This window comes from Janthinobacterium sp. BJB426, from assembly GCF_002735705.1.
In the GTDB taxonomy this organism is placed as follows: Bacteria; Pseudomonadota; Gammaproteobacteria; order Burkholderiales; family Burkholderiaceae_D; genus Janthinobacterium.
Genome location: NZ_PDZL01000025.1, coordinates 1 through 54,972 on the forward strand (window position 1 = coordinate 1; position 54,972 = coordinate 54,972).

The window sequence follows — 54,972 nt, forward strand, 5'->3', positions numbered from 1 at the left end:
TTGCGCGCGATGACCTGCCCAAAGGCTTTTTTACCGGCACCCCGTACTCGTCACGCAGGACGTCGAGAACCGCTTCGAACAGCGCCGATTTCTGTCTTTCTTCCTTGAGTTGACGCTCCAACTCCTTAATGCGTTGCTCTGGCGTCAGTGGCTTGGTCGGCTTGTCTGTCATCATCGCGCTCCCTTGGCTTCGGCCCCGTGGATGCGTCCAATCCTGCAGGCCGTGTTTGCGACACCATACCAAAACTGTCGACCGACCCTGTATTCCGTAGCGTAGTTGCGCCTGCCTGTACGTCATCTCGCCTTTTTCCACCTGCTCGACAACGCTCAATTTAAAAGCCAGACTGTAATCGCGCTGGCTGCGCCTAAACCCTTGTTCCATTTGACACTCCATCTCTGCATCGAAAAAGTGTCAACTTATTCCAGGACGGGTCACCGACAGCAAAAAGGGCAGACTTTTCAGTCTGCCCTTTTTGCATCCATTGCGGCCTTCGCCGCTGGATCCATACCTATATTACTTGCGCTTGTTGGCGTTAACTTCTTCCTCGCGGAATTTCACTGCCAGTTTATCCAGCACGCCGTTCACATACTTGTGGCCGTCGATACCGCCAAACGACTTGGCCAGCTCGACCGCTTCGTTGATGACGACGCGGTACGGGATTTCCATGTTGTTCTTCAGCTCGAACGCGCCGATCAGCAGGATGCCGTGTTCGATGGGCGACAGTTCCGCGATATTGCGGTCGATCAATGGTGCCATGCTTTCGCGCAGCGCCAGCGAATCCTTGATGGCGCCGTACAGCAGCACCGTGAAATGATCGCCATCGGCCTTGTCGAAACCATGCGCGGCGCGAATATTGTTCACGACGGTGGTCGCGTCTTCATTGTTCAGCAGCCACTGGTACAAGCCCTGCAGCGCAAACTCGCGCGCGCGGTGACGCGGCGTGCGGTTTTTGCTGGGATTGGCGAGCAAATTTTTCTCAGTCATGATTGTTACCTGTTTTTAAGTACTTGTTCATTACAAATTCCGACGAGACACTGCGGCACGCTTTTAGGCAGCGCAGCCGCAATTCAAGCGTGCGTGAGAAGGATGTCAGGGCAAGGCGCGAGGCCGAAGACAGTACGAAAGTACGGCGAGGCCTTGCAACGCAGCCATGGCATTCTTATCACACGCGCTTAATCTTCGTCGGTGTCCTGCAACTCTTCTAGCGCTTGCGCCAGATTGGCCATTTCCACTGCCACGCGTGCCGCTTCGGCTCCCTTGACCAGCATGCGCACTTCCGCCTGCTCGTCGTTTTCGGTCGTCAACACTGCGTTGGCGATCGGGATGCCGTAATCGAGACCGACGCGCGTGATGCCTGCGCCCGATTCGTTCGATACCAGCTCGAAGTGGTAGGTTTCACCGCGAATCACGGCGCCCAGTGCGATCAGGGCGTCGAATTGCTCGGTTTCCGCCATTTTTTGCAGAATCAGTGGGATTTCCAGGGCGCCCGGCACGGTCACGTGCAGGATATCTTCATCGGCCACGCCCAGCTTGCTCAACTCTTCCAGGCATGCCGACAGCAAGCCACCACCGACGATTTCATTGAATCGTGCCTGGACGATACCGACGCGCAAACCTTCGCCGGCAAAATTGGTTTCATATGCTCCTACTGTCATCATAAGCCTCTTTAATCTGGTGGTTCAGGGCGACACACACATGCCGCCATCGTTTACTCTCACATCGACGTCTGGCCAGGATGGCACTGAAAACCTGTTACTTCCAGGTCGAAACCGGCCATCGACGGCATCTTGCGGGGGCTGGCCAGCAATTGCATCTTGCTCACGCCCAGGTCGCGCAGGATTTGTGCGCCGATGCCGTAGCTGCGCAAGTCCATGCTGGCGGCGCGGCCTTTCGGCTTGGCTTGCGGCGTATCGAGCGCGGCGAACTGGGCAAACAGCTCGCTCGACGTCTCGCCGCAGTTCAGCAAGACCATCACACCCCGCTCAGCCTGCTTGATGGCGGCCATCGAGGCGGCCACCGTCCACGAGTGGGTGGTCGCTTCGCTTTCCAGCACGTCCAGCAGGGAAACGGGCTGATGCACGCGCACCAGCGCTTCCAGGCCGGGGGCCAGGTCGCCGTGCACGAGGGCCAGGTGGGCCGACGCGCTAGGCTTGTCGCGGAAGGCGATCAGGCGGAATTCGCCGTGCGCCGTATGCAGGGTACGCTCGGCAACGCGCTCGACCAGGGATTCCGTCTGGCTGCGGTAATGGATCAGGTCGGCAATCGTGCCGATTTTCAGGCCATGCTGCTCGGCAAATACCAGCAAGTCCGGCAGGCGCGCCATGGTGCCGTCATCCTTCATGATTTCGCAAATCACGGACGCGGGCGTCAGGCCGGCCATGGCCGTCAGGTCGCAACCGGCTTCCGTATGGCCTGCGCGCATCAGCACGCCGCCTTTTTGCGCTTTCAGCGGGAAGATATGGCCAGGCTGGACAATATCGCTGGGCTGCGTGCCCTTGGCAACCGCGACCTGGATGGTCTTGGCGCGGTCGGCGGCGGAAATGCCTGTCGTCACGCCTTCGGCCGCTTCGATGGAAACAGTAAAGTTGGTGCCGTAGGCGGTGCCGTTGCGCGACGTCATCATCGACAGGTTCAGCTCGTCGCAACGCTCTTCCGTCAGGGTCAGGCAGACCAGGCCACGCGCATGCGTGATCATGAAATTGATGGCTTCAGGTGTCACGAAATCGGCGGCAAGCACCAGATCGCCTTCATTTTCCCGGTCTTCTTCATCGACCAGTATCACCATGCGGCCGGCGCGTAATTCAGCGACGATCTCTTCGGTGCTTGATATTGACATTATTCATCCTCTGAAGACGCCTGGCAAAACCTGCTGCGCGTCGGTATAGGCGGCTTGCGATGCTCACCGTACCTTCGTACGGTTGCGCTTCTCAGCCACCTCTCCCTTCCGCTCGCGACGGTTTTGCCGGGCGTTGTTAATGAAACTAAAAACTGAAACTAAATATCGAGCGCGAATACTCCGCGGATTTCCGGGAATTTTCTTATAACCTGCTATTTTAAAGGATTTAGCGCTTGCAGACCTGAAATAAGACAGCTTTGCGGCACGGATGCCGCAGCTAGTCCCGCAAAACGCCCATTCCCTGATCCAGCGCACACGGCGGCGGCAAGGCGCGCGCCGCCGGCCTTGCAAAGAGCATAAGATCGGCCAGTCACCGTCACGGCGCTGACACCCCTCTCGCAGCGACACCCCACACAGGAGCGGCAACATGAAAACCAACGGATCGGCCATCTGGTCAGGCGGCATCAAGGACGGCAAGGGCGCCATCAGCACGCGCAGCGGCGCCCTGCAGGAATATCCCTACGGCTTTGCCAGCCGCTTCGAAGGCAAGCCCGGCACCAATCCCGAGGAATTGATCGGCGCCGCGCACGCGGGCTGCTTCACCATGGCCCTGTCGCTGATCCTCGGCGAAGCGGGCCTGACGGCGGAAAAGATGGACACGACGGCCGAAGTGACCCTCGACAAGGTCGACGACGGCTTTGCCATCACGGCCGTCCATCTGATCCTGAAAGCAAAGATACCGGGCGCCGACCAGGCCAGATTCGAGGAGTTGACAGGCAAGGCCAAGGCCGGCTGCCCCGTGTCGAAGCTGCTTAAAGCCAACATTACCCTGGACGCCACCCTGCTGCCCTAGATTTTAGGCACGGGCTTGACGGGCGCCACGGCAGCGACGGGTGCCACCAGCGGCAGGCGCGAGTCGCTGGCCGGCAATGGCCGGTTCATCAACCCCGGATTCAGGGCTGCATTGTTCAGGTTATAGGCGGCAATGGCTGCCGCCACGGACGGGTCTTGCGATGACGGCGGCGGCACGGCCATGCCCGCGTTTTGCGCAGCCAGCTCTTGCGCCTGCGTATTTTGCCGGGCCAACTGGGCTTGCGCCGTCGCCAGGCCCGCATCGGCTTGCCCCTGCGCCGCACGCGCCAGCGACTGCGCCCGGTCACTGGCCGCCTGAGCCGCCATTTGCGCATCGCTGGCGGCCAGTTGCGCCCGCGCCGCATCATCCGCCGCCGCTTGCGCCTGCTGCTGCAATCCCTGCTGCTGCACCTGCCCCTGGCGCAGTTCGTCCACGCGTGCCGCTTCCTGCTGCTTCGCCTGCTGATCGGTATTGATGCGTTCGCTGTCGATGCGTTGGGTATCGACGCGCTGCTTGTCCGCGCGCTGCGCCTGCAGTAGTTCCGCTGCATCGGCGGCGGCTTGCGCCGACGGCTGCGGCCGCAGCTCCTGCAAGTCCAGGTTCAGTTCTTCCGCTTCCAGCTGCTGCTGCAGTTCCAGTTGCCGCTGCGCAATGGCGATCGTCTGCGGCGGCGCCTCGTCGACGACCTGCGGCGGCGCGTCCTGTAAGGTTTGCGCGGCACTGGACGGCAGTGTTTCGCCTGTCAAATCCGCTTCGACATTGCTCGCCAGCGGCGCGCCCTGCTGCCGGGCCAGCACGGCACCCACCTGCGCCAGCACGTCCGTTCCCTGTTGCAAGGCGTCCAGAGTGGCATTGCTGTCGGCCGCATACGCGGCCTGCAACGTTGCAGCATCGACATCTTCATTGCGCAGATCGATGCCGATGCGGGCCAGCTGCGCTTGCGTAAGCAAGTTGCCGTCCTGCGCCAGCGCGGCCGCCGCATCCGTCGTGCCATCGCCCGACAGCAAATCGTAGCGCTGCGCCAGGCTGCCCGGCGTATCGCCGGCCGTCGCCAGTTGGCTGGCATCGATGCCGCTCGTTTGCAGCTGGGCGAACGATTCCGTCAACTGCCGCGCCACCGCCAGCAAGTCGTCATTGACATTCACGGGGGTATTCGCCGCCCTGCCCTCTTCCGTGGCGCCCTGCAAGGCCAGTAGTTGCCGGCGCGACAAGGCCACACCGGACAGAAACTGGCCCAGTGGGGAGATGTCGACCTGGGTCGAGGACAGGATGGTATTGAGAGCCGCCGCGCCGGAAGGCAGCACGGGCAGCGCAGGCGCCAGAGGTGCCGTTGCGCCCACGCGGGACGTGGCCGGGATGGTGTTGGGCACGGTTGCGCGCGAAATCAGGTCCATGGCTAGCCTCCACTGCGGAAAGCTTCATAGTATGCGCGTCTGCAAGAAAAGCAACACACGCCTGGCAAGGCGGCAGGTGTGTTGCCTTACGCTGTGGTGTTAAGCGGCAGCCTTGTCCAGCGACAACATGCGCTCGACATAGCGGGCGATCAGGTCGATTTCAAGGTTGACCTTGCCATCAACCGTCAAGTGTTTCAAGGTCGTCATGGCGATCGTGTGCGGGATCAGGTTGATCGAGAAGCGGCAGCCATTGACGGCGCCCGCGCCCAGGTCTTCCACGCGGTTGACGGTCAGGGACACGCCATTGACGACGATGGAACCTTTGAAGGCCAGGTATTTCGCCAGTTCATGCGGCGCTTCGATCACCAGTTCCCACGATTCGCCCACGGCTTCGAACTTGCGCACGATGCCCAAGCCATCGACGTGGCCGGAAACCAGGTGGCCGCCCAGGCGCTCGGCCAAGGTCAGGGCTTTTTCCAGGTTGACTTCCGTGGTGGTATCGAGACCCACGGTGCAATTGAGGCTTTCGCGCGAGACATCGACGGCAAAGCCCGTGTCCGACTTTTCCACCACCGTCATGCAGGCGCCATTGATGGCGATGGAGTCGCCCAGGGCCACATCGGCCAGCGGCAAGCCGCCCGCGTGGATGTTCAGACGCACGCCTGCATCGAGGCCGCCGTCGAGTGCTTGCACGGTTTCAATCTTGCCGATGGCGGCAACAATTCCTGTAAACATGGAGCTAACCTTATAAAAATGATGAAAGTTTTAATTGCGCTGGGCGAATCTTGCAAGGATACGCACATCTTCGCCCACTTGCTGAACCTGGTGAAATTGCAAAGTGCGCTGCTGCTTGATATCCGTCAAGGCGGGCAAGGCAAACATGCCTTGCGCATCGCCCAGCAAGGTGGGCGCCAGGTAGACCAGCAACTCGTCGACGCAGCCTTCGCGTATCAGCGAACCGTTCAGTTTGGAGCCGGCCTCGACGTGGACTTCATTGATTTGCCGGCGTCCCAGTTCCAGCATCAGCGCGGCCAGATCGACCTTGCCGTCCCCGTTCGGCAGCATGATGACTTCCGCGCCCAGGGCGCGCAGCTGCGCTTCTTTCTCGGGATTGGCCACGGCCGCCACGATCCACGTGCCACCGCCAGCAAGGATGCGCGCATCGAGGCTGATGTCGAGCCGGCTGTCGACGACGATGCGGCGCGGCTGGCGCGGCGTTTCGACGGCGCGCACGTTCAGTTGCGGGTCGTCCGCCTTGACGGTGCCGATGCCCGTCAGGATGGCGCAGGCGCGCGCGCGCCAGGCGTGGCCATCGGCGCGCGCTGCGGGACCTGTGATCCACTGGCTTTGGCCATTGTGCAAGGCCGTCATGCCATCCAGGCTGGCTGCCGTTTTCAGGCGCACCCACGGCTTGCCGTGCTGCATGCGCGAAAAGAAGCCGATATTCATTTCATACGCCTCATCGGCCAGCACATCCGTGGTGACGGCGATGCCGGCCGCTTCCAGCTTGGCCAGTCCCTGCCCCGCCACCAGCGGGTTCGGATCCGTCATGGCGGCCACGACGCGGCCCAGCCCCGCGCGCACGAGCGCATCGGAGCATGGCGGCGTGCGGCCGTGGTGGTTGCACGGTTCGAGGGTGACATAGGCCGTGGCGCCGCGCACGTCGTTGCCGCGCGCCGCCGCATTGGCCAGCGCTTGCACCTCGGCATGATCCTGCCCGGCCGCCTGCGTCACGCCGGCGCCGATCACCTGGCCATCCCTGACGATCACGCAGCCGATGCGGGGATTGGGCGAGGTCGTGTACAAACCGCGCGCAGCCCATTCCAGCGCCAGGCGCATGCCATCGATATCATTGAGTATTTCCACGGGCTTCTTTGCTTGAAGGTGATTAATTGGCAAATCTTGCTACGAACTGTCGGCCACGCCGCTGCAATTGGCCGCCTGCTGCTGCGGATCGCACACGCGCACCCTGCCCAGCATATTGATTTTAATATGGCGCACCTGCTTTCCCAAAGCCAGGGACAAGGTACCCCAGCGTGCCGCCAGGCTATTGGTCGCGCTGCAACTGCGTCCTGCGCCATTGTAGGCGATATAAAACGGCGCCGTGGCCGACGAGAATGCGAACTGGGCCGTGATGCCCTCCGGCAGCGGTCCCTGGCGGAACAGCAATTCGTCATCGCCATCGAACACGAGGTTGGCATTGCGGTCGACGAAGATCATCCAGCCCGTGCGCCAGTCCGTGCCCCCGGGTCCGGCCGGCATCAGCAGCACGCGCTGTCCCCGCGCCATCGCCTGCGCCCGCGTCAATTCGATGGCCGAGAACAAGTCCGTGGCGGCCGCGCGCACTTGCTGGCGCGCCAGCACCTGCTGCAAGCTGGGCATGGAAGCGGCCGCCAGCAGCGCGGCAATCGCCAGCACGGCCAGCAATTCGAGCATGGTGTGCCCGACGGTGTGCCCCAAGGTTTGCCAGCTCCGCGGTAGCCACTTGCGCATGGCCATGGCCTAGCGCCAGCAATGGCTGGCCGGGCCGCTGCTGCCGCGCTGGCCCGTGCTGTTCAGGGACAGGACACCGCAATCGGCATCCTGGAACTGCGCGTCAACCTTGGTCGTGCCTGGCATGGCGCGCAACAGCACGCATTGCCCGATCGCCAGGCCGGGACAGGCCAGCGCCTCGATTTCATACGCGCTGTCGGCCGCGCCCCCTTCGCCGGACCACCATGGAAACTGCTGCGCCTGAGACGCCGGCGACGCCGAGGAAAAGGCCAGATAGCGGTTGTTTTGCGAGTAATAGCGCTCCTGCTGCTGCATCAGCCGCAGCAGCGCCGCCTGCCCCTGCACCCGTTTGGCGCGCACGACATGGCTGTGATAAGCGGGCGCGGCCAGTGCCAGCAGCAGGCTCATGATCGCCAGCGCGGACAGCAATTCGATCAGGCTGAAGCCCGCCGGATTGGCAGCAGGAGCGCCACCGTTCGCATCGAACCCGTTCCGCCTTGCCAGCGTCCCCATGCGACTTCCCCTTTCCAAAAAGCGCCAGCCACTACGCTGCGCCGGCCTTGCCGGGGCCTATTTTTTCTTGGCCGCCTCGTGCAATTCGCGCCAGTTCGCCACTTCGCGCCAGCTGAGGCGCCGGGCCGGCAGCGGCGCGCTGACGACCTTGAGCACTGCCCCGCTGGCCGCGCCGGGCAAGCCAGGCTGCAGCACGGCCAGTTCCTTGCGCCCCTCGGCCCGCCCTGCCGCCGTCGCGGCACCCACCGTGCTGTTCAGTTCCAGCGCCAGCGGCGGCGCGCGCGCCAGGCCGTCGAACAAGCGTCCCGTCTGCTCGCCCGCCTGCACGACACCTGCACCGTCCGCAGCAAAGCCGCTCAGCACATCGAGCACGTACAGGCGCGTGGCCGGCCTGGCGCAAGGGTCGCGCCCCGGCAGGACAGTGTTGAACAGCACCTTGCCGGCGGCCAATACGGGACTGCTGATGCTGCGCTCGCCCGTCTGCGCGGTATCAAGAAAATCGAGGTACCAGCCGCGCATGGCGTCGCTGCCCGTATAGCGCAGCTCGGCGCCGTCGACGCGCACGCCACCGGCCGCCGCGCTCAGGCTGCGCGGTTCCAGGTCGGCCCGGCCGCGCGTGGGCGAACTTGCCCGCACATCGTCGTGCACGGCGTAAAACGACTGCGGCAGAAAGGCGGCGGGCCAGGTATCGGCCGCTTCGACCAACTTGCCCGTGCCGAACAGCAGCACATAGCCGCCACCGGGCGCGTACGCCACGCTCGGCTGCTGCGTCACCGGCTGGCGCCGGCCCTGGGCGTCGCGCGCAACAAAGACGAGCTTGCGTCCCTGCCCGTCCTTCCACTGCGGCCCGCCAGCCATGTCGAGGCGCCAGATATTTCCCTGCATATCGCCTGCATACAGATAAGCCAGCGCGCCGTCGCTGCCCGGCACCACGGCGGGCGGGCCCAGCGCGTGGGGCTCGGCATCGGTGCCCGCATCAGTGTCATGGCCGCCATCACCGCCGCCGCTGGCCACGGGCACCTTGAGGCGGAAGTAATTACTTCCCAACACCCAGGACATGCCGGGCGCCTTGTCCAGCGCCAGCAGGAAGAGGGCGGCGGCCGCTGCGGGCGCCGTCGTGTCCTTGCCGTCATTCACATGGTTGTTGTAGCCGCTGGCGACGATGGCAAAATCGCGGTAGGCAGGCGCGCCCTCCTTGCCTCCCATGTTGATGCGGGCGAAGGCGGGCGGCGCGCGCACGTTGCCCATCAGCTTGTCGTCACGGTCCGTGAATTCCCACAGCGCCCCCTCCTGCGCGAAGCGGGCCGGATCGGTGATGTCGAGCGCAAACACGCCCTGCGCCCCGCCGCCCATGCCCGACACCAGCACCGTCTTCCAATGTCCCAGCGCCAGCACTTCCGCCGTAGCTGCCGCGCCGTCGAGCAGCGGGCCGGGGCTGTAGTGAGTGCTCGCAGCGGCTGGCACATCGTGCAGCAGCGCTTGCGGCAGATAGGCAAACAATTCGCTGCCCGTGCGCGCATCGAAGGCGTGCAGCAAGCCGTCGTTGGCGCCCAGGTAGAGCATTTTGCGCCGCTGCAGCAGCGCCTGGCGGTGCAAGCCATAGCCGGCACCCGGCATGCCCAGCCCCGGTGCGCCCACATACAGCAGATTGCCGTAGGGCGCCGCACCCAGGCTGCCTGACCTGCGCCGCAGGAAGCCGCCCGGCTGGCCCACCTCGTGCGTGCGCTGGCCCAGCAAGTACGCCAGGCGCGCCTCCGCTCGTCCATCGCCGCCATCGAATGCACTGCGCTGCTCCGCATCGAGCCGCGTCCAGGCCAGCGGCATCAGGGCGCCCTTGGCGTCGAGTGTGTAGACGGGACGCAAGGCCGCTGGCGTGCCATCCGGCACGGGCTTCTCCTGTCCGCCGGCGGTCCACGATGGTTTGCCGGGAAGCAGTGCCCCATCGGCGCCCACGGCAAATGCGGTGCGCGACAAGGTCATGCTGCCATCGGCCAGGCGCATCTGCGTCTGGAACCAGTATGCCTCTTCCGTACCGCTGGCCAGCGCCATCAGGGCCGGCCCGGCGAGCGTCGCCGGCAAGGTAGCCTTGTCGGCGACAGCAAAGGCCGCGCGCAGTCCCGCGATCAAGGCGGCCGGATCGCTGCCGGGCAGGTAATGGGCGGGCCAGCGGCCGTCCACGCTCCACTCGCTCAGCGCGCTGCCAGTCGCGCTCTTGAAGGGGTTGGCGTCGCCGTTCCCATCGAGAAAGCCGCCATATTTGGCCGCCAATAACATGGGCGTAGCGGCGGGAGTGGTGGCAGACTCGCCGGCCGGGTCGCCCTGGCGCAAGTCACCCGCATAGTGCTCGACCTTGGCAACGCCGTCGTTCTTGGCGCCGGGACGCAGGGCCTGCACGTGCGACCAGTAGGCCAGGCCCGCCGCATGGTAGCTGGCGCCGCCCACCCCGTCGGCCAGCCATTCCAGCGCAGCCAGGTCTGGCCGTGGCGCGGGATTGCCAGGTGTGCCGCCGCTTTCCAGGCTGCCCACCGCATGCGTCCACGCCATCGCATCGAACGGCGGCGGCGGCGCAAAACTGTCCGGCGCGCGGGCGCGGTCGCCGCTTGATGCGGGAGTGTGCGGGACATTGCCAGGCACATAACGGTCGCCCGCCATGCCCGCATCGCCGAGGCTGACGGCGATGTGGCGCTGGCAACTGGCCGTTTGCGGGTCGCTCCATTGGGTCACGACCGGCAAACCGTCGTCGATGGCAGGCGGGGCCGTGGTGGACGGCACCGTGCCAGACGCGGCGCTCGCTTGCCTTCCCTGCAAATAGCGCAACGATTCGTACAGCAATTCCGCCAGCGGCGCCGCGCTGGCGTACGCGCCGGAATGCCCGGCGTTGCTGCGGCCCAGACCATTGATGTAAGCGGTCACCCCGCCGCCAGAGCCCGCGCCTTGTGCCGCAGCCTGAGCCGCATACACGCCAGTGGCGGGATTCCACTCGGCGTCGGCATTGTCTTGTGGCATAAAATCGGGCGCCGCCCAACGCTGCCTGCCCACGTAAGCCAATGGCGCGCGCAGCACGCCGCCATACACGGGGCCGGCGCCGGAGCTCACGCCGTTCAAGTGGCCAAACACGCCCACGCGCACCCTGCCGCCATGGCGTTGCACGGCGCCGACCGGCTTGTAGTTCTTGCCATACGCGAGGCACAAGTCGTCGCGCAGCGGTCCTTCTTCCGTGTCGCACACGCGCACGCGCGCGAGGAACACGCCGTGCGTGGCGGCAACGCCGGGCGCATCGCAACTGCCGCCCGGGGGCAAGCTGGCGTCGCCGAACAGCAGTCGATTACGGCAGGAAACGATGGCCAGTTGCACCAGCGCAAACGGTGTCGCCGCCGACACCCCAGCCTGCAAGACCTTGCGCGGGAAAAAGACGGAGTGGGCAAAGAAGTCGATGGGACCATCGGCATCGGGCAGGTAGGCGCGCTGCAGCACCGTCTTGCGCACCTCGTCTATGACGCGGTCGCCGCCCGTCAGCGCATAGCGGACGAGGTCGAGCATGCTGGTACTGGCCCAGTTGAGAAAGTTGCCGCTGAAACTATCGCCGCCGCAGCCGTGCAGTGCATCGGCCGGTTTCAACACGGAGAAGTAAGCGGTCGCTACGCGCAAGTCCGGCAGCATGATGCCATCCTTGTTGCGATACGGGTAGCTGTAGCACATGCGCGCATGGAAGTACCCTGCGTACTCGCGCTGCGGAGCATACTCGCCGCCATGCGCGGCCGCGGCGGCCGCATGCGTCAAAGACAGGTTGAGCAGCAGGTTCGGCGGCACGCGGGCGCCGTACAAACCTGCGTCGGCCCGTGCCAGCGCCACCGGGGGAGTGGCGGCGGCAAAGGCGCCGCCGCAAGCCAGGCCAGCCAGGCCAGCCAGCAGCAGCCGGGCGGACGACAAAGCGACTGACCAAGCCTTCATGGCCCCGCTCCCACCGTCTGTTTTCGGTAATAAATTTGCAACACGACTTGCGTGCTTTCCTGCGCGCCAAAACCGATGGCCGTGATGCGATACACATAGCTTTCCGTCGCCAGGCCGCCAGCCACCGCCGTGGCCTGCGCGCCGGGCGGGTGAAACGGCAGCAACTCGACCAGGTAGCGGGGCCGGCGCGACGGCAGGAAACCCTGCCCCGTCTGCATGACGGCGCCCGTAAACTGGCCGTATGGCACGGCGCGGCTGGCACTTCCCCCTTCGGCGCCATCGAGGTCCGTACTCAACCAGAGCGCCGGCGCGTCCGGGCCTGCTGGCAGGCACAGGCCCAGCGCCCCTCCCTCGCCGCAGCCGTCCGCGAACCCGGCCGCGCTGCCTGGCGCGAAGAGGCTGCTGCGTCCCGGCGCGTCGGGCAAGCCTTCGATATCATTTTGCGCATCCATCAATGCTTCCTCCGCCGCCTGAAAGGCGATCTGCCGGTCGCGCTCACCGCGTGCCGACTTTTCGCCCTGCAAGGCCATCTGCGCCGCCGATATGCCCAGCAGCAAGATGATCACCAGCAGGCACAGCACATACACGAGAGTGGCGCCACGCCCTTGTCCGCCAGAAACGCAGCAGCCTGAACAACGGCGGACGCCCGCGCCGGCCATCGCGCCGCCCACCTAGGCCGGTCCATTGCGCAGCATAATGCTCGTCTGCACCAGCTGCCGCAGCCTGGAGCGCGTCGCGGCGGGCAAGGACGCGCGCGCGATGCGCACGCCCGTGTCGCCGGCGCCGTGCGCCTCGGCATATGCCTGGCCAAACAGGTCGAACTGCGCCGGTCCCAGTTCCGCCATCTTGTCCGCCTGGCCCGCCTCGCCATGCAACAGCAAGGCCACGCGCACGCTGGCCACGCGCTTCCAGTGCGTGCGCCGTTGAAAATCGCGCTGGCGCGCGGCCGCATCCGCACCCGCCAGCACCAGCGCCGCATCGTCAGCGTCGAGCGCGCTGGCGTTGACATAGCGGTTCGCCACGCCATCGGGCGGCGTATCCGTGTCGAGGCCATACAGCACCTGGAAGCTGTCGACGCCTCGGATGATGGCGTCCGCGCCCCAGCCGTTCGCGCCACGGTATTTGCAGCGCAGCTCGCCCTCGCCATCGGCGCCCTGCGCTACATAGAAAATGCTCCAGCCCCGCTGCGCCTGCGTTTGCGCGGCGCCCACGCCAAAGCCGGCGCAATTGAGGACGGATCCGTCTCCGCCCTCAATTGCGCCGGCGCCGTAATAGCGCAAGGCCAGCACGTCGCTGCCATGCAGGACATCGGGCAGCGCGCCGCTGATGCCTTCGCTGTTCTTGCCCAGGCTGCGCGCGTCGAGCCCGGCGACATTGGCGCTGTCATCATCGGCATGGGCGACGGGCGCGGCGCTGCTGTCCCAGTTCACGTACGCCGTCTGGCGCACGGCGCGGGCGATGGCGTCGAGCGCATAGCGGCCGTTGTCGTCCAAGCGCGCGCTGGCGGACTGGTCGCCATAACTGCCGCTGGCCGCCAGCAACACGCTACTGGCAGCCAGCATCAGCAGCGCACCGAGCGACAGGGCCACCAGCAATTCGACCAGGCTCATGCCGCGACGCCGGCTCCACGCTGCAAACACGCCGTTCATACGCCGCCTCCGCCCAGCTGGAATGCCAGCCTGGGCAGCGACTCGCCCGACGCATTCTCGGCGGGCGAGCCATCGGGCAAGCGGGCGCGCCAGCCAAGCTTGATGACGATGGGCGCACCCTTGCCGCCGCTGCACACCCAGTGCAAGCCTTGGGCGGCGGCATCCCACGCGGAAGTGTCGCGGCAGATGCGCAGGCGCGCGCCGGGCAAGGCCGCATGCAGCCCTTGCTTCCATTCGGCGATGTCGAATTGCGCCAGCTCGGCCGCGCTGCAGGCGGTGGCGCCAAAGCAGTCCGGCGCACCGCCGGCCGCTTCGGCGTCGTCTGCCGCCGCGTAGGCCACGTTCAGATAGGGATTGGCCGTATCCGGACCATGCATGAGCACGCTGTTCGCACGCATGCGCTCGGCCATGCCGGCGGCCAGTTGCACGCCCGCCGACAACAGCGCCGACTCATGGCGCGCGCGCAGGGAGTTCAGTTGCAGGATGCTGGCACCGAGCAGGCCCAGCGCCAACAGCAGCAGCGACACCAGCACCTCGATGAGGCTGCTGCCACCGGCAGGAAACATAGTGCGACCGCCCTTGCCCATGCGCTACTCCCTTCCGCAGACAGAGTCGCAAGAACAGGCGGCCCAGATACAAGATAGGCGCGCGCAAAAAGCTGGATCTGCGCTAGCGCAAACAGTACGGTGATAAGGTGAGAAGAACAGCGTTGGTATTGATCAGGCCGCTTGCCAGGCGCGCGCTGGCGTGGTGAAAACGGGGCGCATGAGCGGCCCCGTTGTCGGCAAAGTGAACGTCAGAGTGCGTCAGGGCTTGCGCGCCTGCCCCACTTCGGCAATCGCATCCTGGAATTCGGCCAGGTCTTCGAAATTTTTATACACGGAGGCGAAGCGGATGTAGGCGATCTTGTCGAGGCGCTTCAGTTCCTGCATGACGAGTTCGCCGATATAGCCGGAATCGACTTCGCGCAAGCCGCTGGTCAGCAGTTTTTCCTGGATGGATGCGATGGCCGTATCCACAGAGGCGGCCGCGACGGGACGCTTGCGCAAGGCCAGCATTAAACTGCCGCGCAACTTATCCGCAGCGAACTCCGTCCGGCTGCCATTCTTTTTGACGACGGACGGCATGATAAGTTCAATGCGCTCGTACGTGGTAAACCGCTTGTCGCATTTGCCGCAGCGGCGGCGGCGCCGAATGGCATCCCCTTCCTCCGATACGCGCGTATCGAGAACCTGGGTGTCGCCGTGCTGGCAAAATGGACATTTCATGGGCTGGCTACAACTTTATAGTAATAATTACGGGAAATTGCCGCCCTTGTACAAAGGGCGCCCGAATCACTCCGGGCGCCCTTGGGCACGAAGGAATGTGTCATACAGAATCTTACTCCGTATGACACATTCTGGACAAATAATTAGCGACTATTCCGGTAAGGAGCGTCTGCAGCAGATTGCTCATCGGTCGCGCGGACAAGGCGCGAGGAGGACGCATGGCTAGCCATGCTACGACGAGCAACGCAGTACCCGCTTCCGAGGGGCTGTCTGCTGTAGATGTATTCCTTCACCGGAACAGGCTCTTAAGCTGCGTACACAGGGTGCGCGTCGGCCAGGACTTTCACGGCCGCTTTGACGCGCTCGATGGTGGCGGCGTCATGCGGATTGTCCAGCACGTCGGCGATCAGGTTGCCCACTTCTTCCGCTTGCGCTTCCTTGAAACCGCGCGTCGTCATCGCCGGGCTGCCCAGGCGGATGCCCGAGGTGACGAAAGGTTTTTGCGGGTCGTTCGGGATGCCGTTCTTGTTGCAGGTGATGTGCGCGGAACCGAGGATGGCTTCGGCTTCCTTGCCCGTCAGGTTCTTGGCGCGCAGGTCGACCAGCATGACGTGCGATTCGGTGCCGCCGGAAACAATGCGCAGGCCGCGCTTGATCAGGGTTTTCGCCAGCACGTCGGCGTTCTTGATCACTTGCTTCTGGTATTCGACGAACTCAGGACTCAGCGCTTCCTTGAAGGCGACAGCCTTGCCGGCGATCACGTGCATCAGCGGGCCGCCCTGGATGCCAGGGAAGATGGCCGAGTTGATGGCTTTTTCGTGTTCGGCCTTCATCAGGATGATGCCGCCGCGCGGGCCGCGCAACGATTTGTGCGTGGTCGAGGTGACGAAGTCGGCGAACGGCACCGGGTTCGGGTACAGGCCGGCGGCGATCAGGCCGGCGTAGTGGGCCATGTCGACCATGAAGTAGGCGCCAACTTCCTTGGCAATCTTGCCGAAGCGTTCAAAGTCGATCTTTTTCGAGAACGCCGATGCGCCGGCGATGATCAGTTTTGGCTTGCGTTCGCGGGCCAGGCGTTCCATCGCCTCGTAGTCGATGTCTTCTTCCGCCGTCAAACCGTAGGAGACGACGTCAAACCATTTGCCGGACATGTTCAGCGGCATGCCGTGGGTCAGGTGGCCGCCTTCGGCCAGCGACATACCCATGATCAGGTCGCCTGGTTTCAACATGGCGAAGAACACGCCCTGGTTCGCCTGCGAGCCGGAGTTCGGCTGCACGTTCGCGCATTCGGCGCCGAACAGCTGTTTCACGCGGTCGATGGCCAGTTGCTCGGCCACGTCGACGTATTCGCAGCCACCGTAGTAGCGCTTGCCTGGGTAGCCTTCGGCATATTTATTCGTCAGCTGCGAGCCTTGCGCTTCCATTACGGCTGGCGACGTGTAGTTCTCCGACGCGATCAGTTCGATATGGTCGTGCTGGCGCGTATTCTCTTTTTGAATGACGGCGAACAATTCAGGATCGACGTTGGCGAGGTTGTGATCTTTTGCAAACATGTAAAAACTCCAAGTATGAGGGTGCTTGTACTGGCAGGTTGGATCGAATGAGGGGAGCCGGCGTTAAGTGAATAACAACATTGGACAGGCAGCCTCTTCGTGCTTTTCCATAGTGGCTACCCAGGCGAACGGCTGATGAAAAATCTCACGTTTCCCGGTGGATGCCCACCTTTCGCCGGTTTGCCGATCGCCATTCATGGAGATCGCCCGACTTTTCGCCAGTCACGTGAGACGTAATGGAAGCCAAATTGTAAGTTAAGTGCCCAAATTGAGCAAGGAATGCAACCGTGCGGCTATAATCGCCGCGCGCCACCGCAGACCGGGCGCGGCCACAGGCCGCCCCAGGGGATGACTGCGGCTTTTAAGCTGGGCTTAAACCTGGCCATGGCATGTAAGCGTATGTTACGAAGCTTGCCATTGCACACGCCGGATTTACAATGCTGCGGTGCAACTTATATGCAGCTTTTGCATGGCTTTCCAGCAAGCGCCCACAGTCACAAGAAGAAAAATCGCGTAAAATGTTGCTCAATCTCACTACTGGCGCAATAAACATGCCTTCAGTCTTTACCTGGAACGTACGTGTCTACTATGAAGACACCGACGCCGGCGGCATCGTCTATTACGCTAACTACCTGAAATTCTTCGAACGCGCGCGTACCGAATGGCTGCGCGCCATCGACGTGGGCCAGCAGGAATTGCTGGAGCAGCACGACGCGATGTTCGTTGTCAAAAGCGTCAACGCCGACTATCATGCGCCAGCCAGGCTCGATGACACGGTAAGATTAACCTTAAGCATAGAAAAAATGGGGCGCGCCTCCATCGTTTTCCTGCAACAAGCCTGGTGCGGCGACCGCCTGCTCAACACGGCCCGCGTCAAGATCGGCTGCGTCGATTCGGCACTGCGCCCGCGCGCCGTGCCTGATGCAGTCGCGGTCCGCATGCGCGCCGCCTGAGCCCTACCCGCCACCCCCGGACAATTCACCCAACAGACTGCCAGCCAATGAACGTTACACAAGATCTTTCTTTCCTCGCGCTCATCTCCAATGCCCATTTGATCGTGCAACTGATCATGGCCCTGCTGCTGCTGATTTCCCTGACCAGCTGGACCTACATTTTCCGCAAGATGTTTGCCGTGCGCCAGGCGCGCAAGCAAACCATCGAGTTCGAACGCAGCTTCTGGGCCGGTGGCAACCTGCATGCGCTGCACCAGAACGCCAGCGGCAACCGCGACCAGAGCGGCGCGCTGGCCCGCATCTTCGACGCCGGCATGGGCGAATTCATCAAAGGCAAGGCTTCCTACGGTTCGCGTGAAGCGCTGGACGTCGGCGCCGTGCTCGACGGCGCACGCCGCGCCATGCGCGCCGCCTTCCAGCGCGAAATGGACGTGCTCGAATCGCACCTGGCCTTCCTCGCTTCCGTCGGCTCCGTCTCGCCGTACATCGGCCTGCTCGGCACCGTCTGGGGCATCATGAACGCCTTCCGCGGCCTGGCCAACGTGCAGCAAGCCACCCTGGCCGCCGTCGCGCCCGGCATTGCCGAAGCGCTGATCGCCACCGCCATCGGCCTGTTCGCGGCCATTCCCGCCGTCGTCGCCTACAACCGTTTTTCGCATGACATCGACCGCCTGGCGATCCGCTTCGAGAGCTTCGTCGAGGAATTCTCCAACATCTTGCAGCGCCAGTCGCGCTAAGAGGGAGCAGCGTCCATGGGTTCCTCCTTCAATAGTGGCGGCATGCGCGGCGGTCGTGGCCGCAAGTTCAAGTCCGAAATCAACGTCGTGCCGTATATCGACGTGATGCTGGTGCTGCTGATCATTTTCATGGTGATGCCGTCGTCGAACAATCCCAGCGTGGTGAATTTGCCCAACGCGGAAAAGTCGGCCAAACCGCCCGATGACTATATTCAGATCGTGCTGAAGCCGAATGGTTCGCTGTCGATCGGCGTCATCGGCAAGGAACAGTTGTCGCCGGAAACGGAACCGAACCGCGACGCCCTGCTGCGCAAGCTGCGCGGTTTGCATGAAAGCAATCCTGACTATCCTGTGATGATCGCGGGCGACAAGGAAAGCAAGTACGACGACGTGATCCAGCTCATTTCGGAAGCGAAAAAGATGGGGATTACCAGAGTCGGCCTGGCCACCAAGTAAGCGCCGCATCCTGTTTCCAGACTTGACCGTTTTTAGATAGACTAGACTTTGCAGAACAAACAAATCGACCATGTACTCGGCAAGCCCTACAGCGTGCCGCGCGAACGCAGCCGCTGGCCCTCGCTGGGCCTGGCGCTGGCGATGCACCTTGGGCTGCTGTTTTTCCTGTGGGTGGGCGTACACTGGCAAAATACGGAACCTGTCGCCGTCGAAGCGGAAGTGTGGGATATGAAGGTGCAGACGGCCGCGCCGCCGCCCGACGTGGCGACGGAACCGGAGCCGACACCAACGCCGCCGCAACCGCAAGTGGAACAGCCGGCCCCGCCGCCACCGCCACCCGTGGCCGCGCCCGAGCCGAAGGTCGACCTGCGCGAGGCGGAGATCGCACTCGAGCGCAAGAAGGCAAAGCTGAAGGAAGAGAAAGACAAAGCGGCAGCGGAAGAACGCCGCAAGCAGGAATTGAAGGAACGCGAGGAAGAAAAGCGCGAACTGGAAAAACAGAAGCAGAAAGAAAAAGACAAGGCTGACAAGCTGGAGAAAGAAAAGGCCGACAAGCTGGAGAAAGCCAAGGAAGCCAAAGAAAAAGCGGCGGAAGAAAAAGCCGAGAAAGAACTGTCCGATAAAAAAGCGGCGGCCGAAAAAGCGGCCAAGGCGAAAAAAGCGGCGGCGGAAAAAGCCGCAGCCGACAAAATGCGCGCCGATGACATGAAGCGGATGATGGCGCAGGCAGGCAATGGCACAACGGGCACGGCCGCGAAAGCGACCGCGCCACGCAAGGACAGCGGCTATGTCGCTGCCCTGACGAGCAAGATCAAGAGCAATATCGCGTACAGCGGTAGCACGGACGTGCCGGGCAACCCGCGCGCCGTGTTCAAGATCGAGCAACTGCCAACTGGGGAAATTATTTCGGTCCGAAAGATTAAAAGTAGCGGCCTGCCGGCGTATGACAGCTCGGTGGAAAACGCCATTAATAAATCGTCGCCACTGCCGAAGAAAAAAGACGGCACCGTGGAACGCGAGATTGAACTCATATTCGAGATGAAGGATTTGCCTAAATGATGACCATGAAAAAAATGAGCTATGTCGTGCTCTGCGCCGGCCTGGTGCTGGGAGCGTCAAGCGCCCAGGCGCAGCTGCGCGTGGAGATTACGGGGATCGGCAGCAACCAGATCCCGGTGGCTGTCGCCAGCTTCGTCAATGAATCGGCCGCGCCGCAATCGCTGTCCGGCATTATCAAGGCCGACCTGGCGCGCAGCGGCGTATTCAAGCTGATCGATGCCGATGCGCCCGTATCGGAAACGGCGCCCGTCAGCTACGAGCAATGGAAGTCGCGCGGCGCCGACGCGCTGGCGGCAGGCACCGTGCAAAGCATGGCCGATGGCCGCCTGGACGTGCGCTACAAGCTGTTCGACACCATCAAGGGCGCCCAGATCTCGAGCATGAACAATGCGGCCGCGCCGCAGTTCAACCGCTTGCTGGCACACAAGATCGCCGATGACATCTATGAGAAGCTGACGGGCGTCAAAGGCGCGTTCGCCACACGCATCGCCTACGTCACGCAATCGGGCCGCGAATACCGCCTGGAAATCGCCGACGCCGATGGCGAAGGCATCCAGGTCGCCCTGCGCTCGAACGAGCCGATCATTTCGCCATCGTGGTCGCCGGACGGCACCAAGGTCGCGTATGTGTCGTTTGAAAAGAAAAAGCCGATCGTCTACGTGCAAAACCTGGTGACGCGCCAGCGCACCATCGTATCGAATGAAAAAGGCAGCAATTCGGCGCCGAGCTGGAGCCCGGACGGTTCGCGCCTGGCCGTGGCCCTGTCGCGCGACGGTCATACCCAGGTCTACACCGTCAATGCCGACGGCAGCGGCTTGCGCCGCGTCAGCACCAGCAGCGGCATCGATACGGAACCCCAATTCTCGGCCGATGGCCAAAGTATTTACTTCACCAGCGATCGCAGCGGCGGACCACAAATCTACCGCATGTCGAGCAGCGGTGGCGAAGCCAAGCGCGTGACGTTTGGCGGCTCCTACAACATCAGCCCGCGGATTTCGTCCGACGGGAAGACACTCGCTTATATTTCCCGTCGCGACGGCAATTTCCAGCTCTACGCGCTCGACCTGGCTAGTGGCCAGGAACTGCGCCTGTCGGACACCGCCAACGACGAATCACCGAGCTTTTCGCCCAACGGGAAATATATCATGTACGCGACCGAATCCGGACGACGCAAGTCGCTGGCAGTGGTATCGGTGGATGGCCGCGTCAAACAGCGTTTGACTACGCAAGCTGGCAATATCAAGGAGCCCACCTGGGGTCCTTTTATGAAGTAAATGCTGTACAGTTTCACCTTTAACCATGACCCGGAGAATAAAAATGAGTAACTTTAAAAGTTTGGCTTTCATCGCCGCTACCGCAGCCCTGCTGTCCGCCTGCAGCACCCCAGTCAAAGTAGCAGAGACCCCAGTGGTTGAGCGCGCTCCTGAAAAAGTCGTTGCACCAGTTGACACCCGTCAAGTTCAGCCAGTGACGACCGCATCGGTCGATCCACTGGACGATCCAAAAGGCGTGCTGGCTAACCGCAGCATCTACTTCGACTTCGACAAGTACGTCGTGCGCGAAGCGGACACCCCAGTCGTGCAAAACCACGCTGGCTACCTGGTGAAAACGCCTAGCCGCAAGATCCTGATCCAAGGTAACACCGATGAACGCGGTGGCGCTGAGTACAACCTGGCCCTGGGCCAGAAACGTGCTGAAGCCGTGCGCAAGTCGATGGCAGCCCTGGGCGTGCCAGAAGGCCAAATGGAAGCCGTGTCGCTGGGCAAAGAAAAGCCTAAAGCTCAAGGCAGCAACGAAGCAGCATGGGCAGAAAACCGCCGCGCTGACATCGTTTATTGATGTTTACGGGTGAGCGCGGCAGCATTGACGCTTACCTAACTGGCCAGTCATAGGCATAATAATGGGGCGCAGCGCGGTGATTCACCGCCCGGCGCCCCGTTTGCATGTTTGCGTAACCTTAGAAAGCCCGACTCATGATGACATTCTCGAAAGCCGGCGTCGCCGCCGCCTTGATGGCCGCGTTTGCCTACCTGCCCCTGCACGCCAACGCCGCCCTGTTCGATGACGACGAAGCGCGCAAGGCCATCCTCGAGCTGCGCGCCAAGGTCGACGCCATGGCGCGCGACCTGAACAGCCGCATCGACGCCAAGGCGGACAAGACCAGCACCTTGAGCCTGATCAACCAGCACGACCAAACCATGCAGGAGATCGCCCGCCTGCGCGGCCAGATCGAAGTGCTGGGCAACGATCTGGCGAACACGCAAAAGCGCCAGAAGGATTTCTACACCGATATCGATGCGCGCCTGCGCAAGCTCGAACCGCGCCAGGTCACCATCGACGGCCAGGAAGCGGCCGTGGGCGTATCCGAGCAAAGCGCATACGAATCCGCGTTCGGCCTGTTCAAGTCGGGCGACTACAAGGGCGCCGTGACGGCCCTGGACGGCTTCGTCAAGCGCTATCCGGAATCAGCCTACGCGGCCAACGCGCAATACTGGCTGGGTAACGCCTATTACGCCCAGCGCGACTGCAAGAGCGCCATCACGGCCCAGCAGGCAGTGCTGAAACACTACCCGGACAGCCCTAAAGCGCCCGACGCCATGCTCAACATCGCCAGCTGCTACACGGAGCTGAAAGACAAGCCGAACGCGACCAAGACGCTAAACGCCCTGATCTCGCGCTACCCGGACTCCAGCGCGGCCCAGGCCGCCAAGGAACGGGGCGGCAAAAAGTAAAAGCGGGGAAAAAGTTGCCCGTTAGGTTTGACAGAATCCCGGGCACCCCCTATAATCTTTCTTCTTCGGGTCGTTAGCTCAGCTGGTAGAGCAGCGGACTTTTAATCCGTTGGTCGCAGGTTCGAATCCCGCACGGCCTACCACGAATACGCAGTACTGATCTGCTTGCGAGTTGTTATAGCAAGCATTTTTTTACGGCACAGTGTTACCGAAGTTGTTGTAAAAAGTTTTTGGGTCGTTAGCTCAGCTGGTAGAGCAGCGGACTTTTAATCCGTTGGTCGCAGGTTCGAATCCCGCACGGCCTACCAAATACGTCAGAGAAGCCAACCGTTCGCGGTTGGCTTTTTTGTTTTCAGCAGCATCACTTGCACGCGATGCCACCCCTGACACAAATCAAACGCCTTGTCACCCGCGCTACATCTCTGTCGGACTGTCGTATAATCAGACCATCATGAACGCCAGCCCATCCTCGACCACGTCCGAATTTGCGACAACGGAAGCCGCCGAAACCTATAAACAATGGTTTCGCACAAAGGTGCTGGCGTCGCTCAATGATGACCGCCCTACCGCCTCGCACGAGACAGTCATGGCGCAACTGAGGAAAATCGTCACGCCACAGACTGACGGCCATGCTGCCGATTCAATGGAAGGTTGAAGCGCAGGAAGACTTGACCGCGATCCTCACTTACATCGCGCAGCGCAACCCGCCAGCAGCACTGCAGCTTTACAACGACATCGACAACGCCATCTCCCAACTTCCACGTCATCCTCATTTGTACCGAACCGGAAGAGTTGCCGGCACGCGGGAACTGGCAGTCCACCCAAACTATGTCGTCGTATATCGCGTTGAAGCAAGCGCGATAGAAATTCTTGCCGTCATGCATACACGGCAACTATATCCCTGAGCAACAATACTCTCTGCCATACGGAACACCGCTTTTAATGCGGGACCTCAGCCTTGCGAGTACCAAAGTAAGCCACTACACCCGCCGCGCCCGCAGCCACTCCTTCAGCGCATCATTCATGCGCGTTTGCCAACCGTCGCCGGTGGCCTTGAAGGCCTCGATAATTTCAGCGTCGAAGCGTATGGTCGTGCTGACCTTGCCGCCGCCACCCGCAGGCCTGCCGCGACGACGCGCCATTTCTTGCTGCGCCTCGGGACGGGAAACGGGCTTGTCGCCCACTTGCCAGACGCCTTGCTCAAAAAAACCGTCCGTCAATTCAGGCGCATCGTCGTGATCAACCCAGGCCTTGCTTGTATTTGTCGATTTCGCGTTCATTTGCCTTCCTCATGCTGATGATTCTGCGCGCCAGGCCACGCGGCGTCCAGACCAATACAATCAGACGCTCGTCGAGCCAGCCTGCAGTGATGAAGCGGGATTCGCCATAGTCTTGGCGCTGGTCCGGCAGCGTAATGGTGAGCCCGTCAAACACTACACGCGCACGCGCAAAGTCGAGACCACGCTCCCTGAGCGTCTTTTCACGCTTGGCAGCATCAAAAGTGATTCTCATTATTTATTGTAGTAACAAATAATAGAAACAGCCAGCCCTGTTTCGCGAGCAAGGGCGCCATCGGGACTGCTACATCGCCGCCCTTAACGCGACGCCAACGCCGGCCGCCCGGCCAGATGCGCCACCACGCCACCCATCACCCGCCCCAGCGGCACCTCCACCCAGCGGTAAAACGCGGCGCCGGCCGCCAGGCTGGCGCCCCAGGCCGTCAGCATGCCCAGCGCCTGCCACTCGGGCTCGAGCGGGACATAGCTGATAAACAGAGCATTCACCAGCAGGCTGACGGGGAAGTGCACGAGGAAGACAGCATATGAAATACGCCCGAGGGCGTTGATGACGTTCCAGGCGCCGCCCTGGGACGGCGTGCGGGCGCGGCCGAACAGGAACAGGGCGCAGGCGACGATCAGGGCCAGGGCGATGCGGCTGCGGTAGTCGACGGCCAGGGCCAGCAGGACGGGCACGGCGGCCATCGCCATGAGCACGGTCATGGCGCCGGGTTTGCGGGCCGGATCGCTGGCCCACCAGGCCAGCATGCCAAGGCCATAGCTGCCGAAGAAATACGGCGCCCAGTTGTCCCAGTCCGCGTCGAGATTGAAATACAGCAGGGAAAAGGTGATGCCGACGGTGACGGCCAGCGGCATGAGCCAGTGCCGGCGCTGATGGCCCGCCACGCGGCTACCTAGCCACAGCAGCGATACCGTCAGCAGGTAGAGCTGGAAATCGATGGCCACGTACCAGGCGCCAGCCGACAGCGATTCATAGCCCAGCACGCCATGCAGCAGCAAGGCATGGGCGCTCAGCTGGCCCAGGGTGACGGCGGCCGACATGGAGTCGTGCATCATCCAGATACCGGCCACGGGCGTGATGATGGCGGCGAGCAAGGTGGCGGCAAGGAAAGGCGGCGCCAGCTTGGCATAGCGGCGCCAGATCGCCTGCAGCGGGGTGGCAATGCCGGGATGGCCGGCGGGAGAGAGCGATTTGGCGACCAGAAAGCCGCCGATGACGAGAAACACTTGCACGGCGATGCGCGCGCTGCCGCCCAGCCAGTCCAGCAACGCAGGCCACAGGGGTTGCACGTAGTCGGACATGGGGCCGTAAAACGCCAGGTGGTGCAACACGATCAACTGCGCCGCGCCTGCCTTCAAACCATTGATCCAGCCAAACTGCGGACGATGTGCCAGGTCCGCCTGTGATACCACTGCTGCTGCCGTCATTCCCTATCCTTGCCGTGCCAGGTAGTGTCGCCAGCCCATCGCGCAACAGGCGCGCGGCTGAGGATTTACCGAAAGGCCGACATCATAGCCGAGCCTGGCAAATGGCGGGGCACGGCAGGCGGCTAGACTGCCTGTCCGCCCGCGTCCGACACCTCGGGCGCCACTGGCTGCTGCGCCAGGATGACGTCGAGCAAACCGGGAAAACGGCTCTCGATATCGGCGCGGCGCAGGGTGTTCATGTGCGTCGTGCCCGCGTTTTCCGTGTAGACGAGGCCCGCTTCGCGCAAGACCTTGAAATGGTGGGAAACGGTCGACTTCGGCCGCCCACCGTCGAGGTCGCCACAAGCGGCCGCGTCGACTCTGGCCAGGTGGCGCACGATGTCGAGGCGAATGGAATCGCTCAAAGCGTACAGCACTCTTTCAAGGACGAATTCGCTGGCGGGAGGATGTTTGTGTGGGCGCATGAGCAGAATCATACAGCATGCGCTATACTAATTCCATTCTTCGAATATTTACGAACTACCGAATCAGCATTTCCATACACCTTCATCAACAAACACAAAGGCCACCATGTCCGCCCTCTTCCAGCCCTACACCCTCAAAGATATCACGCTGCGCAACCGCATCGCCGTGCCGCCGATGTGCCAGTACATGGCCGTCGATGGTGCCGTCAACGACTGGCATCTGTCGCATTATGCGGGCATGGCGCGTGGCGGCGCCGGCCTGGTGATCGTCGAAGCGACGGCCGTGGCGCCGGAAGGCCGCATCACGCCCGGTTGCACGGGCATCTGGAACGATGACCTGGCGCAAGCCTTCGTGCCTGTCGTCAAAGCCATCAAGGCGGCCGGCTCCGTGCCCGGCATCCAGATCGCCCACGCGGGCCGCAAGGCCAGCGCCAACCGCCCATGGGAAGGCGACGACCATATTCCTGAAGGCGACGCGCGCGGCTGGCAAACCATCGCCCCGTCCGCCATCGCCTTTGGCGGCGGCCTGCCGAAAGTACCGCGCGCCATGGACCTCGACGATATCGCCCGCGTGAAACAGAACTTCGTCGACGCGGCCGTGCGCGCCCGCGAAGTGGGCTTCGAATGGTTGGAACTGCACTTCGCCCACGGCTACCTGGCGCAAAGCTTCTTTTCCGCCCACTCGAACCAGCGCGACGATATCTATGGCGGTAGCCTGGAAAACCGTAGCCGCTTCCTGCTGGAAACCTTGAAAGCCGTGCGCGAAGTGTGGCCTGAACACCTGCCGCTGACGATCCGCTTTGGCGTGCTGGAATTTGACGGCCGCGACGAGCAAACCCTGCTCGAATCGATCGGCCTCGTGCGCCAGTTCAAGGATGCGGGCATGGATATGCTCAGCGTCAGCATGGGTTTTACCATTCCCGACGTATCGATTCCATGGGGCCCGGCCTTCATGGGCCCGATTGCCGAGCGCGTGCGCCGCGAAGCGGGCGTTCCCGTCTCGTCCGCCTGGGGCTTCGGCACGCCAGCCATTGCCGAGCGTGTCGTCAAGGAAGAACAACTGGACGTGGTGATGGTCGGCAAGGCGCACCTGGCCAACCCGCACTGGGCATACTTTGCCGCCAAGGAACTCGGCGTGGAACGCGCCTCGTGGACCCTGCCGGCACCGTACGCCCACTGGCTGGAACGCTACTGATCGTCCCTGACCGTCGCCGGATGCCCCTCCAGGGGCAGTTCCGGCAGGAACAGCAGGAAGACCAGCCCCAATAGCAGCAACACGGCGCCGGCGCCAAACACGCTGGCGATCGCATGGCGGTACACTTCCACCGTCTGCGTCGCCGCGTGCGCACCCAGCGCCGAGACGGCTTCCACGCCATGCTTGTGCAACTGGTGCGCAAGGATGGCGCCCGACGCCGTCACGCCTAGCAAGCCGCCCAGCGAACGGAAAAAGGCCAGCATCGCCGTGCCCACGCCGCGGCGCGCCAGCGGCAAGGCATTTTGCACGGCAATCGTCATGTTCGGCATCACCAGTCCCAGCCCCGTGCCGAGGAAAAAGATGGCCGGCTCGATGATCCAGTAGCCACGCGACGTTTCCATGGCCCAGGCCAGCACGGCAAACGCCACGACCGCCACGCCCAGCCCCATCACCTGCACCATCTTGTACTTGCCCGAGCGCGACAGCACCCGGCCATTGAACATCGACGACGCCACCAGCCCCACCATCATCGCCACCGTCATCACGCCCGATTCGGCGGGACTGGTGCCCATCACCAGCTGGAAGAACAGGGGAAAGAAGACGCTGGCACCCATCAGGCCCATGAAGGTCATGGCCATCACCAGGCTGGCGATATTGAAGGTGCGGTTTTCGAACAGCTCGGGCGGCAGCACGGGTTCATCCACCCTGCCCACGTGAAACGCCAGCCAGAGACCCAGCAACACGGCGATGCCGCCGCACACCTTGATGGCCAGCGCATCCCACGGCCACTCGGTACCGCCCAGCGCCAGCACCAGCAGGGCCGCCGTGACAGCGCCCGTCAGCAAGGCAGACCCCAGATAGTCGATCTTGTGCGCGTGCATGCGCACGGGCTTGCGCATGGCGCGCGCGATGATGACAAAGGCAGCCGCGCCAATGGGCAGGTTGACGTAGAAAATCCAGTGCCACGACCAGGCATCCGTGATGACGCCGCCCAGCACGGGGCCCAGCACGCTGGTGACGGCAAACACGATGGGCACCATGCCCTGCCGCTTGCCCCGCTCGGCCGGCGGCACGATGTCGCCGATGATGATTTGCGCCAGCGGCATGAAGCCGCCCGCACCCAAGCCCTGGATAGCGCGAAAGATAATGAGTTCCGTCATGTTCTGCGCCAGCCCGCACAACACGGAACCGAGCAAAAAGGTCAGCAGGGCCGTAAAGATCATGGGACGGCGGCCGTACTGGTCGGCCAACTTGCCGTACAAGGGCATGGTAGCCGTCGAGGCCAGCACATACGCCGTGACCACCCACGACAGGTGCGCCATGCCGCCCAGGTCATCGACGATGCGCGGCAACGCCGTGGCGACGATACTCTGGTCCAGCGCGCCGAGGCCCAGCACGGCCATCAGGCCAAGGTAGATGGCGCGCACTTCGCGTTCGGTAACGGGTTTGGCAGCGCCTTTTTCTACGCCTGTGGCTTGATCGTGGCGGCTCATGCTTGTCCGATCTCAAGCAGCGGCTGCATGGCGGCTTCCAGTGCATCGATCTGCTGCGGCGTCAGGCGGGCGATGCGCCGCGCCAGCGCATCGCGGCGGCGCGCGCGCAGGGTTTCGAGTATCGCCAGGCCTTGCGCGGAGACCTGCAGGCCCGAGCGCCGCCGGTCTTGCGGATCGGGCGCGCTGCGCTCGACCAGCCCCGCTTCTTCCAGCGACTTGACCTGCGCGCTGACGGTAGGCCCGCGCACATTTTGCAGGCGCGCCAGCGCGGCCACGCCGATGCCAGGCTGCTCGTGGATCAGCGCCAGCAGCATGTATTGCATCATCGATACGCTACCCTCCAGCTCGCCCCCTTCGCGCTGCATGGAGCGCAGCAGGCGCTTGAACGCCGTGCGCAATTCATCGGACAGCGCCAGCGCGCGTTCGGGGATGGGAAGGTCTTCGGTAGTGGACATGGAAATATATAAGTAGGTAGGCTATCTACCCATATTATGCCGCCCCCGGACACCATGCAAGGCTTTTTTCCATCCCCGCCCTTCCCAAAACCGCCGCTGGCCGTCATAATAGCCGCCCTTGGGTCGTTAGCTCAGCTGGTAGAGCAGCGGACTTTTAATCCGTTGGTCGCAGGTTCGAATCCCGCACGGCCTACCAAGATTCAGCCGTCATCATGCAAGCATGCTGATACGACACAGTGTTACCGCAGTTCAGTTGTAAAAGTTTTTGGGTCGTTAGCTCAGCTGGTAGAGCAGCGGACTTTTAATCCGTTGGTCGCAGGTTCGAATCCCGCACGGCCTACCAAATACTTTAGGAAAGCCAACCGTTCGCGGTTGGCTTTTTTGTTTTGCGCACCAGCTTATTCTTCCCCATACCTCCCCGGCGTCACGCCCATCACGCGCTTGAACATGGCGATGAAGGCGCTGATGTTGTCGTAGCCCAGGTCCAGCGCAATCGTCGTGACGGTGTTGCCCGCAGCCAATAGTTCCAGGGCGCGCAGGATGCGGGCGCGCTGGCGCCAGGCGGAGGGCGTAAAGCCCGTCTCGATCGTGAAGCGACGGGCCAGGGTACGCGGCGACACGCCGGCCCAGGCGGCCAGCGCTTCCACGCCACGCTCGTCGGCGAGGTTATCGAGGATGGCGCGCGCCACGCGCAGCAGGCGCGGGTCCGTGGGCAAGGGCAAGCCGAAGGGTTCGTGCGGCGAAGCAGCGATTTCGTCGAGAATCACGGCCGCCACCCGGGCTTGCCGCGCGTCCAGCGCGCCGTCGTCCCAGGCGCTGGCGCGGCCCACCGCTTCGCGCAGCAAGCCCGAGACACGCATCACGCAAGGCGCGGCGGGCAAGCTGGCGCTACTGGCTTCGTCCACATACACGCTCCAGCCCGCAAACGGGCCATGCGAACGCAGCGCATGGACGTGATGGGGCGGCATCCACACGCAGTGGCTGGCCGGCACCACCCATTGCCCGCTGTCGGCGGCAACGGAAAGCAAGCCCCGCATGGCGCCGAACAACTGGCCGCTGGCGTGGTGGTGGGCCGCCGTCACCCTTTCCTGCGGCTGGGAAATATGCATGGCGCGCAGCGGCAGCGATGGCGACAAGATTGGCGGATTTGACGTATTGAATGACATAAACAACGCAGGCAAGACAATCCAGCCATCATACAGTGAAGTCTTTCCAACATTCAGGAGTTCACCATGCGCGCAGAAGACGTATTACCGGATCAACAAAACCAGGGTCAGTTCAATGGCGTGACCGTTCGCAAGGGCACGGTGGGCGCCTTCCTGGCCAATGCCAGGCTATGGCTGGACGAGAACAGCAGCATCGCCGAACGGACCATGGCCGAGTGCGACATTGTTGATGCCCTGCCCGCCCTGCACGCACTGGGACTGTTCGACATTGTGCAAGTGCGCGATGCGGCGCTGCGCGAACTGGTTGCTGCCCCCACAGCGCGAGCGGGCTGACTCGTCGACGGCGCGCATTTCCTCTATCATGCTGCTTTGCCCGCCTTCGCACCCGCCATGCCGTTTACCATTGCCACTCCCGTCCACAGCGAACTGATCATCAAGAAAAGCCGTTTCATCGGTTGCGTGCAGCCAATGACGGACCGCGCCAGCGCGCAGCAGGTGGTCAATGACTTGAAGGCGCAGCATCCGGGCGCCTGCCATGTGTGCTGGGCGCTGCTGGCGGGCGGGCAATCGGCGGCCGTCGATGATGGCGAACCGAGCGGCACGGCCGGGCGGCCCATGCTCGACGTGCTGCGCCATCAGGACCTGGAAGGCGTGCTGGCGACCGTCGTGCGCTACTTTGGCGGGATCAAGCTGGGTGCGGGCGGCCTCGTGCGTGCCTACACGGATAGCGTGGCGCAAGCGTTGTTGCAGGCGGAAAAGACGGCCATCGTGCGCCAGCGCACCCTGCGTTGCACGGTGCCGTATGCAATGGAAGGCATGCTGCGCCGCGAACTCGATGGCGCCGGCGCCACCTTGCTGAGCGTGGAACACGGCGAGCACGTGCTGTTCGACTTCAGCCTGGCGGAAGCGGCGGCCACCGCCCTGCTGGCCCACTTGCATGAGGCGGGCAATGGGCGGATAGCCTGGCTGGATGCACAAGACTGAGTGGCGGGCAAACGATGCCTGCCACTAACTTTGCAATAAAGAAGACTATCGCGGCGAAACTTCTAGCATTCCAAGATGAGACATACCGTCATCCGCAACGGTTTAAAAATCACATAAGCGCTTGCTGCATTGATATTGCACAATACAACGATTTTAATTCTTGCAATGCTGGATAAAACAACATTACTTCCTTCTCCCATCATCAATATTCTTCTTTTTACCCATCATAATGCCATAATGCAACTTTAATCACCATTAGAGGCAATATGTCACTTATTCAGAAATTGGAATCTGGTTACCTACAATTCCTGCGCGTCGTCTTTTTACTCTTTGCCACAATCGCCATCATTATTGCCTTCATTCTTGGGGGACGCTATCTGATGGAACACGATGCGCAGGCCATACCCGTGAAGGATGAGATAAAAATCAGCCTCGCTGATTACAAGCCATCGGACGACCTCACAACAAAGAGCGACTCTACCGGCAAAAGCAATACTGCCGCCGCAAAAACAAAAGATCCCCTGTTTGAAGAGTTTTCCGGCGCACTCAAGAAATTAGGTACGGCAGCCATCCCTGACTTCGTATTGAATCTTGAAGCGGTTAACAATATTTTTCGCGGAATCGAAAAGAATCCAGAACTTGGCCGCCCGTTCCTCACGCAATTTGTCGGCATATTAAATACGGCCAGCACCAACCCTGCAATTGTCGTGCGTTTGAAAAAAGATGTGGGCGATGAGTTCAATGCTATCCTGGAACATAGCCAGCGTGAATATAAGGCACAAGCAAACCGCATTGCCAACCAGCGCCAACAAGCAGAAAGCGACGCATTATCGAAGCAGCAACAGGCAATGTGGTCGCTCTATGCCGCAGGCGTTCTATTTCTCGGCTTCGTCGGCCTGATTCTTTTAATCGTCTTGTTGAAAATCGAACGGAATCTGCGCCATCACACCATTGTTCCTGCCCCACAAGGTAGTACGAACTGAGAGTATCCAGCACTGAAATTTTCCAGTCGGGCAAAATAGCATTGCATCAAGGTTCGGACGAGCCGTTGAATAGTCGTCCGAACCTGTTGAATCATGCAAACGCATCAAAGAGTGGCTGGCCGCTTGATCTGCAGCAAGATGAAATGCGTCCACGCCAGCGCCGGCAGCACCATCAATAGCAGCATCAGTCCGGCCGGCATGTCCGGCACGAAACGCACGAAGCAGGCGAGAAAACTGGCGATGGCCAGCCAGAAACGCCAGTTGAACGCGTATGCCTTGCGCGCCACGGTGGCCAGGGCGATGCGCCAAAATTCCAGCAAGGCCCACAAGCCGCCCGTCAACAGCAGCGCGGCCAGGGCATTGGCGCCGGGGGCGTCAGCCCAGGTGCGCACCAGGTTGTACAACAGCACGGGATAGCCGGCCGTGATGGCCAGAGTGGCAGGGCCGGCGGCGATGACAGCTTCAAACAGCTGCCCTTTGGAACGATGATCCACTAAATGATGCTCCTCAAGCCACGACGCCGGAATGGGCGGCGATCACTTGCAGCGCGCCGGCCGCATCCTGCGTCCAGACGCGCGTAAAACGGAAGTCGCCATGCGTTTCCACATCGTGATAGCTGCCCGTCAGCTGCATGCGCACGGAGACGACGGCCACGTTGCCATTGATGCGCACATGGCGCTCGGACGCGCGCAAGTCCGTGATTGTCAGCAGGCGCTGCTCGTGCGCGGCCAGGTCCGCATGCTTGCTCAGCAAGTGGCCCAAGTGATTGGTAAACAATAAGTCATCAGCCAGCAACTGATTCAGTACAGCCACGTCGGAGGCCATCATGGCCAGGCGCAAGCGTTCTTCCGCATCGAGTACCTGTACTTCCGTTAAAGCATTCATCTTTTTCCTTCAAATATATGCACGACATTGATAAATAGGCAAAACATGCTGGCATGAAATCGGGTTTTTCACAATCCGCCGGAAGACTTATGCCTGTGGAGCATATTTATATAGCGTAATATTCGCAGCGGTATTGCGCAAAACGCCACCATAGTACTGTACAGTGCTTGCCCTTCCGCCCCGGGCTGGGGCAGCTGTCAGTTGTAGTACTGTTTTATGTGCTCCGTGCAGTCTCGAATAAAACCAAGATAAGGCCCCTTCATGGCAATTAACATCATCCTGAACCTGCTCGTTGCGTTGCTCGTCTTCGCTTTCATGTTCCACCAGCAACGCAAACATGCGACGTTTACCGTGCGCGTCTTCACGGGCCTTGGCCTGGGCGTGCTGCTCGGTGCGGCCGTGCAGTGGCTGTACGGCGCCGGCTCGCCCGTCATCGCGGGCACCAATGAATACATCGACATCGTCGGCAGCGGCTACGTAAAACTGCTGCAAATGATCATCATGCCGCTGATCATGGTCTCGATCATTTCCGCCATTTTAAAGCTCAAGGATGCGAGTTCCCTGGGCAAGATCAGCGCGCTGACGATCGGCACCCTACTCATCACCACGACCATCGCCGCCGCGCTGGGCATTTTGATGGCCAAGCTGTTCGGCCTGACGGCTGTCGGCCTGACCTCGAGCGCTGCAGAAGTGGCGCGCGGCGTGCAGCTGCAAGGCTCGCTGGAAACGGCGAAGGCCCTGTCGCTGCCGAAACTGCTGGTCAGCTTCGTGCCGACCAACCCCTTCCTCGACATGACGGGCGCGCGCAAGACGTCGACCATCGCCGTGGTCGTGTTCTCGATTTTCATCGGCATCTCGGCCACGGGTATCGCGGTGAAGAAGCCGGAAATCTTCGCTTCTTTCGAAAACTTCATGAAAGTGGCGCACGCCATCGTCATGCGCATGGTCACCCTGGTGCTGCGCCTGACGCCGTACGGCGTGTTCGCGCTGATGTTTGAAGTGGTGGCGTCGTCGAGCTACACGGACATCTTGAAACTGATCAACTTCGTCGTCGCCTCGTACAGCGCGCTGATATTGATGTTCCTCGTGCACCTGGCCATCATCGCCGGCGTGGGTCTCAATCCGCTGCGCTTCGTGAAAAAAGTCTTCCCCGTGCTGGCCTTCGCGTTTACGTCGCGCACCAGCGCCGGTTCCATCCCGATGAGCGTGCAGACGCAAACCCAGCGCCTGGGCACGCCGGAAGGCATCGCCAACTTTGCCGCCTCGTTCGGTTCGACCATCGGCCAGAACGGCTGCGCCGGCATCTATCCGGCCATGCTGGCCGTCATGATCGCCCCCACCGTCGGCGTCGACCCGTTCACGATCAGCTTCCTGCTGCCCTTGCTGGCCATCATCACCATCGGTTCCGTCGGCGTGGCCGGCGTGGGCGGCGGCGCCACGTTTGCCGCGCTGATCGTGCTGTCGGCGATGGACTTGCCCGTCGCACTGGCCGGCTTGCTGATTTCCGTCGAACCGCTGATCGACATGGGCCGCACGGCCCTGAACGTGAGCGGCTCGATCACGGCCGGTACCGTCACCAGCCGGGTCATGGGACAAACCGACCTGGCCGTCTACAACAGCGACGACGCGCCCGACTTGGATGAAGCGGAGCACGCCGCCTAAAAATCTGTCCAGCGGCGCGCCGTACCTTGCCGCTTTCGTCTATATTTATTAACAATAAATACAGAGGAAGGCGCAAGGCGATGGAACAGAAATGGCCGCAGCAAATCTGGATCGTGCGTCACGGCCAAAGTGCCGGCAACGTGGCGCGCGATGCCGCCGAAGCGGAAAAACAGTTATTGATCGCCATCGCCGAGCGCGATGTCGACGTCCCCCTCTCCGAACTGGGCGCGCGCCAGGCGCAAGCCCTGGGCGACTGGTTCGCCACCCTTCCCCCTGAACAACAACCGACCGTCGTGCTGTATTCCCCGTACGTACGGGCGCAGCAGACGACACAAGCCGTGCTGACGCGCCTCGATGCAGACAGCCTGAGCGCCGTGGTGGCCGACGAGCGCCTGCGCGAAAAGGAATTCGGCATCCTCGACCGCCTGACCGTGCACGGCATCGCCAGCAAGTACCCGGAACTGTACGAACAGCGCCAGCACGTGGGCAAATTTTACTTCCGTCCACCGGGCGGCGAAAGTTGGTGCGACGTCATCCTGCGCCTGCGCAGCGTGCTCGACACCATCACCCGCGAATACCGGGGCGAACGGGTGCTGATCGTCGGCCACCAGGTCATCGTCAATTGCTTCCGCTACCTGCTGGAACGCTGCGACGAGCAAGCCATCCTGGCCATCGACAAGGCAGCCGACGTGCCCAACTGCGGCGTCACCTCGTATGCCTTCAACCCCGCCGTGGGCAAGCACGGCAGGCTGCAGCTGAACCTGTGCAACTTCGTCGCGCCGCTGGAAGCGGCCGGCACACCCGTCACGGCCCAGCCCGACATGCCGGCCGCGCCCAAATCCTGATCCTTCGGAGGCATGCATGGACACCACCGACATCACCCCATCCCTGCTGCGCTCCTGGCCCCTGCCCATGCCCCAGCCAGACGGCGACAAGGAAGTGCGCGGCCACCTGCTGATCATTGCCGGCTCGGCGGAAATGCCGGGCGCCATTGTGCTGGCCGCCACGGCCGCCCTGCGCGCGGGCGCCGGCAAGCTGACCCTGGCGACGGGCGCGTCGGTGGCGGCGCAAGTGGCCATCGCCATGCCCGAGGCGCGGGTCATCGGCCTGGATGAAACGGCGCTGGGCGGCTTCCGGCACGAAGCGCAACATCAGCTGGCGCCGCTGGCCGGCAAGGTGGACGCCGTGCTCGTCGGGCCAGGCATGTGCGACACGGCCGCAAGTTGCGAGCTGATGCGTCACCTGCTGCCCCTGTTTGCCGCCAGTCGCTTGATTCTTGACGCGTGCGCCATGCAAGTCGTGCGCAAGCCCGCGCACTTCCGCTTTGACCAACCGGTTCTGCTGACGCCGCACGCGGGCGAACTGGCCCAACTGATGGGCCTGTCAAAAGACGCCGTGCTGGCCGACCCGCATGCCTGCGCCGTGGACGCGGCGCGGCGCTGGAATGCCATCGTCGCCCTGAAAGGCGCACTGACCGTCATCGCCATGCCCGACGGCACCAGCTGGACACATGCGGGCGGCAACATCGGCCTGGCCATTTCCGGTTCCGGCGACACCCTGGCCGGCATCATCACGGGTCTGGCCGCGCGCGGCGCTCCGTTGGAGCAAGCGTGCGCCTGGGGCATCGCCCTGCATGCGCAGGCGGGCGAACAGCTGGCCCTGCGCTTCGGCATCCTCGGCTACTTGGCGCGCGAAATCCCGGCCGAGATTCCCGCCCTGCTGCGTCACCTGGCGGCATAAAAACAACAGCATAAGCATATCCAGAAAGAATCGTTAGCGCCGGCGGGCGCCTCCCTTAAGCTCATGGCAACTGTTTCCACACCGACACTAATCGAGCCCAAAGGACACCGCCTTGTATCCGCGCCATTCAACCACCACGCCTTCCCTTCCCGCCACGCCGCTGCGCGCCATCGTGCTGGCCTGCGCCATGCTGGGCACCGCGCCCGCCTGGGCACAGGACGCGCAGACCAGCACCAGCACAGGCAACACCGCTGAAACGGCCGGCGCCAGCATCGACCAGGTCACCGTCGTCGGCTCGCGCGCGCGCAATCGCACGGTGTTCGACAGCAGCGTGCCCATCGACCGCTTCGGCGCGCGCGAAGTGAGCAATGCGCTGGCGACAGGCGATGTGGGCGCGGCCCTGCAAAACCTGTCGCCGTCGATCAACTTCCCCCGCATCGAGTCGAGCGGCGCGTCGGACTCCGTGCGCGGCATCCAGTTGCGGGGACTGGCACCGGACCAGGTGCTGGTGCTGATCAACGGCAAGCGCCGCCACACGAGCGCCGTGCTCGATACTGAAAGCAGCTTCGCCGGCACCGTGCCGGTCGACATCAATGCCATTCCGCCCAACGCCATCGACCACATCGAAATCCTGCGCGACGGCGCCGGCGCCCAGTACGGCAGCGACGCCGTGGCGGGTGTCATCAACATCGTGCTGAAAAAGGCGCGCACGGGCGGTGCCGCTTCCATCAGCTATGGCGCCAACCATACGCATTTCGCCCCCACCGATCAAACCCTGACGGATGGCCAGACCGTCATCGTCAACGCCGACTATGGCGTGCCGCTGGGCGAAGCGGGTTTCTTCCGCTTCGGCGCCGAAACGCGCCGCCGCTCGCCGACGGAACGGGCCGGCCCCAGCGACGCGGGCTGGACTTCCTACAACCTCACGCCAGCGGACCAGGCCCTCGACGGCAAGGTGGTGTTCAAATCTGGCGACTCGCGCCAGCGCAACAACTATTTGTTCTACAACACCCAACTCACCCTGGCCAACGGCCTGGATCTGTACTCGTTTGCCACCCTCAACGAACGCAAATCGGACGGCAGCGCCTACTTCCGCTATCCGGGCGACCCGTCGAACGTATTGGCCCTGTATCCGAACGGCTACCGCCCCGTCACCAATGGCGACAAGCGCGACCTCAGCATCGTGGCCGGCGTGCGCGGCGGCGCGGGCGAGTGGAACTGGGACGCCAGCGCGCGCCACGGCAGCGACCGCTTTGACTACGGCGTGAGCCACTCCGTCAACGCCTCGCTGGGCGCGGCCAGCCCCACGCGTTTCAAGCTGGCCGGTTTCGACTTCCGCCAGAACGCCTTGAACATCGATGCCACGCGCAGCATCGACATCGGCTTGCCCGCCCCCTTGAGCGTGGCGGTGGGCGCCGAATGGATGCGCGAAACCTACACCAGCTCGGCCGGCGACCCTGCCTCGTACGCGGCCGGCAGCTTCACGGATGCGCCGCCGGGCGCCCAGGCGGGACCTGGCCTGCGTCCATCGGATGCCTATGACGGCAGTCGGCAAATCCGCTCCGTGTATGCGGACGTTGAAAGCGATCTCACGCCGCGCCTGCTGGTGGGCGCCGCCGCCCGCTATTCCGACTACAGCGACTTCGGCAGTGCCAGCACGGGCAAGCTGTCCACGCGCTATAAAGTGACGGAGAATTTTCTTGTGCGCGGTTCGCTGTCGAACAGCTTCCGCGCGCCGGCCCTCGTGCAGACGGGCTTCCGCTTCGCCACACTGAACTTCAACGCCGATGGCACGGCCCTGCAAACGGCGGCCCTGCTGCCGGCCAGCGACCCGCTGGCGCGCAGCTTCGGCGCGCAACAGCTGAAACCGGAAAAATCGACCAACGTCTCGCTGGGCCTGGCCTGGAAACCGGCCGCCGCCACCAGCGTGACGGTAGATGCCTACGTGATCCGCATCCGCGACCGCATCACGCGCTCGAGCGACTTGCAAAGCGACACCGTCACGTCCTACCTGGCCGCCAATAACCGCAGCGACATCCAGTCCGTGGCCTACCTGGCCAATTTGCTCGACACGCGGACCAAAGGCCTGGACGTGGTGCTGAACCACGACCTGACGTTCACCTCAGGCAAGCTGAACCTGAATGCGGCGCTGAACCTGAACAAGACCAGCCTCGACAAGGTGCACCAGAGTTCCGCCGCGCTATCCAATATCGATCCAAGTCTGACCCTGCTGACGGAGACGAGTTTGTTCCGCATCAAACATGCGTCACCCGCCAGCAAATTGATCCTCGGTGCCGACTGGCAAGCGGCCGGCTGGGGTGTGCAGGCGCGCGCCACGCGCTTTGGCGAGCTGAAAGATTTTTCCTACGACAGCGATGCCCCCCTGATCGATGGCATCCCCGCGCAACGCTTCGGCGCCGTCTGGTCGCTGGACCTGGAGGGTCAGTTAAAACTGAGCAAGCAGCTGACCCTGAGCGTGGGCGGCAACAACATCCTCGACCGCTATCCGCAGCGCGTACGGGAAACGAATAACGCCACGTATGGCGGCGCCCTGCCCTACAATTTCATCAACCCCATCGGCGTGAACGGCGCGTACTTTTACGCCAAGCTGAACTACACCTTCTAACGCCACGGAAAGAACCCATGATCCTCAAGAAAATCTCCCACCTCGTCGCCGGCGCCTGCCTGAGCGCCCTCCTGCTGTCCAGCGCCCAGGCTGCCGCGCCGCTGGTACTGATGACGGACTTCGGCACGGCCGACGGCGCCGTGTCAGCCATGCATGGCGTCGCCTATGGCGTCGATCCCCACCTTACGATTTCGGATCTGACGCACCAGATTCCCGACTACGACATCTGGCTGGGCGCCTACCGCTTGTACCAGACGGCCAATTACTGGCCTCAAGGCACGGTGTTTGTTTCCGTCATCGATCCGGGCGTGGGCACGGCGCGCAAGTCGGTGGTGCTGAAAACCAAGGGCGGGCGCTACTTCGTGGGGCCGGACAATGGCCTGTTCACCCTGATCGCCGAACGCGACGGCGTGGCCGAACTGCGCGAAATCGATGAAAAGGTCAACCGCCTGGCGGGCTCCGCCGAGTCGTACACCTTCCATGGCCGCGACGTGTACGCGTATGTGGGCGCGCGCCTGGCATCGGGCGCCATCACGTATGAACAGGTAGGCCCGCAATTGCCGAGCGAATCAGTAGTCAAGATTGCGTATCAAAAGCCTGTGCGCGACGGCAATACCATCCGCGGCATCGTGCCCGTGCTTGACGTCAAGTATGGCAATGTGTGGACGAATATCCCGAAATCGCTGCTCGACGAATTGCAGGTGAAACTGCATGATCCGCTGCAAGTGCGCATCTTGCACAAGGGCAAGCAAGTGGCCAAGGTCACGGCGCCATTCGAACACACATTTGGCGGCGTCGCCAAGGGCAAGCCGCTGGTCTATCTGAACAGCCTGCTCGACGTGGCTGTTGCCATCAGCCAGGGTGACTTTGCTGCCAAGCACCACGTCGAGTCGGGCGTGGATTGGGAAGTGGAAGTCAGCAAGGTCCCTGCCGCCAAATAAACCACCCGAACACGGCCAGGGCATCCTGTCCTGGCCCATCTCGTATCCCATGCGGGTTTGCGCTACGTCAAACGCAGCGCTCTCCCCGCCTCCGCCAGCACCACACCTGTGCAAGTCCGGTGAACCTGTACCGGCCCACCTACTCTAATCCTTGCAAGCGATGCCAGCCTTGTTCCAGATACGCAATCTGGCGAGGCATGCGTTTCCACGACAGTCTTACACTGAAAAGGAACAATCATGACGGCTCCACTCCTGACCACCAGCAAGCTCGTCCTTGGTAGCGCCATCGTCTGCGCGTTGCTGGGCGGTTGCAACAAACGCAATGACACCAGCACCACCGCCACGCCCGCCGCCACCGCGCCGGCAACGCCGCCCGCCACCAGCGGCACGTCCGGCACCACGGGCACCACCAACCCGGACACGCCAGCCGCCACGCCTGGCATGGCACCAGGCACCACCACCAATCCCGATGGCACTACCACGCCACCCTCGACCACGCCGCCTCAAAATGGCACGACACCAGGAACAGGCATAGGGACAAGCACTACGTCGCCACCACGCAACAGCTAGCCCCCTTGCCAGACGAGCAGGCAAAAAAAGAGCCTTCCGAGGAAGGCTCTTGAAATACCACTGCGCAGCGTGAGCTGCACCTTGGCCCGGTATTACTTTTGCAGGCTGACCGACGCTGCTTTCGGCGTGCGGCGTCCCATCAGGAACAGCACGGCCTTTTTCAGCATGCGGTAGACGAAACGCACCAGCAGCAAGGTCAGTACGCACTCGACCAGGGTCAGGATCATGGCCACGGCGACGGGCATGCGCGCGGCGCGGCGGTGGAACTTGGCCACGGCGCCATCGCGGGCGATTTCGATGCTGTCATAGAAGGTCGGCACGACCAGCAAGGTCAAAATCGTCGAGGTGATGGTGCCGCCGATGATGGCGATCGCCAATGGACGGTAGAACTCGCCGCCCTCGCCCAGGCCCAGTGCCACGGGGAACATGCCGGCGATCAGCGCAAACGTCGTCATCAGGATGGGGCGCAGACGCATGCGGCCTGCATACATCAGCGCGTCTTCGCGGCCATGGCCCTCTTCCTCGCGCTTGCGCGCCGCGTCCAGCAGCAGGATGGCGTTCTTGGCGACCAGGCCCATCAGCATGATGATACCGATAAAGCTCATCAGGTTGAGGGTGTTGTTCGTGATCACCAGCGCCACCACCACGCCGATCAAACTGAGCGGCAAGGACATCATCACGGCCACGGGCGCCGTGAAGGAACCGAATTGCATGACCAGGATCAAATACATCAGGCCGATACCCATCACCAGCGCGATCAGCATTTCCGTGAACAACTCTTGCTGGTCCTGGCCGGCGCCACCGAGCGCCAGGCCGTAGCCGGGCGGGAAATCGATGGAGTTGGCCAGCTTCATGGCGTCGCTCGTCACTTCGCCATTCGAGCGGCCTTGCGCATTGGCCGATACGGTAATCGTGCGCTTGCCATTCTTGTGCTCGATGCCGGACGGGCCCTTGCCCATGGTAATGGTGGCGATCTGGTCGAGCGGCACCATTTGCGACGTGCCCGTCACGCTGATCGGCAGGCGCTCGATGTTTTCCGATGCCACGCGGTCGTCAGGGTGCAGACGGACGGCCACGTCGCGCGTTTCGCCCGTCGGATCGACCCAGTCGCCCACTTCCACGCCGGCGAATGCCACGCGCAACGATTGCGCCGCGTCATTGACGGAAATGCCCATCGAGTTGGCCAGGCCACGGTTGAGCTCGATCTGCAGCTCATTCTTCGGGTCTTGCTCGGACAAGCCCACATCGACGGCGCCAGGAATGGCGCGCAGCTTGTCCATATAGGCATTCGTGATTTCCATGAGCTTGCGCGAATCGGGACCCGTGAACTCCACCTGGATCGGCTTTTGCGAACCATTGCTCAAATCATCCTGCACCACGTATTCGGCACCCACCAGGCGCGACATCTTCTCGCGCAGCTCGACCGCGATTTCCTTGGCCGAACGCTTGCGGGTGTTGCGCTTGCCGATATCGACATACACGCGTCCGCCGCCCGCATTGATGGAGCTGTTGGTGTCCTTGGTTTCAGGCAAGGAACGCGCCAGCACGGCCGCCGCTTCCAGTTTCAGGCGCGAATACTCGATGCTGCTTGACGATGGCGTGCGCACATTGATCATCAAGTTGCCCGAATCGGATGCCGGCAAGAAACTCGTGCCGCCATGCGTAGCGTGCAGAACAATAGCGCCCACCAGGCTGCCGAAGGCGATGACGGCCATCCAGCGGCGGTGATGCAGGGCCCAGGCGATCACGCGGCCATAGCGGTCGGCCTGATGGTCGAACCAGTGGTTGAATTTTTCCAGCACGCGGCCGATACCTTTTTTCGGCGCCGAGTGTTCCTCGACCGGGTCGCCCCAGTAGGCCGACAGCATCGGGTCGAGCGTAAACGAGATGCCCAGGCTGACGAGCACCGAACACGTCACCGTCAAGGCAAACGGACGGAACCATTCGCCGGAGATACCGGGCATGAAGGCCACGGGGATGAAGACGGCGATGATGGAGAAGGTCGTGGCGGCCACGGCCATACCGATCTCGGCCGTGCCTTCCAGCGCGGCCGTGCGGCGATCCTTGCCCATCTGCATGTGGCGCACGATGTTTTCACGCACCACGATGGCGTCATCGATCAGCACGCCAATGGCCAGCGACAGGCCCAGCAAGGTCATGAAGTTCAGGGTAAAGCCGCACAGCCACACGGCAATGAAGGCGGCAATCACGGACGTCGGCAGGCTCAGTGCCGTAATCAAGGTGGAACGCCACGAGTTCAGGAAGGCGTAGACGACGAAGATCGTCAGCACGGCGCCCAGCACCAGCGATTCGATCACGTTGTTCAAGCTATGCTGGGCGTTTTCGCCGCCGTCGCGCGTCACTTGCAGGATCGTGCCTTTCGGCAAGGTCTTGTTGATTTCCGCCACCATGTCGCGGATCTTGTTGGCCACACTGACGGTGGAGGCGTCGCGCACGCGGGTGATCGAAATGCCCACGTTAGGCTTGCCGCTGCGCATGCTCAGGCTGTTGACTTCGGCAAAGCCATCTTCGATGGTGGCCACTTGCGCCAGGCGCACGATTTCCTCGCCGCGGCGCTTGATCACCACTTTCTCGAAGTCGCTTGGCGACTCGATGCGGCCCACGAGGCGGATGCTTTTCTCGTCCAGGGTGCCGCGCACCTTGCCCACCGGGGCATTCGTGTTCTGGTTGCGCAAGGCGGTGACGACATCGCTGACGGAAACATTGTATTCGCGCAACTTTTCCGCCCGCAGCAGCACGGACAGTTCGCGCTTGAGCGATCCGCCCACGTTGACCAGTGCCACGCCATCGACGGTGCGGAAGCGGTCCGACAGCACGTCTTCGGCCAGGCGCGAAATTTCCGCATGGCTTTGCGTATTCGACGACAGCGCCAGCTGCATGATCGGCTCGGCGGCAGGGTCGATGCGCTGCAAGATGGGCTCGCGCATTTCCGTCGGCAACTTGTAGCGCACGGCGGCAATCGCATTGCGGATATTGTCGGACGCTTCGATCAAATTGGTATTGAAGGAAAACTTCAGGAAGATGCTGGCTGAACCTTCATTCGAATCGCTGTTGACTTCGGTCACGCCGGAAATGCTTTGCAGCGACTTTTCCAGGCGGTTCACCACTTCGCGCTCGACCGTATCGGGCGAGGCGCCAGGGTAAGGAATGCTGACGACGATGAAGGGCACTTCGACGTCCGGGTTCTGGTTGACGCGCAATTTCTTGAGCGCCAGCAAGCCGACGCACATCATGGCCAGGATCAGGACGATAGTGGCGGTGGGCCGCTTGATACTGAAATCGGAAAGGAACATGGCTTAGTTTCCTTTACCGGCAACGGCGGTGCTGCTGCTGGCCACGGCGGCGGCTGGCACGGCCTTGGCGGCCGTCAATTCCACTTTCTGACCATCCTTGAAGGTGGAGCCCGGCGTGCGCAGCACGGTGTCGCCACTGGCCAGGCCGCTTTGCACTTCCCACTGGCCCGTGCGCACGTCGCGCGCACCGATGTGCAGTGTGACTTTATGCAAAGCCTTGTCCTTGACTTTCCACGTGTACGTGACGTCGCCCGCCTTTACCAGGGCCGAGTCGGGGATCATCAGCGCGCTGACGGTTTCCGTCTCGATGCGCCCTTCCGCATACAGGCCGGCCACGCGCGGCTGTTCCTTGTCGTTGAAATCGACCAGCACGGCCACCTGGCGCGTGACGGCATTGGCGGCCGGATCGACGCGGCGCACCTTGCCCGCAAAATCCTGGCCTGGATAACCATTGATGCGGAACAGCACGGGCTGGCCCACCTTGACGACGCCGATCTTGTCGGCCGACACCAGGCCTTCGAGGCGCATGCTGGTTGGATCGATGACCTTGATCAATTCCTTGCCGATTTGCGCCGTATCGCCATTCGATACCTTGCGCTCGCTCACGATGCCATCGAACGGCGCACGCACGAGGGTGCGCTGCAACTGCTGGCGGGCTTGCACGGCGCGGCTTTTCGCGGCGGACAAATCGCTTTGCGCATTATTGCGGCGAATTTCCGCGTCTTCCAGCGCCTGCGTCGACGTCATGCCCGAAGCGCGCAGGGTTTTCATGCGCTGGAACATGCGTTCGGACTGCTCCAGCACCTGGCTGGCGGCACGGCTGGCTTCCTCGGCCGAATTGAGGCTGTCGCGGATGGACGTTTCATCCAGGCGCACCAGCACGTCGCCCCGCTTGACGACTTCACCGTTTTCCTTCAGTACCTGGAGCACTACGGCCGATACTTCGGCGCGCAAGTCCGCGTTGCGCTCAGGCTGCACGGAACCGGTGATGACAGGCCCCGACGCCAGCGCATTGCTCTGGATGGTCAACAGGTCTTCCGGGGATACCAGCAAATTGACGGCAGCGCCCGCCTGTTCCTTGGCATTCTTGCCGCCCTTGCCGGGATCTTTGGACTCTTTGCCGCAGGCGGCCAGGGCAGAAGCGATTGCCAGAACAAACAGGGTTTTGCGCAACATGGGTAATTCTCCGGATAGATAGCACCACTACCGTTCCTGCTGCCCGGATAGGGCTGCAAGCGATAGCAAGCATAATATTTTTATTAAAACCACAAGCGCCAAAGTATCCATGAGCGCGTCCGGGCATGTCAATCGGCGGCTTCCTGTAATGCTTTAATGAATGGATGAAACGTAGTTTTTACGCCCTGAAACGCAAAACCCCGCCTTGAAGCGGGGTTTTGCGTTTCAGGGGAAGCGAACTTAGCGGGCAAACACGGTGTTGATCAGGAAACCGATGGCCACGCCCGTGCACAGGCCGCCGGCGATTTCCACCAGGGTATGACCCATACGCTCGCGCAAGGTCTTGTGCGCGGGGCTGGCAGCTTCCCCGGCCAGGCGGTTGATGGCCGCCGCCTGCTTGCCCACGTGCTGGCGCAGGCTGTTGGCGTCGATGATGACGATGAAGGCCAAGGTCACGGCCACGCCAAAGGCGGGATGGCCTATGCCTTCGCGCAAGGCGATCAGGGTTGCCATGCTGGAAACAACGGCACTATGGTTGCTGGGAAAGCCGCCATTGCCGACCAGGCCGAACGCCCATTGCCGCGTGCGGACACTGTTGATCAGGAATTTGATCGGTCCGACCAGGATCCAGGCGATCAGGGGCGTGACGAGGTAAGCGATATCCACGGGGTATTCCTTCTTATATATATGTAGAGAATGTGTCAGGGGCTGCGGCAGCCAGACAAGCGCGCCGCAATTATCGCAGATCAGCCGCGCCAGCAGAACTGTCTATCGCCGACCTATAAAACGCCGCCCCAGGCGGCAACTAATATAAAATCATGGCATATACAACAATTGACGTATATCAACACTGAGTGCGGCGCGCACAGCGGCGCGGATAATCAAACGTCTTTCACACTTGCAACGGGGTACTCATGCGGCATTTCAGAATTTCCTTTTTAGTCACTTTTATCCTGATGGCGGTGTCAGGCTGGTGGGGTTACAGCCATGGCGGCATGCCAGGCATGATCCAGGCGCTGTGGATCACGGGCGTGCTGGGCATCATGGAAGTATCGCTGTCGTTCGACAATGCCGTGGTAAATGCCTCGGTCTTGCGTCACTGGAATGAATTCTGGCAAAAACTGTTCTTGACGGTCGGTATCCTCGTGGCCGTCTTCGGCATGCGGTTGCTGTTTCCACTGGTCATCGTTTCCGTCGCTACGGGCCTGGGCCTGGTCGACGTGTGGACCATGGCCACCACGACGCCCGATGTGTACGCCAAGCACCTGACGGACAACCATGCGCAAGTGGCGGCCTTCGGTGGCGCCTTCCTGCTGCTGGTGTTCCTGAACTTCCTGTTCGACGATGAAAAAGAGTTGCACTGGCTGGGCTGGGCCGAGGAAAAAGTCAATGCGCTGGGCACCGAAAGCCTGGCCGTTCTGATCACCATGGGTGCCGTGGCCGCCTGCGTGGCAATGGGTCCCGTGGACGAAAAGTACAGCGTGCTCGCGTCTGGCATCGTCGGCATCGCCGTCTACATCGGCGTGAACTGGATCAGCGGCTTGCTGGAAGAAGGCGAACCGGACTTGCAGGATGACGACGAGGAAGGCGCCGCGCCAGCCAGGAACGGCAATGGCGACCTCGTGAAAACGGTGGCGCGCGGCAGCATCGGCGGCTTCCTGTACCTGGAAGTGCTGGATGCCTCGTTCAGCTTTGACGGCGTGATCGGCGCGTTCGCCATCACCAACGACGTGGTCATCATCATGCTGGGCCTGGCCATCGGCGCCATGTTCGTGCGCTCGATGACGGTGTACCTGGTGCACAAGGGCACCCTGGACGAATTCGTCTACCTCGAGCACGGCGCCCATTATGCGATCGGCATCCTCGCCTTGATCATGCTGGCGTCCGTCAAGTACCATATTCCGGAGTGGTTCACGGGCCTGTCGGGCGTGGCCTTCATCCTGGTCTCGCTGTGGTCATCCTTGCGTTATCGCAAACGGCACGCGGCACAAGCTTGAAATCGGGGGTTCCGCCCCCAATTGAGAGAGTAATGGCACGAGCGCCTGGCGCTCATCCCATGAAGGAATGTTTGCACTTAATTACTAAAGGAGCACCACATGGCAATCAGTTTGCAAAAAGGCGGCAACGTCAACCTGAGCAAGGAAGCACCAAACCTGAAGAAGATCATCGTCGGCCTCGGCTGGGATCCTCGTTCGACGGACGGCGCCACCTTCGACCTTGACGGTAGCGCGTTTCTCCTGAAAAGCGACGGCAAAGTCCGTGGCGACTCTGACTTCATCTTCTACAACAACCTGAAGTCGACCGACGGTTCCGTCGTGCACACGGGTGACAACACCACGGGCGAAGGCGAAGGCGACGATGAGCGCATCGAAATCGACCTGACCCGCGTGCCAGCCGACATCGACCGCATCAGCATCACCGTCACCATTCACGACGCCGACGCGCGCCGCCAGAACTTCGGCATGGTGTCGAAAGCCTTCATCCGCTGCCTGAACGCGGAAGGCGAAAAAGAAATCGCCCGCTACGACCTGTCCGAAGACAGCTCGACGGAAACGGCGATGATCTTTGGCGAAATCTACCGCTACAACGGCGAATGGAAGTTCAAGGCCATCGGCCAGGGCTTCAACGGCGGCCTGGGCCCTCTGGCCCGCTCGTTCGGCGTGAACGCCTAATTCACGCTCGTTAAACCTACTGCGCCGCTCACTTTCGGGCCTGCGTTGCTCGCTGTACCTCCGTACAGCTGCGCTACTCGGCCCGAAATCGAGCTTGCTCGCTGCGGTTTTCCGAGGTGAATTGCACTTTTGTCATATCATTACTGCCGCCTGCACAGATCAGGCGGCTTTTTTTTGGAGATTTATCATGCCAGTATTTAGTGTCACGGGCGACGTCGATCCTTTCCTCCACGTCAGCATGAAACAGGGCGAAACCATCTATTGCGAATCCGATGCGATGGTGATGATGGAAACGGCGCTGGACTTGAAAGGCAAGATGACGGGCGGCCTGGGCAGCGCCATCATGCGCCGCTTTGCCAATGGCGAGTCGTTCTTCCAGCAGCATATCGAAGCGGTGCGCGGCAGCGGCGATTGCCTGCTTTCGCCCACCCTGCCGGGCGCCATCGAAGTGGTCGACGTGGGCGCGCGCCAGTACCTGCTCAACGACGGCGCCTTTGTCGCCGCCACTGCGGGCACGGAAATGAAGGTGCGCACGCAAAGCATCGGCAACGCGCTGTTCGCCCAGTCGGGCGGCTTCTTCGTCATGGAGACGGCCGGCACGGGGCAGGTGGTGGTGTCGGGCTTCGGCTCCATGTTCCAGCTCGACGTCGAGCCGGGCAAGGACGTCGTGATCGACAATTCCCACGTGGTCTGCTGGGACAATAGCCTGAAATACGAGATTTCCGTGACCACGGGCGGCGGCGCCAGCGGCGGCGGCATCGGCGGTTTCCTCGGCAATATCGTCAACAGCGTCACCAGCGGCGAAGGCATCGTGCTGCGCTTTTCCGGCTCGGGCAAGGTGTTCATCTGCTCGCGCAACCGCGACGCATTCTTAAAATGGACAGCCAGCGGCAAAGCTAGTTAGAGGCACCTGACCAAACCTACTGCGCGTCGGCATAGGCGGCCTGCGATGCTCACCGTACTTGAGTACGGTTGCGCTTCTCGGCCACCTCTTCCTTCCGCTCGCTACGGTTTTGTCAGGCGCTGTTAGTTTGCTGCTCAACGTTGTAGTTCAAAAAAATCTAAGGCCAGGTTAAGTCTGGCCGTTTAGAATCCCCGCGCGCGCACCTGCGCGCGGCTTCCCCTATTTCCACCCGGTCCCCGTACATGCAAAGAGTCTGGTTCAACAAAACATTTTCCTCGGTCGGCACGGCCATGCGCCTGATCCGCGAGGCCGATATGGCCGCGACAAGCGGTGCGCCCCGCTATCACCTCGTGAGCAGCAATACGAACGCGCACGCGGCCGCCTTCCTGTCGGCCCACGAATACGCGGTCGAACCGTCGGGCCTGACGGGCCTCAATTATGTCGAGTGGTGCCTGGAATTTTGCCGCGAGCGCAACATCACGATTTTCTGGCCCGGCAAGGAAGCGGGCCTGATCGGCAGCGCCAGCGCGCGCTTCGCCGCCATCGGCACGCGCGTGCTCAGCGTGGCCAGCGAAGAGACGCTGACCCTGATGCACGACAAGGCGCGCTTCTGCGACGGCCTCGATCTGCCCATGGCGCGCCCGGCAGACTACCGCGCCGTGACGACCATCACGGAATACGACGCCGCCTACGCCGAACTGCGCCCGCTGCATCGCAAGCTGTGCATCAAGCCGTCCGAATCCGTGTATGCCCTGGGCTTTGCCATTCTCGATGAAGAGCGTTCGAGCGCCCAGCTGTTGCTGGCCGGCGCCGCCTACCAGATCAATGCGCAGGAGCTGCGCAATGGCCTCGCGCAGATGGCATCGTTCAAGACCCTGCTGCTGATGGAATACCTTGACGGCCACGAATACAGCGCCGACTGCGTCGCCGACCAGGGCAAGCTCATTTGCGCCGTGCCGCGCAAGAAGCTGCACGGGGGCGGCAGCGGTCAGCTGATCGAGCTGCGCGCCGACTTGCTGGCGGCCTGCGACAAACTGGCGCGCGACTACCGCCTGAATGGCGTCTTCAACGTCCAGTTCCGCGAAGGCGCGAACGGCCTGGCTTTGTTGGAAATCAACCCGCGCATGTCGGGAGGCATCGGCATGGCTTGCGCGGCCGGCCCCAACCTGCCCTACCTGGCGCTGGCCGGCTTCGACCAGGGCTTTGACAAGCTCACCGTGCCCGCCATCCACGAAGGCATGCGCGTGGGCGAAGCCGCCTACGCCGTGGAGCTGCCATGAACGTCGTCAAGCAGCAGATGCCCACGGGCGAGCTGACCCTCAAAGTGGACGAGGCGCGCTTTCCGCTGGACTGGCTGATCGGCTTTGCCGCGCGCGCCAACGCCAAACGGGGCTTCCTGTTCCTGTCCAAGGTGCTGGGCAAGCACTGGCCCGTCACGCCGCGCGCCATGCAAACCATCCACGACGACCTGGCCGCGCAGATCCCCCCCAGCCTGCCCGGTCCCGTCGTCTTCATCGCCATGGCGGAAACGGCCGTCGGCCTGGGCCAGGGCGTGTTCGAGGCGTGGCTGCGCGCCAATCCGAACGGCAAGGCCCTGTTTTTGCACAGCTCGCGCTACCGCGTGGGCAGCGTGCCCTTCTTCGAATTCGAGGAATCGCACAGCCACGCGCCGCGCCAGTTTCTGCATTTGTCGGACGCTGCCAGCGCGCTGTTTTCCACCGCCCGCAGCCTGGTGCTGATCGACGATGAAGCGTCGACCGGCAACACCTTCGCCAACCTGGTGCAAGTGTGCCGCGCGCGCTATCCGCAGCTGGAAAAGCTGCACCTGGGCGTGATCACCAATTTCATGGGCCAGGCCGCCAACGCGGGCTTGAGTGAGCGTTTCGGCCTGCCCACCAGCATAGGCGCAGCCTTGTCCGGCCACTACGCCTTCCAGGCCGGCGCTGCGCCTGCTCCCGTGGCGGCCAGCGCGCAGCGTTTCGAGGCGAATGCGGAACGGGGCGCCAGCCCGGCGTTCGGCCGCATCGGCGTGGGACGCGCCTTGACGCCGCCGCAAGGCCTGGCGGTGCAGCTGGCGCAGGAAATCGGCGCCGGCGACTCTGTGCTGGTGCTGGGCACGGGCGAATTCATGCACCCGTCGTTCCTGCTGGCGCGCGAACTCGAAGCGCTGGGCAAGAACGTCGTGGTGCAGTCGACCACGCGCTCGCCGATCCTGTCATGGGGCTCCGTCAGCCACATCGTCAACTGCGACGACAACTACGGCGAAGGCATCGCCAATTACCTGTACAACGTGGCGCCTGGCCAGTACCAGCACGTTTTCATCTGCCATGAAACCCCGGCCAGCCCGGCCCTCATGCAACTCGCCGGCCAGTTGAATGGCCGCCTGTTCCACTTTCAGTCAGAGACCAAAATTGAAGAAATTCCTGTTTGTTGATCTGGACGACACACTGTTCCAGACCCCTAAGAAATGCCCCGGCGAGACCGATTTGCAAGCGGCCGCGTATTTGAAAAATGGCGATGCCTGCTCGTTTACGACGGCGCGCCAGCGCGCCTTCTTTGAGTTTGCGCAAAGCGGCATGACCCTGATCCCCGCCACGGCGAGAAATGGCGACGCCTTCCGCCGCGTCGACCTGCCGTTCACCAGCTACAGCGTGCTCGATTACGGCGGCATCGTGCTGCAGCCGGGCGGCGCGCTCGACGCGGGCTGGCTGTCCCTGATGCAGAACGACATGCAGACGGCCTTGCCCGGTCTGCGGGACGCCATGCGCATCATCGACGATTTCCAGGTCAAGACGGGCATGCCCTCGCGCGCGCGCCTGATCGAGGACTACAACACGCCGTTCTACATCGTCGTCAAGGACCATGAAGCGCGCGGCGAACGCCTGGCCGACATCGAAGAACAAGTGCTGCAGCAGTGGATCGCAACCGAAGGCGCCGACTACTTCATCCACCGCAATGGCAACAACCTGGCCGTGCTGCCGAAGACCTTGAACAAGGCGCGCGCCGTCGCCTACCTGCGCGCGGAACTGGAAGCCGAACATGGCCCCATCGTCAGCTTCGGCATGGGCGACAGCCGCTCGGACGCGCGCTTCATGGCCGCCTGCGACTACGCCATCATCCCCAACGGCACCCAGCTGGCGGCACTCACGGTGGCGGCGCTATGACCGACGGCAAGCAGCACTTCAGCGGCAGTTACCGCCAGGAAGACGTGGAGTTTCTGCTGACGCCCATGGCGCTTGAACCGATCCTCGACCTGGCCGAAAAAGAGCGCCTGATCCAGTCGGGCCAGCGCCACTACAGCGAAATGCTGTCGCCAGAGTCCTTGCCTTCGCCCGCCTACCTGGCGCTGTTCCAGAGCGCGTTCGCGGCCAACCGGCTGCAAATGGCGCGCGACTGCCTGCGCCTGGCGGCCCTGATCGCGGCGCGCCGCACGGGCCCCATCACGCTGGTGTCGCTGGCGCGCGCCGGCACGCCCGTGGGCGTCATCCTGGGTCACCTGCTGCGCCAGGTGTTCCAGCGCGAGTGCAGCCATTATTCCGTCTCCATCATCCGCGACCGCGGCATCGACGCGAATGCCCTGCACCACATCCTGGCGCACGGCCATGCGGCCGACTCCATCGTCTTCGTCGACGGCTGGACGGGCAAGGGCGTGATTTCGCGCGAACTGCGCCAGACGGTCAACGACTTCAATGCGGCGCATGGCACGGCGATCGACGGCGGCCTGTTCGTGCTGTCCGACCTGGCCGGCACGGCCGCCTGCGCCGCCTCGGCCAGCGACTACCTGATCCCGTCGAGCATCTTGAATGCCACCGTCTCGGGCCTGGTCAGCCGCTCCGTGCTCAATGATGCCATCGGCCCGGACGACTTCCATGGCTGCGTGTACTACGCGCAGTTCGAAGCGCACGACCAGTCGCGCGCTTTCGCCGACGGCCTGGTGGCAGACGCCGTGGCGATTGCCGCCAGCAGCGGCATCCCGCTGGCCGAAGCGAGCGATGCGCCAGCCATGGCGGCCCGCTCGCAAGCCTACATGGCCGCCGCGCAGCAGGAATACGGCATCAGCGACATCAATCTGATCAAGCCAGGCATCGGCGAAGCGACGCGCGTACTGCTGCGCCGCGTGCCCGAGCGCCTGATCGTGCGCGACACGAATGCGCCGGACGTGGCACATTTGCTGCTTCTGGCGCAGGAAAAAGCCATACCCGTCACAGTAGAACCGGCGCTGCCTTACCAGGCGGTCGCCCTTATCAGGAGCGCAGTCGATGGATAACAACTCCCTACACCCACAAAGTGAGCATAAGGCGGCGCTGGGCGCCTCCATGTACGTGCCGACCACGCACAAGGATTTGCTGGCGATCGCCAATGGCGACAAATTCAGCCATTTGCGTTCGGTCATACTTTGCACCGAAGACGCCATCGCGGAACGCGACCTCAGTTACGCGCTGTTCAATTTGTCGCTGGCGCTGCAAAACATGTGCGACGAATCGGATACCTTGCGCTTCGTGCGCGTGCGTAATCTCGAGGTGCTGGCGCGCGTGCTGGGCATGCCCGGTGCCGACAAATTGAGCGGCTTCGTGCTGCCGAAATCCACGCGCCACAACTTCGCCGCGTATTTCGAGCTGGTGCGCCACACGCACCATTTGCTGATGCCGACGCTGGAAACGGCGGAAGTGTTCGACGACGAAGAAATGAAGCAGTTCCGCATCATGCTGTCCGCGCCGGAAGTGCGGCGCCGCATCCTGGCCCTGCGCATTGGCGGCAACGATCTATTGGCCCTGCTGGGACTGCGCCGCCCTACCAGCGGCACCATCTATCAAACGCCGCTGGGCCAGGTCATCGGCCGCCTGGTGACGATCTTCAAGCCGCACGGCTTCCAGCTGACGGCGCCCGTCTTCGAGCACCTGTCGCAGGGCAGCTGGCTCGATGCCGAAGTGGCGCAGGACATGGCGCACGGCATGATCGCCAAGACAGCCATCCACCCGGACCAGGTGCCGCAGATCGAGCGCCACTACCAGGTTGCGCAGTCGGACATCGAACTGGCGCTGCGCATCATCGACCCGGACAGCCCGGCCGTGTTCCGCATGCAGGAATCGATGTGCGAAGTGGCGACCCATTCCAGCTGGGCGCAGCGCATCATCGAGCAGGCGCGCCTGTTCGGCATCCGCCATGCGGCCGACACGGCTCCGGCGCACGTACCGACTACCTCATTGACTCAACTCTCAAGCGACGAAGGGATTGCACGACCATGACCAATTTCACACGCGGACAAAAAGGCAAACTGGCGGACCTGGGCTTGAATGGCCCGTTTGCCGTCACGCTCGATATCGTTTCGGGTTCGATGGAAGTGGATGTCAGTTGCTTCGGCGTCGATGCGGCCGGCAAGCTGTCGGACGACCGCTACATGGTCTTCTTCAACCAGAAAAGCGCGCCGGACAACGCCATCACGGTGGACTTGAACGGTCCCCGCTCCACCTTCCAGGTCGACCTGGCCCGCCTGCCCGCCTCGATCGACAAGCTGGTGTTCACGGCGGCGACGGAACAGGGCAGCATGCGCGCACTGGGCAACTCCAGCATGGCGCTGGGCCAGGCAGCCACGTTCGCCTTCACGGGCAACGACTTCCAGGACGAAAAAGCCGTCATCATCGGCGAACTGTATCGCCGCGACGGCAGCTGGCGCTTCGGCGCCGTGGGCCAGGGCTTCGCCGGCGGCCTGGCGGCGCTGCTGAAGCACTTCGGCGGCAGCGAGGCGGCGCAATCGGCTCCTGCCCCTGCACCAATTCCCGTCCCCACGCCAGCGGCCCCGCCGCCGGCGAATAAAATCTCGCTGTCGAAAATTCGCCTGGAAAAACGGGGCGACAAGATTTCGCTCGACAAGCGCGACAGCGGCGGCTATGGCCGCATCCGGGTCAACCTGAACTGGAATCAGAACGCGTCGCAAGGCCAGGCGCCCGCCTCGAAGCTGGACACGGGCTTCCTCGGCAAGCTGTTCAACAAACCGGCCGGCCGTTCGGGCGGCATCGACCTCGATATCGGCTGCCTGTTCGAAATGAGCGGCGGGGCCAAGAGCGCCGTGCAGGCGCTGGGCAACAGTTGGGGCGCCTACGACCGTCCGCCGTATATCCACCTGGAAGGCGACGACCGCACGGGCAGCATCAGCAGCGGCGAAAACATCTTCATCAACGGCACCCATTTCGACCAGATCAAGCGCGTGCTCGTCTACGCCTTCATCTACGAAGGCGTGCCGAACTGGGCCGCCACGGATGGCGTCGTGACGATCGAAATTCCCGGCCAGCCGACCGTCGAAGTGCGCCTCGACAGCGATAGCCAGCACGCCATGTGCGCCATCGCCATGCTGGAAAACCACGGCGGCAACCTGCAGGTGACAAAATTGGTGGAATACTTCGGCGGCCAAGGTAAAATCACGGCGCACCAGGCCATGGACGAAAGATATAACTTTGGTCTGAACTGGAAAGCCGGCCGCAAGGACTGATCCTTTTACCTAAACAACCCTACCATGACCCCTACGACCAAAAAAGTCACCTTCGCCTTCGCCATCTTCCTCGTGGCCGGC

56 protein-coding genes, 4 tRNA genes, 1 pseudogene and 1 riboswitch (1 of these 62 only partly in view) are annotated in these 54,972 nt (G+C 62.5%); of the genes and pseudogenes, 34 read left to right on the top strand and 27 right to left on the bottom strand.

The annotated features are described in order from the left end of the window. The 4 genes and pseudogenes from CSQ93_RS25510 to ribBA all read right to left on the bottom strand — a co-directional run. Window positions 1-382 (bottom strand): annotated as a pseudogene (locus tag CSQ93_RS25510) (IS3 family transposase); the annotation flags it as partial. 132 nt (window positions 383-514) lie between these two features. Then, on the bottom strand, window positions 515-985 hold the full coding sequence (gene nusB, locus CSQ93_RS25515) for a transcription antitermination factor NusB (protein WP_034759129.1): 471 nt from the start codon (window positions 983-985) through the stop codon (window positions 515-517). 188 nt (window positions 986-1,173) lie between these two features. Continuing rightward, entirely contained in the window at window positions 1,174-1,656 is a 483-nt protein-coding gene (ribH, locus tag CSQ93_RS25520; RefSeq protein WP_034759563.1) for a 6,7-dimethyl-8-ribityllumazine synthase, read from the bottom strand. Between the two features lie 59 nt (window positions 1,657-1,715). Then, window positions 1,716-2,837: a bifunctional 3,4-dihydroxy-2-butanone-4-phosphate synthase/GTP cyclohydrolase II gene (gene ribBA / locus CSQ93_RS25525; protein ID WP_099380459.1), complete on the bottom strand. Its 1,122-nt coding sequence runs from the start codon at window positions 2,835-2,837 to the stop codon at window positions 1,716-1,718. A 427-nt stretch (window positions 2,838-3,264) separates the two neighbouring features. Between ribBA and CSQ93_RS25530 the strand changes: the two genes are divergently transcribed. Beyond that, on the top strand, window positions 3,265-3,690 hold the full coding sequence (locus CSQ93_RS25530; protein ID WP_099380460.1) for an OsmC family protein: 426 nt from the start codon (window positions 3,265-3,267) through the stop codon (window positions 3,688-3,690). Here CSQ93_RS25530 and CSQ93_RS25535 read toward each other — a convergent pair. The 11 genes from CSQ93_RS25535 to glyA all read right to left on the bottom strand — a co-directional run bounded on the left by CSQ93_RS25535 (window position 3,687) and on the right by glyA (window position 16,511). Then, window positions 3,687-5,084 carry a hypothetical protein gene (locus CSQ93_RS25535; protein WP_099380461.1) on the bottom strand — a complete coding sequence of 466 codons (1,398 nt, stop codon included), beginning with the start codon at window positions 5,082-5,084 and terminating at the stop codon, window positions 3,687-3,689. The genes CSQ93_RS25530 and CSQ93_RS25535 overlap by 4 nt on opposite strands. Before the next feature lie 99 nt (window positions 5,085-5,183). Beyond that, window positions 5,184-5,819, bottom strand: a complete 636-nt coding sequence (locus CSQ93_RS25540) for a riboflavin synthase (protein WP_099380462.1) — start codon at window positions 5,817-5,819, stop codon at window positions 5,184-5,186. A 30-nt stretch (window positions 5,820-5,849) separates the two neighbouring features. Continuing rightward, window positions 5,850-6,950 carry a bifunctional diaminohydroxyphosphoribosylaminopyrimidine deaminase/5-amino-6-(5-phosphoribosylamino)uracil reductase RibD gene (gene ribD, locus CSQ93_RS25545; RefSeq protein WP_099380463.1) on the bottom strand — a complete coding sequence of 367 codons (1,101 nt, stop codon included), beginning with the start codon at window positions 6,948-6,950 and terminating at the stop codon, window positions 5,850-5,852. Between the two features lie 39 nt (window positions 6,951-6,989). Further along, window positions 6,990-7,520 (bottom strand): GspH/FimT family protein, encoded by a 531-nt coding sequence (locus CSQ93_RS25550; protein ID WP_099380504.1) that lies wholly within the window; start codon window positions 7,518-7,520, stop codon window positions 6,990-6,992. Window positions 7,521-7,586: 66 nt separating this feature from the next. Next, window positions 7,587-8,090: a type IV pilin protein gene (locus CSQ93_RS25555; protein ID WP_099380464.1), complete on the bottom strand. Its 504-nt coding sequence runs from the start codon at window positions 8,088-8,090 to the stop codon at window positions 7,587-7,589. Between the two features lie 57 nt (window positions 8,091-8,147). Continuing rightward, window positions 8,148-12,041, bottom strand: coding sequence for a pilus assembly protein (locus CSQ93_RS25560; RefSeq protein WP_099380465.1), 3,894 nt, complete (start codon window positions 12,039-12,041; stop codon window positions 8,148-8,150). Further along, the gene (locus CSQ93_RS25565) at window positions 12,038-12,700 is read right to left on the bottom strand and encodes a pilus assembly PilX family protein (RefSeq protein ID WP_099380505.1); all 663 of its coding nucleotides are present in this window, start codon (window positions 12,698-12,700) and stop codon (window positions 12,038-12,040) included. Before CSQ93_RS25565 ends, CSQ93_RS25560 begins: the two co-directional genes overlap by 4 nt. A 12-nt stretch (window positions 12,701-12,712) precedes the next feature. Continuing rightward, the gene (locus CSQ93_RS25570; protein ID WP_099380466.1) at window positions 12,713-13,690 is read right to left on the bottom strand and encodes a PilW family protein; all 978 of its coding nucleotides are present in this window, start codon (window positions 13,688-13,690) and stop codon (window positions 12,713-12,715) included. Next, the gene (gene pilV, locus CSQ93_RS25575; protein WP_099380506.1) at window positions 13,687-14,256 is read right to left on the bottom strand and encodes a type IV pilus modification protein PilV; all 570 of its coding nucleotides are present in this window, start codon (window positions 14,254-14,256) and stop codon (window positions 13,687-13,689) included. The genes CSQ93_RS25570 and pilV overlap by 4 nt, the downstream gene beginning before the upstream one ends. A 240-nt stretch (window positions 14,257-14,496) precedes the next feature. Then, the gene (gene nrdR, locus CSQ93_RS25580) at window positions 14,497-14,958 is read right to left on the bottom strand and encodes a transcriptional regulator NrdR (RefSeq protein ID WP_099380467.1); all 462 of its coding nucleotides are present in this window, start codon (window positions 14,956-14,958) and stop codon (window positions 14,497-14,499) included. A 305-nt stretch (window positions 14,959-15,263) separates the two neighbouring features. Further along, entirely contained in the window at window positions 15,264-16,511 is a 1,248-nt protein-coding gene (gene glyA / locus CSQ93_RS25585) for a serine hydroxymethyltransferase (protein WP_035826086.1), read from the bottom strand. Window positions 16,512-16,622: 111 nt separating this feature from the next. Beyond that, a riboswitch (ZMP/ZTP riboswitch) is annotated at window positions 16,623-16,747 on the bottom strand. Window positions 16,748-17,062: 315 nt separating this feature from the next. Here glyA and ybgC point away from each other — a divergent pair. From ybgC to CSQ93_RS25635, 11 genes are all read left to right on the top strand, one after another. Then, window positions 17,063-17,464, top strand: coding sequence for a tol-pal system-associated acyl-CoA thioesterase (ybgC, locus tag CSQ93_RS25590; protein ID WP_099380468.1), 402 nt, complete (start codon window positions 17,063-17,065; stop codon window positions 17,462-17,464). A 47-nt stretch (window positions 17,465-17,511) separates the two neighbouring features. Continuing rightward, on the top strand, window positions 17,512-18,201 hold the full coding sequence (gene tolQ, locus CSQ93_RS25595; RefSeq protein ID WP_034759183.1) for a protein TolQ: 690 nt from the start codon (window positions 17,512-17,514) through the stop codon (window positions 18,199-18,201). A gap of 15 nt (window positions 18,202-18,216) precedes the next feature. Then, a complete protein-coding gene (locus tag CSQ93_RS25600; RefSeq protein WP_223278896.1) occupies window positions 18,217-18,657 on the top strand; it encodes an ExbD/TolR family protein in 441 nt (146 codons plus the stop codon). Between the two features lie 48 nt (window positions 18,658-18,705). After that, entirely contained in the window at window positions 18,706-19,716 is a 1,011-nt protein-coding gene (gene tolA / locus CSQ93_RS25605) for a cell envelope integrity protein TolA (protein ID WP_099380469.1), read from the top strand. A gap of 5 nt (window positions 19,717-19,721) precedes the next feature. Further along, window positions 19,722-20,990: a Tol-Pal system beta propeller repeat protein TolB gene (tolB, locus tag CSQ93_RS25610; protein ID WP_199534515.1), complete on the top strand. Its 1,269-nt coding sequence runs from the start codon at window positions 19,722-19,724 to the stop codon at window positions 20,988-20,990. 43 nt (window positions 20,991-21,033) lie between these two features. Continuing rightward, the gene (pal, locus tag CSQ93_RS25615; protein WP_034786578.1) at window positions 21,034-21,555 is read left to right on the top strand and encodes a peptidoglycan-associated lipoprotein Pal; all 522 of its coding nucleotides are present in this window, start codon (window positions 21,034-21,036) and stop codon (window positions 21,553-21,555) included. A 134-nt stretch (window positions 21,556-21,689) separates the two neighbouring features. Then, the gene (gene ybgF, locus CSQ93_RS25620) at window positions 21,690-22,448 is read left to right on the top strand and encodes a tol-pal system protein YbgF (protein ID WP_077401297.1); all 759 of its coding nucleotides are present in this window, start codon (window positions 21,690-21,692) and stop codon (window positions 22,446-22,448) included. Window positions 22,449-22,515: 67 nt separating this feature from the next. After that, window positions 22,516-22,591, top strand: a tRNA-Lys gene (locus CSQ93_RS25625). Between the two features lie 89 nt (window positions 22,592-22,680). Continuing rightward, window positions 22,681-22,756: transfer RNA gene (locus CSQ93_RS25630), tRNA-Lys, on the top strand. A 143-nt stretch (window positions 22,757-22,899) separates the two neighbouring features. Beyond that, window positions 22,900-23,103: a type II toxin-antitoxin system RelB family antitoxin gene (relB, locus tag CSQ93_RS29100; protein ID WP_158301369.1), complete on the top strand. Its 204-nt coding sequence runs from the start codon at window positions 22,900-22,902 to the stop codon at window positions 23,101-23,103. Further along, entirely contained in the window at window positions 23,078-23,353 is a 276-nt protein-coding gene (locus CSQ93_RS25635) for a type II toxin-antitoxin system RelE/ParE family toxin (RefSeq protein ID WP_099380471.1), read from the top strand. The genes relB and CSQ93_RS25635 overlap by 26 nt, the downstream gene beginning before the upstream one ends. Window positions 23,354-23,428: 75 nt before the next feature. On the opposite strand, the gene CSQ93_RS25640 is transcribed toward CSQ93_RS25635, so the two are convergent. From CSQ93_RS25640 to CSQ93_RS25655, 4 genes are all read right to left on the bottom strand, one after another. Further along, on the bottom strand, window positions 23,429-23,728 hold the full coding sequence (locus CSQ93_RS25640; RefSeq protein ID WP_099380472.1) for a BrnA antitoxin family protein: 300 nt from the start codon (window positions 23,726-23,728) through the stop codon (window positions 23,429-23,431). Further along, window positions 23,688-23,960, bottom strand: coding sequence for a BrnT family toxin (locus CSQ93_RS25645; RefSeq protein WP_099380473.1), 273 nt, complete (start codon window positions 23,958-23,960; stop codon window positions 23,688-23,690). The genes CSQ93_RS25640 and CSQ93_RS25645 overlap by 41 nt, the downstream gene beginning before the upstream one ends. An 83-nt stretch (window positions 23,961-24,043) precedes the next feature. Next, entirely contained in the window at window positions 24,044-25,174 is a 1,131-nt protein-coding gene (locus CSQ93_RS25650; RefSeq protein ID WP_099380474.1) for an acyltransferase family protein, read from the bottom strand. 122 nt (window positions 25,175-25,296) lie between these two features. Then, complete coding sequence (locus CSQ93_RS25655) at window positions 25,297-25,638, bottom strand: ArsR/SmtB family transcription factor (RefSeq protein WP_099380507.1); 342 nt, start codon at window positions 25,636-25,638, stop codon at window positions 25,297-25,299. Between the two features lie 106 nt (window positions 25,639-25,744). On the opposite strand from CSQ93_RS25655, the gene CSQ93_RS25660 reads away from it, so the two are divergent. Beyond that, the gene (locus tag CSQ93_RS25660; protein WP_099380475.1) at window positions 25,745-26,833 is read left to right on the top strand and encodes an NADH:flavin oxidoreductase/NADH oxidase; all 1,089 of its coding nucleotides are present in this window, start codon (window positions 25,745-25,747) and stop codon (window positions 26,831-26,833) included. Here the strand turns inward: CSQ93_RS25660 and CSQ93_RS25665 are convergent. Further along, window positions 26,827-28,326 carry an MDR family MFS transporter gene (locus CSQ93_RS25665; protein ID WP_233516347.1) on the bottom strand — a complete coding sequence of 500 codons (1,500 nt, stop codon included), beginning with the start codon at window positions 28,324-28,326 and terminating at the stop codon, window positions 26,827-26,829. The genes CSQ93_RS25660 and CSQ93_RS25665 overlap by 7 nt on opposite strands. After that, window positions 28,323-28,781: a MarR family winged helix-turn-helix transcriptional regulator gene (locus tag CSQ93_RS25670; protein ID WP_099380476.1), complete on the bottom strand. Its 459-nt coding sequence runs from the start codon at window positions 28,779-28,781 to the stop codon at window positions 28,323-28,325. The genes CSQ93_RS25665 and CSQ93_RS25670 overlap by 4 nt, the downstream gene beginning before the upstream one ends. Before the next feature lie 120 nt (window positions 28,782-28,901). Here CSQ93_RS25670 and CSQ93_RS25675 point away from each other — a divergent pair. Both CSQ93_RS25675 and CSQ93_RS25680 read left to right on the top strand, forming a co-directional pair. Beyond that, window positions 28,902-28,977, top strand: a tRNA-Lys gene (locus CSQ93_RS25675). Window positions 28,978-29,048: 71 nt separating this feature from the next. Next, window positions 29,049-29,124 (top strand) — tRNA-Lys (locus CSQ93_RS25680). Between the two features lie 55 nt (window positions 29,125-29,179). Here CSQ93_RS25680 and CSQ93_RS25685 read toward each other — a convergent pair. Beyond that, window positions 29,180-29,920 (bottom strand): AraC family transcriptional regulator, encoded by a 741-nt coding sequence (locus tag CSQ93_RS25685; protein ID WP_442778349.1) that lies wholly within the window; start codon window positions 29,918-29,920, stop codon window positions 29,180-29,182. Window positions 29,921-30,013: 93 nt separating this feature from the next. Here CSQ93_RS25685 and CSQ93_RS25690 point away from each other — a divergent pair, with 93 nt between their 5' ends. The 3 genes from CSQ93_RS25690 to CSQ93_RS25700 all read left to right on the top strand — a co-directional run bounded on the left by CSQ93_RS25690 (window position 30,014) and on the right by CSQ93_RS25700 (window position 31,914). Next, window positions 30,014-30,280 carry a hypothetical protein gene (locus CSQ93_RS25690; RefSeq protein ID WP_099380478.1) on the top strand — a complete coding sequence of 89 codons (267 nt, stop codon included), beginning with the start codon at window positions 30,014-30,016 and terminating at the stop codon, window positions 30,278-30,280. 57 nt (window positions 30,281-30,337) lie between these two features. Beyond that, window positions 30,338-30,931 carry an IMPACT family protein gene (locus CSQ93_RS25695; protein WP_099380479.1) on the top strand — a complete coding sequence of 198 codons (594 nt, stop codon included), beginning with the start codon at window positions 30,338-30,340 and terminating at the stop codon, window positions 30,929-30,931. Window positions 30,932-31,197: 266 nt separating this feature from the next. Continuing rightward, complete coding sequence (locus CSQ93_RS25700) at window positions 31,198-31,914, top strand: hypothetical protein (RefSeq protein WP_099380480.1); 717 nt, start codon at window positions 31,198-31,200, stop codon at window positions 31,912-31,914. 104 nt (window positions 31,915-32,018) lie between these two features. Here the strand turns inward: CSQ93_RS25700 and CSQ93_RS25705 are convergent, their stop codons facing one another. Both CSQ93_RS25705 and CSQ93_RS25710 read right to left on the bottom strand, forming a co-directional pair. Next, complete coding sequence (locus CSQ93_RS25705) at window positions 32,019-32,408, bottom strand: hypothetical protein (protein ID WP_099380481.1); 390 nt, start codon at window positions 32,406-32,408, stop codon at window positions 32,019-32,021. Window positions 32,409-32,421: 13 nt separating this feature from the next. Continuing rightward, window positions 32,422-32,799, bottom strand: a complete 378-nt coding sequence (locus CSQ93_RS25710; protein ID WP_099380482.1) for a nuclear transport factor 2 family protein — start codon at window positions 32,797-32,799, stop codon at window positions 32,422-32,424. 261 nt (window positions 32,800-33,060) lie between these two features. On the opposite strand from CSQ93_RS25710, the gene CSQ93_RS25715 reads away from it, so the two are divergent. From CSQ93_RS25715 to CSQ93_RS29105, 6 genes are all read left to right on the top strand, one after another. Further along, complete coding sequence (locus tag CSQ93_RS25715) at window positions 33,061-34,461, top strand: L-cystine transporter (protein ID WP_099380483.1); 1,401 nt, start codon at window positions 33,061-33,063, stop codon at window positions 34,459-34,461. 80 nt (window positions 34,462-34,541) lie between these two features. Then, window positions 34,542-35,306, top strand: coding sequence for a histidine phosphatase family protein (locus CSQ93_RS25720; protein ID WP_099380484.1), 765 nt, complete (start codon window positions 34,542-34,544; stop codon window positions 35,304-35,306). Between the two features lie 16 nt (window positions 35,307-35,322). Continuing rightward, a complete protein-coding gene (locus CSQ93_RS25725; RefSeq protein ID WP_099380485.1) occupies window positions 35,323-36,201 on the top strand; it encodes an NAD(P)H-hydrate dehydratase in 879 nt (292 codons plus the stop codon). A gap of 112 nt (window positions 36,202-36,313) precedes the next feature. Continuing rightward, entirely contained in the window at window positions 36,314-38,827 is a 2,514-nt protein-coding gene (locus tag CSQ93_RS25730; protein ID WP_233516348.1) for a TonB-dependent receptor plug domain-containing protein, read from the top strand. Window positions 38,828-38,844: 17 nt separating this feature from the next. Continuing rightward, on the top strand, window positions 38,845-39,768 hold the full coding sequence (locus CSQ93_RS25735; RefSeq protein WP_099380486.1) for an SAM hydrolase/SAM-dependent halogenase family protein: 924 nt from the start codon (window positions 38,845-38,847) through the stop codon (window positions 39,766-39,768). Between the two features lie 237 nt (window positions 39,769-40,005). Further along, window positions 40,006-40,338 carry a hypothetical protein gene (locus CSQ93_RS29105; protein WP_158301370.1) on the top strand — a complete coding sequence of 111 codons (333 nt, stop codon included), beginning with the start codon at window positions 40,006-40,008 and terminating at the stop codon, window positions 40,336-40,338. 92 nt (window positions 40,339-40,430) lie between these two features. On the opposite strand, the gene CSQ93_RS25745 is transcribed toward CSQ93_RS29105, so the two are convergent. From CSQ93_RS25745 to CSQ93_RS25755, 3 genes are all read right to left on the bottom strand, one after another. Further along, a complete protein-coding gene (locus tag CSQ93_RS25745; RefSeq protein WP_099380488.1) occupies window positions 40,431-43,652 on the bottom strand; it encodes an efflux RND transporter permease subunit in 3,222 nt (1,073 codons plus the stop codon). A 3-nt stretch (window positions 43,653-43,655) separates the two neighbouring features. Next, window positions 43,656-44,828: an efflux RND transporter periplasmic adaptor subunit gene (locus tag CSQ93_RS25750; RefSeq protein ID WP_099380489.1), complete on the bottom strand. Its 1,173-nt coding sequence runs from the start codon at window positions 44,826-44,828 to the stop codon at window positions 43,656-43,658. 240 nt (window positions 44,829-45,068) lie between these two features. Beyond that, window positions 45,069-45,494: a divergent PAP2 family protein gene (locus tag CSQ93_RS25755; RefSeq protein WP_099380490.1), complete on the bottom strand. Its 426-nt coding sequence runs from the start codon at window positions 45,492-45,494 to the stop codon at window positions 45,069-45,071. 248 nt (window positions 45,495-45,742) lie between these two features. Between CSQ93_RS25755 and CSQ93_RS25760 the strand changes: the two genes are divergently transcribed. The 10 genes from CSQ93_RS25760 to CSQ93_RS25805 all read left to right on the top strand — a co-directional run. Beyond that, complete coding sequence (locus tag CSQ93_RS25760; protein WP_099380491.1) at window positions 45,743-46,825, top strand: DUF475 domain-containing protein; 1,083 nt, start codon at window positions 45,743-45,745, stop codon at window positions 46,823-46,825. 99 nt (window positions 46,826-46,924) lie between these two features. Continuing rightward, window positions 46,925-47,500 (top strand): TerD family protein, encoded by a 576-nt coding sequence (locus CSQ93_RS25765; RefSeq protein WP_046682304.1) that lies wholly within the window; start codon window positions 46,925-46,927, stop codon window positions 47,498-47,500. 187 nt (window positions 47,501-47,687) lie between these two features. Then, window positions 47,688-48,404 (top strand): TIGR00266 family protein, encoded by a 717-nt coding sequence (locus CSQ93_RS25770; protein WP_099380492.1) that lies wholly within the window; start codon window positions 47,688-47,690, stop codon window positions 48,402-48,404. 242 nt (window positions 48,405-48,646) lie between these two features. After that, window positions 48,647-49,684, top strand: a complete 1,038-nt coding sequence (locus tag CSQ93_RS25775) for an ATP-grasp domain-containing protein (RefSeq protein WP_099380493.1) — start codon at window positions 48,647-48,649, stop codon at window positions 49,682-49,684. Then, the gene (locus tag CSQ93_RS25780) at window positions 49,681-50,838 is read left to right on the top strand and encodes a phosphoribosyltransferase domain-containing protein (RefSeq protein WP_099380494.1); all 1,158 of its coding nucleotides are present in this window, start codon (window positions 49,681-49,683) and stop codon (window positions 50,836-50,838) included. Before CSQ93_RS25775 ends, CSQ93_RS25780 begins: the two co-directional genes overlap by 4 nt. After that, window positions 50,816-51,568, top strand: coding sequence for an HAD family hydrolase (locus tag CSQ93_RS25785; RefSeq protein ID WP_099380495.1), 753 nt, complete (start codon window positions 50,816-50,818; stop codon window positions 51,566-51,568). Before CSQ93_RS25780 ends, CSQ93_RS25785 begins: the two co-directional genes overlap by 23 nt. Next, complete coding sequence (locus tag CSQ93_RS25790; protein ID WP_099380496.1) at window positions 51,565-52,671, top strand: cysteine protease StiP family protein; 1,107 nt, start codon at window positions 51,565-51,567, stop codon at window positions 52,669-52,671. The genes CSQ93_RS25785 and CSQ93_RS25790 overlap by 4 nt, the downstream gene beginning before the upstream one ends. Continuing rightward, window positions 52,664-53,650: an HpcH/HpaI aldolase/citrate lyase family protein gene (locus tag CSQ93_RS25795; protein ID WP_099380497.1), complete on the top strand. Its 987-nt coding sequence runs from the start codon at window positions 52,664-52,666 to the stop codon at window positions 53,648-53,650. Before CSQ93_RS25790 ends, CSQ93_RS25795 begins: the two co-directional genes overlap by 8 nt. Then, complete coding sequence (locus tag CSQ93_RS25800) at window positions 53,647-54,891, top strand: TerD family protein (protein ID WP_099380498.1); 1,245 nt, start codon at window positions 53,647-53,649, stop codon at window positions 54,889-54,891. The genes CSQ93_RS25795 and CSQ93_RS25800 overlap by 4 nt, the downstream gene beginning before the upstream one ends. A gap of 24 nt (window positions 54,892-54,915) precedes the next feature. Next, window positions 54,916-54,972, top strand: partial view of a hypothetical protein gene (locus tag CSQ93_RS25805; protein WP_070224711.1) — the 5' end (the start) only. Its footprint extends 318 nt past the window's final position; the window shows 57 of its 375 coding nt (coding positions 1-57); its start codon is at window positions 54,916-54,918; its stop codon lies beyond the right edge, outside the window.

Excerpts from the sequence above, each read along its gene's own strand:
- glyA (WP_035826086.1), bottom strand. The coding sequence starts at position 16,511 with ATGTTTGCAAAAGATCACAACCTCGCCAACGTCGATCCTGAATTGTTC.
- CSQ93_RS25560 (WP_099380465.1), bottom strand. The coding sequence starts at position 12,041 with ATGAAGGCTTGGTCAGTCGCTTTGTCGTCCGCCCGGCTGCTGCTGGCT.
- CSQ93_RS25670 (WP_099380476.1), bottom strand. The coding sequence starts at position 28,781 with ATGTCCACTACCGAAGACCTTCCCATCCCCGAACGCGCGCTGGCGCTG.
- CSQ93_RS25570 (WP_099380466.1), bottom strand. The coding sequence starts at position 13,690 with ATGAACGGCGTGTTTGCAGCGTGGAGCCGGCGTCGCGGCATGAGCCTG.
- CSQ93_RS25770 (WP_099380492.1), top strand. The coding sequence starts at position 47,688 with ATGCCAGTATTTAGTGTCACGGGCGACGTCGATCCTTTCCTCCACGTC.
- CSQ93_RS25565 (WP_099380505.1), bottom strand. The coding sequence starts at position 12,700 with ATGGCCGGCGCGGGCGTCCGCCGTTGTTCAGGCTGCTGCGTTTCTGGC.
- CSQ93_RS25640 (WP_099380472.1), bottom strand. The coding sequence starts at position 23,728 with ATGAACGCGAAATCGACAAATACAAGCAAGGCCTGGGTTGATCACGAC.
- CSQ93_RS25775 (WP_099380493.1), top strand. The coding sequence starts at position 48,647 with ATGCAAAGAGTCTGGTTCAACAAAACATTTTCCTCGGTCGGCACGGCC.
- CSQ93_RS25795 (WP_099380497.1), top strand. The coding sequence starts at position 52,664 with ATGGATAACAACTCCCTACACCCACAAAGTGAGCATAAGGCGGCGCTG.
- CSQ93_RS25530 (WP_099380460.1), top strand. The coding sequence starts at position 3,265 with ATGAAAACCAACGGATCGGCCATCTGGTCAGGCGGCATCAAGGACGGC.
- CSQ93_RS29105 (WP_158301370.1), top strand. The coding sequence starts at position 40,006 with ATGACGGCTCCACTCCTGACCACCAGCAAGCTCGTCCTTGGTAGCGCC.
- CSQ93_RS25555 (WP_099380464.1), bottom strand. The coding sequence starts at position 8,090 with ATGGGGACGCTGGCAAGGCGGAACGGGTTCGATGCGAACGGTGGCGCT.
- CSQ93_RS25660 (WP_099380475.1), top strand. The coding sequence starts at position 25,745 with ATGTCCGCCCTCTTCCAGCCCTACACCCTCAAAGATATCACGCTGCGC.
- CSQ93_RS25720 (WP_099380484.1), top strand. The coding sequence starts at position 34,542 with ATGGAACAGAAATGGCCGCAGCAAATCTGGATCGTGCGTCACGGCCAA.
- CSQ93_RS25735 (WP_099380486.1), top strand. The coding sequence starts at position 38,845 with ATGATCCTCAAGAAAATCTCCCACCTCGTCGCCGGCGCCTGCCTGAGC.
- pilV (WP_099380506.1), bottom strand. The coding sequence starts at position 14,256 with ATGTTTCCTGCCGGTGGCAGCAGCCTCATCGAGGTGCTGGTGTCGCTG.
- CSQ93_RS25765 (WP_046682304.1), top strand. The coding sequence starts at position 46,925 with ATGGCAATCAGTTTGCAAAAAGGCGGCAACGTCAACCTGAGCAAGGAA.
- CSQ93_RS25760 (WP_099380491.1), top strand. The coding sequence starts at position 45,743 with ATGCGGCATTTCAGAATTTCCTTTTTAGTCACTTTTATCCTGATGGCG.
- CSQ93_RS25690 (WP_099380478.1), top strand. The coding sequence starts at position 30,014 with ATGCGCGCAGAAGACGTATTACCGGATCAACAAAACCAGGGTCAGTTC.
- CSQ93_RS25715 (WP_099380483.1), top strand. The coding sequence starts at position 33,061 with ATGGCAATTAACATCATCCTGAACCTGCTCGTTGCGTTGCTCGTCTTC.
- CSQ93_RS25535 (WP_099380461.1), bottom strand. The coding sequence starts at position 5,084 with ATGGACCTGATTTCGCGCGCAACCGTGCCCAACACCATCCCGGCCACG.
- CSQ93_RS25600 (WP_223278896.1), top strand. The coding sequence starts at position 18,217 with ATGGGTTCCTCCTTCAATAGTGGCGGCATGCGCGGCGGTCGTGGCCGC.
- ribH (WP_034759563.1), bottom strand. The coding sequence starts at position 1,656 with ATGACAGTAGGAGCATATGAAACCAATTTTGCCGGCGAAGGTTTGCGC.
- CSQ93_RS25700 (WP_099380480.1), top strand. The coding sequence starts at position 31,198 with ATGTCACTTATTCAGAAATTGGAATCTGGTTACCTACAATTCCTGCGC.
- CSQ93_RS25710 (WP_099380482.1), bottom strand. The coding sequence starts at position 32,799 with ATGAATGCTTTAACGGAAGTACAGGTACTCGATGCGGAAGAACGCTTG.
- CSQ93_RS25550 (WP_099380504.1), bottom strand. The coding sequence starts at position 7,520 with ATGCTCGAATTGCTGGCCGTGCTGGCGATTGCCGCGCTGCTGGCGGCC.
- CSQ93_RS25655 (WP_099380507.1), bottom strand. The coding sequence starts at position 25,638 with ATGCGCCCACACAAACATCCTCCCGCCAGCGAATTCGTCCTTGAAAGA.
- CSQ93_RS25540 (WP_099380462.1), bottom strand. The coding sequence starts at position 5,819 with ATGTTTACAGGAATTGTTGCCGCCATCGGCAAGATTGAAACCGTGCAA.
- ybgC (WP_099380468.1), top strand. The coding sequence starts at position 17,063 with ATGCCTTCAGTCTTTACCTGGAACGTACGTGTCTACTATGAAGACACC.
- CSQ93_RS25635 (WP_099380471.1), top strand. The coding sequence starts at position 23,078 with ATGCTGCCGATTCAATGGAAGGTTGAAGCGCAGGAAGACTTGACCGCG.
- CSQ93_RS25745 (WP_099380488.1), bottom strand. The coding sequence starts at position 43,652 with ATGTTCCTTTCCGATTTCAGTATCAAGCGGCCCACCGCCACTATCGTC.
- tolQ (WP_034759183.1), top strand. The coding sequence starts at position 17,512 with ATGAACGTTACACAAGATCTTTCTTTCCTCGCGCTCATCTCCAATGCC.
- ybgF (WP_077401297.1), top strand. The coding sequence starts at position 21,690 with ATGATGACATTCTCGAAAGCCGGCGTCGCCGCCGCCTTGATGGCCGCG.
- CSQ93_RS25645 (WP_099380473.1), bottom strand. The coding sequence starts at position 23,960 with ATGAGAATCACTTTTGATGCTGCCAAGCGTGAAAAGACGCTCAGGGAG.
- relB (WP_158301369.1), top strand. The coding sequence starts at position 22,900 with ATGAACGCCAGCCCATCCTCGACCACGTCCGAATTTGCGACAACGGAA.
- CSQ93_RS25665 (WP_233516347.1), bottom strand. The coding sequence starts at position 28,326 with ATGAGCCGCCACGATCAAGCCACAGGCGTAGAAAAAGGCGCTGCCAAA.
- CSQ93_RS25800 (WP_099380498.1), top strand. The coding sequence starts at position 53,647 with ATGACCAATTTCACACGCGGACAAAAAGGCAAACTGGCGGACCTGGGC.
- ribBA (WP_099380459.1), bottom strand. The coding sequence starts at position 2,837 with ATGTCAATATCAAGCACCGAAGAGATCGTCGCTGAATTACGCGCCGGC.
- CSQ93_RS25695 (WP_099380479.1), top strand. The coding sequence starts at position 30,338 with ATGCCGTTTACCATTGCCACTCCCGTCCACAGCGAACTGATCATCAAG.
- CSQ93_RS25780 (WP_099380494.1), top strand. The coding sequence starts at position 49,681 with ATGAACGTCGTCAAGCAGCAGATGCCCACGGGCGAGCTGACCCTCAAA.
- pal (WP_034786578.1), top strand. The coding sequence starts at position 21,034 with ATGAGTAACTTTAAAAGTTTGGCTTTCATCGCCGCTACCGCAGCCCTG.
- tolB (WP_199534515.1), top strand. The coding sequence starts at position 19,722 with ATGAAAAAAATGAGCTATGTCGTGCTCTGCGCCGGCCTGGTGCTGGGA.
- CSQ93_RS25725 (WP_099380485.1), top strand. The coding sequence starts at position 35,323 with ATGGACACCACCGACATCACCCCATCCCTGCTGCGCTCCTGGCCCCTG.
- nrdR (WP_099380467.1), bottom strand. The coding sequence starts at position 14,958 with ATGAAATGTCCATTTTGCCAGCACGGCGACACCCAGGTTCTCGATACG.
- nusB (WP_034759129.1), bottom strand. The coding sequence starts at position 985 with ATGACTGAGAAAAATTTGCTCGCCAATCCCAGCAAAAACCGCACGCCG.
- CSQ93_RS25790 (WP_099380496.1), top strand. The coding sequence starts at position 51,565 with ATGACCGACGGCAAGCAGCACTTCAGCGGCAGTTACCGCCAGGAAGAC.
- CSQ93_RS25750 (WP_099380489.1), bottom strand. The coding sequence starts at position 44,828 with ATGTTGCGCAAAACCCTGTTTGTTCTGGCAATCGCTTCTGCCCTGGCC.
- CSQ93_RS25650 (WP_099380474.1), bottom strand. The coding sequence starts at position 25,174 with ATGACGGCAGCAGCAGTGGTATCACAGGCGGACCTGGCACATCGTCCG.